This window comes from Fibrella arboris, assembly GCF_041321095.1.
Taxonomy (GTDB): Bacteria; Bacteroidota; Bacteroidia; order Cytophagales; family Spirosomataceae; genus Fibrella; species Fibrella arboris.
This window is the reverse complement of record NZ_JBGGWE010000002.1, coordinates 576,716-634,386: the sequence shown is the minus strand read 5'-3', so window position 1 is coordinate 634,386 and position 57,671 is coordinate 576,716. Positions and strand designations below refer to the sequence as shown.

General features: G+C 53.8%; 45 protein-coding genes and 1 tRNA gene (1 of these 46 cut by a window edge). 15 read left to right on the top strand and 31 right to left on the bottom strand.

The genetic code is table 11. The features are described from left to right. The 5 genes from ACAW75_RS05125 to ACAW75_RS05105 form a co-directional block, all read right to left on the bottom strand. Positions 1-543: the 5' portion of a hypothetical protein gene (locus ACAW75_RS05125; protein ID WP_370727602.1), read on the bottom strand. The gene continues 192 nt to the left of window position 1, outside the view; the window shows 543 of its 735 coding nt (coding positions 1-543); it begins with the start codon at positions 541-543; the stop codon falls past the left edge of the window. Between the two features lie 96 nt (positions 544-639). After that, positions 640-1,884, bottom strand: a complete 1,245-nt coding sequence (locus ACAW75_RS05120; protein ID WP_370727601.1) for an acetyltransferase domain-containing protein — start codon at positions 1,882-1,884, stop codon at positions 640-642. A 43-nt stretch (positions 1,885-1,927) separates the two neighbouring features. After that, complete coding sequence (locus ACAW75_RS05115; protein ID WP_370727600.1) at positions 1,928-2,431, bottom strand: RidA family protein; 504 nt, start codon at positions 2,429-2,431, stop codon at positions 1,928-1,930. A gap of 77 nt (positions 2,432-2,508) precedes the next feature. Beyond that, positions 2,509-9,735 (bottom strand): choice-of-anchor Q domain-containing protein, encoded by a 7,227-nt coding sequence (locus ACAW75_RS05110; RefSeq protein ID WP_370727599.1) that lies wholly within the window; start codon positions 9,733-9,735, stop codon positions 2,509-2,511. Between the two features lie 201 nt (positions 9,736-9,936). Then, positions 9,937-10,728 carry a LytR/AlgR family response regulator transcription factor gene (locus ACAW75_RS05105; RefSeq protein ID WP_370727598.1) on the bottom strand — a complete coding sequence of 264 codons (792 nt, stop codon included), beginning with the start codon at positions 10,726-10,728 and terminating at the stop codon, positions 9,937-9,939. A gap of 1,322 nt (positions 10,729-12,050) precedes the next feature. Here ACAW75_RS05105 and ACAW75_RS05100 point away from each other — a divergent pair. Beyond that, positions 12,051-12,476 carry an EthD family reductase gene (locus ACAW75_RS05100; RefSeq protein ID WP_370727597.1) on the top strand — a complete coding sequence of 142 codons (426 nt, stop codon included), beginning with the start codon at positions 12,051-12,053 and terminating at the stop codon, positions 12,474-12,476. A gap of 154 nt (positions 12,477-12,630) precedes the next feature. Here the strand turns inward: ACAW75_RS05100 and ACAW75_RS05095 are convergent, their stop codons facing one another. Both ACAW75_RS05095 and ACAW75_RS05090 read right to left on the bottom strand, forming a co-directional pair. Further along, positions 12,631-13,935, bottom strand: a complete 1,305-nt coding sequence (locus ACAW75_RS05095) for a serine hydrolase domain-containing protein (RefSeq protein ID WP_370727596.1) — start codon at positions 13,933-13,935, stop codon at positions 12,631-12,633. 85 nt (positions 13,936-14,020) lie between these two features. After that, complete coding sequence (locus tag ACAW75_RS05090) at positions 14,021-15,310, bottom strand: spinster family MFS transporter (protein WP_370727595.1); 1,290 nt, start codon at positions 15,308-15,310, stop codon at positions 14,021-14,023. A 369-nt stretch (positions 15,311-15,679) separates the two neighbouring features. On the opposite strand from ACAW75_RS05090, the gene ACAW75_RS05085 reads away from it, so the two are divergent. Further along, positions 15,680-16,588 carry a hypothetical protein gene (locus tag ACAW75_RS05085; RefSeq protein WP_370727594.1) on the top strand — a complete coding sequence of 303 codons (909 nt, stop codon included), beginning with the start codon at positions 15,680-15,682 and terminating at the stop codon, positions 16,586-16,588. 79 nt (positions 16,589-16,667) lie between these two features. Here ACAW75_RS05085 and ACAW75_RS05080 read toward each other — a convergent pair whose 3' ends face one another. The 5 genes from ACAW75_RS05080 to ACAW75_RS05060 form a co-directional block, all read right to left on the bottom strand. After that, on the bottom strand, positions 16,668-17,783 hold the full coding sequence (locus ACAW75_RS05080) for an AI-2E family transporter (RefSeq protein WP_370727593.1): 1,116 nt from the start codon (positions 17,781-17,783) through the stop codon (positions 16,668-16,670). Between the two features lie 122 nt (positions 17,784-17,905). Continuing rightward, a complete protein-coding gene (locus ACAW75_RS05075) occupies positions 17,906-18,877 on the bottom strand; it encodes an aldose 1-epimerase (protein ID WP_370727592.1) in 972 nt (323 codons plus the stop codon). Positions 18,878-19,099: 222 nt separating this feature from the next. Further along, the gene (gene glgB / locus ACAW75_RS05070; RefSeq protein WP_370727591.1) at positions 19,100-21,088 is read right to left on the bottom strand and encodes a 1,4-alpha-glucan branching protein GlgB; all 1,989 of its coding nucleotides are present in this window, start codon (positions 21,086-21,088) and stop codon (positions 19,100-19,102) included. 137 nt (positions 21,089-21,225) lie between these two features. After that, on the bottom strand, positions 21,226-21,399 hold the full coding sequence (locus tag ACAW75_RS05065) for a hypothetical protein (protein WP_370727590.1): 174 nt from the start codon (positions 21,397-21,399) through the stop codon (positions 21,226-21,228). Between the two features lie 149 nt (positions 21,400-21,548). Then, positions 21,549-22,007, bottom strand: a complete 459-nt coding sequence (locus ACAW75_RS05060) for an OsmC family protein (protein WP_370727589.1) — start codon at positions 22,005-22,007, stop codon at positions 21,549-21,551. 64 nt (positions 22,008-22,071) lie between these two features. Between ACAW75_RS05060 and ACAW75_RS05055 the strand changes: the two genes are divergently transcribed. Both ACAW75_RS05055 and ACAW75_RS05050 read left to right on the top strand, forming a co-directional pair. Next, on the top strand, positions 22,072-22,416 hold the full coding sequence (locus ACAW75_RS05055; RefSeq protein WP_370727588.1) for a hypothetical protein: 345 nt from the start codon (positions 22,072-22,074) through the stop codon (positions 22,414-22,416). Between the two features lie 148 nt (positions 22,417-22,564). Next, positions 22,565-22,957: a LytR/AlgR family response regulator transcription factor gene (locus ACAW75_RS05050; RefSeq protein WP_370727587.1), complete on the top strand. Its 393-nt coding sequence runs from the start codon at positions 22,565-22,567 to the stop codon at positions 22,955-22,957. 106 nt (positions 22,958-23,063) lie between these two features. Here ACAW75_RS05050 and ACAW75_RS05045 read toward each other — a convergent pair whose 3' ends face one another. The 11 genes from ACAW75_RS05045 to ACAW75_RS04995 form a co-directional block, all read right to left on the bottom strand. Next, positions 23,064-23,630, bottom strand: a complete 567-nt coding sequence (locus tag ACAW75_RS05045) for a precorrin-2 dehydrogenase/sirohydrochlorin ferrochelatase family protein (RefSeq protein WP_370727586.1) — start codon at positions 23,628-23,630, stop codon at positions 23,064-23,066. Positions 23,631-23,724: 94 nt separating this feature from the next. Continuing rightward, positions 23,725-24,633 (bottom strand): hypothetical protein, encoded by a 909-nt coding sequence (locus ACAW75_RS05040; RefSeq protein ID WP_370727585.1) that lies wholly within the window; start codon positions 24,631-24,633, stop codon positions 23,725-23,727. Positions 24,634-24,794: 161 nt separating this feature from the next. Beyond that, on the bottom strand, positions 24,795-25,949 hold the full coding sequence (locus tag ACAW75_RS05035) for a PorT family protein (RefSeq protein WP_370727584.1): 1,155 nt from the start codon (positions 25,947-25,949) through the stop codon (positions 24,795-24,797). An 87-nt stretch (positions 25,950-26,036) separates the two neighbouring features. Next, positions 26,037-27,686 (bottom strand): glucose-6-phosphate isomerase, encoded by a 1,650-nt coding sequence (gene pgi / locus ACAW75_RS05030; RefSeq protein WP_370727583.1) that lies wholly within the window; start codon positions 27,684-27,686, stop codon positions 26,037-26,039. 38 nt (positions 27,687-27,724) lie between these two features. Continuing rightward, positions 27,725-28,576, bottom strand: coding sequence for an SMP-30/gluconolactonase/LRE family protein (locus ACAW75_RS05025; protein ID WP_370727582.1), 852 nt, complete (start codon positions 28,574-28,576; stop codon positions 27,725-27,727). A gap of 12 nt (positions 28,577-28,588) precedes the next feature. After that, positions 28,589-29,251 (bottom strand): glycoside hydrolase family 25 protein, encoded by a 663-nt coding sequence (locus ACAW75_RS05020; RefSeq protein WP_370727581.1) that lies wholly within the window; start codon positions 29,249-29,251, stop codon positions 28,589-28,591. A 304-nt stretch (positions 29,252-29,555) separates the two neighbouring features. Continuing rightward, positions 29,556-29,795 carry a hypothetical protein gene (locus tag ACAW75_RS05015; RefSeq protein WP_370727580.1) on the bottom strand — a complete coding sequence of 80 codons (240 nt, stop codon included), beginning with the start codon at positions 29,793-29,795 and terminating at the stop codon, positions 29,556-29,558. A 97-nt stretch (positions 29,796-29,892) separates the two neighbouring features. Then, a complete protein-coding gene (locus tag ACAW75_RS05010; protein ID WP_370727579.1) occupies positions 29,893-30,528 on the bottom strand; it encodes a peroxiredoxin in 636 nt (211 codons plus the stop codon). Between the two features lie 194 nt (positions 30,529-30,722). Beyond that, on the bottom strand, positions 30,723-31,277 hold the full coding sequence (locus ACAW75_RS05005) for a DUF4890 domain-containing protein (protein WP_370727578.1): 555 nt from the start codon (positions 31,275-31,277) through the stop codon (positions 30,723-30,725). 196 nt (positions 31,278-31,473) lie between these two features. After that, on the bottom strand, positions 31,474-32,148 hold the full coding sequence (locus ACAW75_RS05000) for a response regulator transcription factor (protein ID WP_502918599.1): 675 nt from the start codon (positions 32,146-32,148) through the stop codon (positions 31,474-31,476). Then, positions 32,126-33,685 carry a sensor histidine kinase gene (locus ACAW75_RS04995; RefSeq protein ID WP_370727577.1) on the bottom strand — a complete coding sequence of 520 codons (1,560 nt, stop codon included), beginning with the start codon at positions 33,683-33,685 and terminating at the stop codon, positions 32,126-32,128. The genes ACAW75_RS05000 and ACAW75_RS04995 overlap by 23 nt, the downstream gene beginning before the upstream one ends. Before the next feature lie 86 nt (positions 33,686-33,771). Here ACAW75_RS04995 and ACAW75_RS04990 point away from each other — a divergent pair, with 86 nt between their 5' ends. Further along, the gene (locus ACAW75_RS04990; RefSeq protein WP_370727576.1) at positions 33,772-34,263 is read left to right on the top strand and encodes a DUF3299 domain-containing protein; all 492 of its coding nucleotides are present in this window, start codon (positions 33,772-33,774) and stop codon (positions 34,261-34,263) included. A gap of 76 nt (positions 34,264-34,339) precedes the next feature. Next, a tRNA-Ala gene (locus ACAW75_RS04985) sits at positions 34,340-34,413 on the top strand. 103 nt (positions 34,414-34,516) lie between these two features. Here ACAW75_RS04985 and ACAW75_RS04980 read toward each other — a convergent pair. From ACAW75_RS04980 to hisG, 5 genes are all read right to left on the bottom strand, one after another. Further along, complete coding sequence (locus ACAW75_RS04980; protein WP_370727575.1) at positions 34,517-35,122, bottom strand: C40 family peptidase; 606 nt, start codon at positions 35,120-35,122, stop codon at positions 34,517-34,519. A 65-nt stretch (positions 35,123-35,187) separates the two neighbouring features. Further along, positions 35,188-37,335: a Tex family protein gene (locus ACAW75_RS04975; protein ID WP_370727574.1), complete on the bottom strand. Its 2,148-nt coding sequence runs from the start codon at positions 37,333-37,335 to the stop codon at positions 35,188-35,190. 89 nt (positions 37,336-37,424) lie between these two features. Further along, positions 37,425-37,760 carry a type II toxin-antitoxin system VapC family toxin gene (locus tag ACAW75_RS04970; RefSeq protein WP_370727573.1) on the bottom strand — a complete coding sequence of 112 codons (336 nt, stop codon included), beginning with the start codon at positions 37,758-37,760 and terminating at the stop codon, positions 37,425-37,427. Positions 37,761-38,051: 291 nt separating this feature from the next. Next, positions 38,052-39,329: a histidinol dehydrogenase gene (gene hisD, locus ACAW75_RS04965; protein WP_370727572.1), complete on the bottom strand. Its 1,278-nt coding sequence runs from the start codon at positions 39,327-39,329 to the stop codon at positions 38,052-38,054. Positions 39,330-39,368: 39 nt separating this feature from the next. Beyond that, on the bottom strand, positions 39,369-40,229 hold the full coding sequence (hisG, locus tag ACAW75_RS04960; protein WP_370727571.1) for an ATP phosphoribosyltransferase: 861 nt from the start codon (positions 40,227-40,229) through the stop codon (positions 39,369-39,371). Between the two features lie 219 nt (positions 40,230-40,448). Here hisG and ACAW75_RS04955 point away from each other — a divergent pair, with 219 nt between their 5' ends. From ACAW75_RS04955 to ACAW75_RS04945, 3 genes are all read left to right on the top strand, one after another. Beyond that, positions 40,449-44,735 (top strand): T9SS type A sorting domain-containing protein, encoded by a 4,287-nt coding sequence (locus tag ACAW75_RS04955; protein ID WP_370727570.1) that lies wholly within the window; start codon positions 40,449-40,451, stop codon positions 44,733-44,735. 13 nt (positions 44,736-44,748) lie between these two features. Then, positions 44,749-46,149 carry a tetratricopeptide repeat protein gene (locus tag ACAW75_RS04950; RefSeq protein WP_370727569.1) on the top strand — a complete coding sequence of 467 codons (1,401 nt, stop codon included), beginning with the start codon at positions 44,749-44,751 and terminating at the stop codon, positions 46,147-46,149. 104 nt (positions 46,150-46,253) lie between these two features. Continuing rightward, positions 46,254-47,678 carry a leucine-rich repeat domain-containing protein gene (locus ACAW75_RS04945; protein ID WP_370727568.1) on the top strand — a complete coding sequence of 475 codons (1,425 nt, stop codon included), beginning with the start codon at positions 46,254-46,256 and terminating at the stop codon, positions 47,676-47,678. A 62-nt stretch (positions 47,679-47,740) separates the two neighbouring features. Here ACAW75_RS04945 and ACAW75_RS04940 read toward each other — a convergent pair whose 3' ends face one another. Together ACAW75_RS04940 and ACAW75_RS04935 are read right to left on the bottom strand one after the other, a co-directional pair. Next, positions 47,741-48,595 (bottom strand): LOG family protein, encoded by an 855-nt coding sequence (locus ACAW75_RS04940; RefSeq protein ID WP_370727567.1) that lies wholly within the window; start codon positions 48,593-48,595, stop codon positions 47,741-47,743. 273 nt (positions 48,596-48,868) lie between these two features. Then, on the bottom strand, positions 48,869-50,281 hold the full coding sequence (locus ACAW75_RS04935) for a hypothetical protein (protein WP_370727566.1): 1,413 nt from the start codon (positions 50,279-50,281) through the stop codon (positions 48,869-48,871). A gap of 63 nt (positions 50,282-50,344) precedes the next feature. Here ACAW75_RS04935 and rbfA point away from each other — a divergent pair, with 63 nt between their 5' ends. After that, entirely contained in the window at positions 50,345-50,719 is a 375-nt protein-coding gene (rbfA, locus tag ACAW75_RS04930; protein ID WP_370727565.1) for a 30S ribosome-binding factor RbfA, read from the top strand. 87 nt (positions 50,720-50,806) lie between these two features. Here rbfA and ACAW75_RS04925 read toward each other — a convergent pair whose 3' ends face one another. Next, positions 50,807-51,232, bottom strand: coding sequence for an OsmC family protein (locus ACAW75_RS04925; protein WP_370727564.1), 426 nt, complete (start codon positions 51,230-51,232; stop codon positions 50,807-50,809). Positions 51,233-51,396: 164 nt separating this feature from the next. Between ACAW75_RS04925 and ACAW75_RS04920 the strand changes: the two genes are divergently transcribed. From ACAW75_RS04920 to metK, 5 genes are all read left to right on the top strand, one after another. Then, positions 51,397-52,854: a sugar MFS transporter gene (locus ACAW75_RS04920; RefSeq protein ID WP_370727563.1), complete on the top strand. Its 1,458-nt coding sequence runs from the start codon at positions 51,397-51,399 to the stop codon at positions 52,852-52,854. 219 nt (positions 52,855-53,073) lie between these two features. After that, complete coding sequence (locus tag ACAW75_RS04915) at positions 53,074-53,871, top strand: hypothetical protein (protein ID WP_370727562.1); 798 nt, start codon at positions 53,074-53,076, stop codon at positions 53,869-53,871. A gap of 149 nt (positions 53,872-54,020) precedes the next feature. Further along, positions 54,021-54,899 carry a lipoyl synthase gene (lipA, locus tag ACAW75_RS04910; RefSeq protein ID WP_370727561.1) on the top strand — a complete coding sequence of 293 codons (879 nt, stop codon included), beginning with the start codon at positions 54,021-54,023 and terminating at the stop codon, positions 54,897-54,899. A 70-nt stretch (positions 54,900-54,969) separates the two neighbouring features. After that, entirely contained in the window at positions 54,970-56,124 is a 1,155-nt protein-coding gene (locus tag ACAW75_RS04905; RefSeq protein WP_370727560.1) for a lycopene cyclase family protein, read from the top strand. A gap of 162 nt (positions 56,125-56,286) precedes the next feature. Further along, positions 56,287-57,564: a methionine adenosyltransferase gene (metK, locus tag ACAW75_RS04900; protein ID WP_370727559.1), complete on the top strand. Its 1,278-nt coding sequence runs from the start codon at positions 56,287-56,289 to the stop codon at positions 57,562-57,564. The last annotated feature ends 107 nt before the right edge of the window (positions 57,565-57,671 follow it).

Genomic DNA, 57,671 nt, shown 5'->3' with positions numbered 1-57,671 from the left:
AAGGAAGCCAACGGGAACACTATCGGTAATTTCAATGAGAAATCGGGAAAGAGCAGGTTCTATAAATACAATTCCCGTTGCTATCATTGCTCTTGCGTGGATGTTGATGTCTCGCCGATTCACAATAGCAATGATATACATGATTCCCAAAATCAACAGGTCTTTAAACGGTAGCAATAAATGTGGTGAAGGTCCGCTCAATGAAATTTCGCCGTTTATAATTTCTATCCGCTTTTGAAGTTGAACATGTGTCAGTAGAATAACAGAAATAAACAATAACGGCATTAATACGTAACTCAGTTTGCCAATGAATTTATGAATACCAAGTTCCTTTTTTCTGATTAAAATTGGTTGAATAATTAATGCTAAAATCCATAAAGCCATTATCACAGCGTGCAAATGAAAATAGAAGTTGTAGTCGTTTGTTCCGGGAAAGAGTTTTGAAAAATAGCTGCTCCAAAATCCTAATAAAACCAATATGGGCAGTCCGATAAAATAGTAACCTGAGTTGTCGAAGCGTATTTTTTGTGTGATTGCTGCCATATTAGTTTATTTGGTTACACGTTGTTTGTCTTGCGGATTGCTGGGATATTGCCGCTAACTCGCCGAATTCCTGTTGTTCCATCCCGAATGGGTCGATCACAGATAGCTCAGCCACCACTGCTCTTTGTGCGTTGTCTTGTAGGCATCAAACCAGCGACACAGGGGGTACAACGACGCCACAACGGCTATCCAGATGAGGTAAACCACCCCAAGGTTGTAGCCTCCATCGCCGGGTAGCACAAACCGCATCGGTATGGCTGGCAGGGCTTTATCGGCCTCTGTCATGGTGTGGCCAGCGGCAAAAAAGACAAGCATGCGCAGGGTATGCAGGACATACCAATGGATCGTGTAATAAAAAAAGGCCGTCCGTCCGTAGGTGCGCAGCACGCCCGTCACGCGATTATGTACGTTTTCCAGCAGCGCCAGTCCCAGCAATCCCGGCCCTACCGTAATGCACATATACAGCAGCGATGGGGGGTATTTATGCACCTTCAGGAACGAGAACACCGTGGTGAGGTCGTCTTTCTGGACGCTCCAGGGGAAGGGGTCGCCGTAGCCATTCAGCAAACGCAGCCCCACGAATAGCCCAATGGCCCCGGCACCGAGATACACCAGCCACTGTTGACGCTTCGTGGCCGAAACCGCTGGGGCAAACAACCGGCCCAGGCAGTAGCCCAGCATCATTAACCCTAGCCAGGGAAGAAAGGGGTACAGTACCACAATGACCCGGCCAGGCGCGTAGTCAAACACACGGTGACTGCCGCCATGAACCAGCGCCCACCAAAAACCTGACGTAAATCCAGGTGCCTGTTCCACCGCATCCAGCAGATTATGGCCTAAAACGATGGCTAAACCAAGGCCCAGTATGGTCCGGAACGGCAGCCACATCAGCCCGGCCATGAACACCATGCTGATGCCCAGCGACCAGAAAACGGCTAGTGTGATGGGATTAAACAGGGTAAACGTATCTGCCGGTGCAATCAGGAGTGCCTCGGCTACAACGAGCCACAGACCCCGTTTCAGCAGAAACAGACTCAACTCGCTGCGCGATTTTCGTAAACCCTGCAGGTAGATGGACGTACCGGATAGCAGGGCAAACGTAGGGGCGCAGAAGTGGGTAATCCAGCGGGTAGCGTACAGGACCGGCGTGGTGGTATCGAGATTGAGCGGGTCGTTGGTCCAGGCCTGAGCGTGAAAGAAATCACGCGTATGATCCAGCGCCATAATGATCATAATCAGGCCCCGCAGTACGTCGATGGACTCGATGCGGCCTTTGAGTAATGAAGGCGCTGGACTAAGGGGGCCTGTAGTTTCATGTGGATAGGGGAGCGGAAAGGTCATTTCGGTATAGTGGCTAACACTCGTTTATGTGTTCTGGAGGGTTTTACCTAACCTTGTAGGCCTCTAACTCGATCTCAATCAACTGGCCGGGCAGTGCTAATTCCTTTACGCCAAACCATGACCCGGTCGGAAACTGCTTTTTGTAGATCGTATTTCGGTAAGCCGACTGTTCCACAAATTCGGGCATGTTCGTGGTCAGAATATTCTCGACCACAACGTCATTCCAGGTGTAGCCGTAGTGCTTCAGTATTTTGTCCAGATCGGCGTAGCAATTTTTCATTTGCTGTCCCAAATCACCTTTGGCAGTCAGGTTTCCTTTGTCGTCCATACTGACCGCACCCGATATTTTCAGTTCATTGCCAATGCGAACGGCATGGGAATAGCCATACGCTTTCTCGACGTCGGGGCGTAGCATAAAATACTCCGGCGCCTCGGATTGAGCCGCTGGTTTCTCATCTGCTTTTTGGGGAGCGGTATTGCAACCGACGATAAACAGGATCAGGGCGGCAGAAAGGGTGAAAAGGGAGACGAATGGGTTGGTTTTCATGGTCATAGCTGTTTTATTTCACTCTCACTAAGCGACGGTAGCGTTCGACGGCTGATCCCCGGCAGTATAGGCTGGGGTTAGAAACCGATTCTGAGTCTCGAGCCGGGTTGGTACGTTAGTCGGCCGCTGGCGCCGTAACGTACCTGTTGGCTTTGAGCCGTGTAGCTGGCCGGTAGCTGCACCGTGTGGTTCAGCAGCACAGCGTTGGTCAGGCTGGGTACCGCACCGCACGACCAAACGGTGGGGTCGGCCCAGCTACCGGCTTTTACCGTGGTGAACGTACCCGTGCAGGGCACATCATCGTTCTGAATCACAATCGTGACCGATGAAGCCGCGCCGACGGTGTAGTTGCCACCATCGAGCAGGGTCAGGATGATGGTTTCGTCGGGTTCGTAGAAGCTATCGTTCACGGGTCTCACCAGTAGGGTGGCCGTGGTACTGCCCGCCGGAATCAGGATGCTGCCGCTCACGCCGTTGACGGTGGCTGAAAGGGGTTGCGAGGCGGGATTCAGGTAGGCGGTCGTGAAGTCGGCTGGGTACGTGGTCGTGCCAGCGACGTTGAAATTGACCAGAACCGCTTCCGTGGTAGATATGGGTCGGCTGAAGACGACCTGCACCGCCCCGGTCGAACTCTCGGAGATAGGGCTGCCACTCACGGCTATCGACAGGGTATTGGTCGTACTGGCCGGGGCGGTGTTGCCCACCCGAAAAGCCCACGAGTCGGGTGTGATGCGGGCATTGCCATACACGTCGGCCACGCCCGTGAGCGTCAGGCTGATGACCTCGTCGGTAAAGGGCGTGAGGCTGCTGATGGGCGTAAGCACGATCTGGTTCTGGAAACAACCCAGCGAGAGGGGCACCGTTTGGCCGTTCGAGAGGCGTTTGGCCACCACGTTGCTGGCCGAAAGCTGGGCGCAGGCGATGTTTTCGTTGTAACGGATGCCGATGGTGCTGCCTGCCGCATAGGTGCTGTTGGTGGGTTGTGTGTTGCCCAACGGCACGGGTACGCTGCGGTCGAATACGCCACTGTTGCGGGCCGAATAGACTACCCCCGTTGCCCCGCCGCTGAGCGGACAGGTCAGTTTCAGGCGCAGGTCGTAGGTGCCATCCGTCAGGCCTGTCGTGTTCCAGGTGGTTTGAGTGCCGTTCACGCTGTTGTTGAGTTGCGCCTGCGTTCGCGTAAAGGCATCTGTCCAGGAGGAGCCACCCGTGGGCCGATACTGAAACGTGACATTGGTGAGGTTAGCCCACGTATAGCCGCCAATCAGCACCGGCAGCGTGTTGTTGTCGGCGATGGTGCTGACCCAATTGGCATCGGGCAGGGTAAGCGTGACGGGCGAACACGGGTTCTGGAAATAGACCGACAGCGCGACGGTTTTCAGCAGTGTGCCGCCATTGGGCGAGCAGGCGTCGGAAATCTGAAACCGTAAGCCCTCATAGGCATACACGCGGGAGGCGGCACTTTTGCCGACCCGCACCGTCAGGAGTACTTCGCTGAGCCGGTTCACGGTGTAGAGGATCGGTCCGACGTAGGGACTGCCATTGACCGAAATCAAGGCCCCATCGAAGTTACTATTGGGGTCCAGCGAGAGCCACACCTGCCGTGATGCATCCGTATTAACCTGACTGATGTTGCCAATGCGGAGCGTAAACTCCGCTTCGGTACCGGGCGCTACATTCTGCGCCACCGTGATGGGGGCCGTAAGCTGGAAGTTATCCCGCGCTAACGTACCCGGCTCGGTGGGGCAGCTCGAATCGCCACCCAGCAACTCGAAAACGGGCGTACCGTAGATGGGGTCGGTCTTCACGTCGACCGATAGTTTATCGCCGGTGTTGTCGCGGAGAAAATAGCCCGTGGTCGTCTCGCGAGTAACGCTGTTGGTTTCACTGCCGCCGATCTCTGTCTTGAGGTTGACCGTCACGCCACCGCTAAAGCCGTTGCCCGCCACCTCGAAGCCCAACGCAACAGCCACCTCGTTATCGATGTCTACCGTGTATTCGATGGTATTCGCCTTGCGCGTTGATTTGGTAATCTGCGAATTTATATCGCCCAGAAATCCACCAAAGCTCACATTGCGGACAAACTCCGCTTCGCGTTTGTTTTTGGCATTATTGTCCAACACCTGCTGCCATACCTTTATCTGGTTCCGGTAGTTGCGTCGTTGCGTTGAATCGGTGCTGATACTGAGCAGGTAACGCAGGTTCGGAATGCTCGTATTCTCGATAAAATCGGCGGTATAATAAAAGTCGGTCCCCGCCTGCCCGGAGTTGGCGACAATTAACTGCTGCGACTCGACAACCGAGCAACTCGCAGGGTTGAAGGTAAGTACCGTCGCCACTGAATACCACATATTCATGGCCGTACCGTAGAACACGTCGCCGCCCGCGCCCACCGCTGCCGCCGTATTGTTGGTCGAGATGCCGCTGCTGCTGGTGTTGGTGATGACGGTTTCGCGGGCGTTGACATTGCGGGCCATAGCCGTGATGCCTCCGCCAAGGGTGGCAAAGACCGAGTTTTCGGTGATCACAAAAAGGCCCGTCAGGAGCTTCACCCCCACTTTGGCCTGATACCAGGTCTTCACCGTGGTGCCCAGGCTGTACGAAAAGCGCATCGTTTGCTCCTGCTGCGTACTGCCCGTCCAGAAGCTGTAGCTACCGTCGCCCGGCGGGTCATGCAACACGAGCAGCGGTATCTGCGGCGAAACGGTCTGAAAACTGGCTGTCCCCGACTTCACGCCCGTTACCACCACGTTGCGGTTCAGGGGCGCAGCCGTGCGTCCGAAGGCGTCGGTAAACTGCGCGTTCAGGTAGCGGTAATACGGCGCAATCACGTTGGGCACACCCGGCACGATCGTCAGGCTGCGGAGGCCAGTACTACCCACCACTGCCGTGGCGGTCTCGCCGGTATCGACCTGTATGTTCGTCGATACCAGCACGGTGCCACTGCTGACGGGGCAACCCGTAGCAACCGGCCCTTGCCAGGCCGTCACGGTGAGGTTCTGCGGAGTAGCCTGCTCCATGAGCGAATAGCCTGCCGCTGTGCCGCAGGTGCCGGGCGTTATCAAACCCGCAATCGAGAGGGTCGGTGGTCGCTGATAGGTCAGGTTCAGCGTTGAAACGGCCGTGGTCGATGTGATGTCGCGGATGAGCGAGTCAGCAGGGTATTGGTTGGTAAAAAAGGCTACCACATCGGGGCTACTGACACCTGCTGTGGCGTTGGGGGTGAGGCTGATGACCTGCACTTTATATTTCCGGCGCGGTAGCTCAATAGTATAAAATCCTGTTGCACTGGTTGTTACGCGCTTGCGGAAACAACTAGGGCGGTCAGTGCCGTTGCCATCTTTCAGCAGGTCAGTAAATTCCAGCACCACCGCCCCGATGGCTTCGTTGCAGCCCGCCGCCACCCGCCCCACGATGGTCTGCGAGCTGGGGCTGTCGAAGTTGACGTTATACACGTTGGTGACTACGTTGACAGACTGCCCCGCCGGGGTGAAGGTCAGGGCTGTTTTCTCGGCAGTAAGCGAATAACTGCCAGGGTTGTTGACCGCCACCGCAAACCGCCCATAGTTGCCGGGCGCGGGCTGTTCGAGGTAGGCCGTGTTGGTCAGGTTCACCTGCGCACCGTTGCGGAAGGTTTTCACCGACACCCCATCGACGGGGCAGGTCACGCTGCCCGTCACGGGCGTTTGGCCCGAAAAGCCGGTGATGCAGTCGGAACAGACCTGCCGCGTTTGGCCGTTGATCCCAAAGGTGGTCAGGTCGGTGAAGTTGATCGTCTTGGGGCTATTGAACTGGTTGAGCGTAAACCCCTCGCTGGCTGGGCTGAAGGTATGCACGAGCGTGGCGTTGTTGGGGTCAGCATAGGTGGGTGTAACGGTAAACGTAGCCGTCGTAAGGCTCGTGGGCAACGTACCTGCGGGCACCCCGTAGTAAATCGGCGAGAGGTTATAACTGCCATCGGTGGCACCGTCAGAGCCGGTTACGAACGTATAGGTCCAGCTTGTGGGGCTACCCGCCAGCCCGGTGGTAGTGCGTACCGCCGTGATCGTGACGCCCACCACCCCGGTGATACCATCGCTGCTGCGAACATAGCCTACAAACTGCCCCGTGGAGTTTATTACCTTCACACTGGCCTGGGTCGAGACGGCCGAGCGGCTACAGGCATCGGTAATGATTCGCCGAAACAGGTACGTTTTGTTGGGATTTCCCTCCGTCGTCAGCGGCCTGGGCAGCGTGATACTCTGGGCATTGGAGGCGGCGATGTCGGTCCAGAAAATACCGTTATCGCCGCTCTGCTGCCATGTCAGCGTGATGGGCGTGGCGGAAGCCGATGCTGCCGTCAGGCTGGTGAGGATATTGGCCGACTCCTGCGGGTATGGTACAATGGGCGGACCACCAACGCTCCCCGCCACGAGGCTCACCAGCGATTCGTAGGCACCCATGTCCACTGTGCCGCCCGTAACGCGGGGGCTGCCCGCCAGATCGGTGGTGATACCAGTCAGCCCCGTCGTTGAGTTCAGGCCCGCGTTCACGGCGGGCGAGCAGGACCCAAGTTCAGTAGAGCTGGTGTTGCCGAAAGGCGTTACCGTGGTGGTAATGTTGCCCGGTCCGCTCGTGTCGATACCCGTGCCGGTTACCGAAGTTGGCTCAAACAGGCTGTACGTGAGCGTCATGGTGGCTTTCACATCGCCGTTACTAAACCCTTCGCCATTTCCGAACGCCACGCAGTTAACGAGCCTGGCCAACACCAGTCCACTCGCATCAACGGCGTTGTAGACGGCCCCTCCACCCAATGGCGCCGCGTTACCCTGAAACGAGCAGTTGGTGATGATGGGTCGGCTAAACGATGTGGTAGAACCAGTAGCGGCATTGACAATGGCTCCCCCCCGGCCCTGGGCCACATTGTTCAGAAACGAGCAGTTGGTAATGAAGGGGCTGCTGGTGCCCGAAAGAATCCCGGCATTATAGATACCACTGCCGCCATCCGTTGTGGAGGAGGTCGTATTGCTCTGAAACAGGCAGTTAACGATGGTGGGGCTGGCCACGCCGCTGACCGCCGCGTTGTTGAGAATACCACCGCCAATAAACGAACTGTTGCTTCGGAACAGGCAATTGCTAATGACCGGGTTGCTGGTGCCGCCGTTGGCCCCATCGTTCATGATGCCGCCCCCACCGTTATTGCCACCATTTGGACCCTGCGTCAAGCCGCCAACGGCCCGCTGGTTGTTCTCGAACCGGCAGTTGCTGATGCTTGGGCTGCTATTACCACTGTTGGCGCCACCATTGTAGATGCCACTGCCGCCGAAGGCGAAGTTGTTCATAAACCAGCAGTTGCGAATAGTAGGGCTACACACATTGCCGCTGCCCAATCCGTTATTATAGATGGCCCCGCCGTTTTGTTTGCCTGCCTGAGCGCCCGTGTTGTTGGCCAGCGCAAACGCCAGTACAAAGCCATCGAGAATGGCCGTGCCGGTCAGGCCGGGGCCGTTGCGGAAGAGGTTGTAGGCACTGACGTTGGTGTTGTTGGCAATGTCGGCGCTGAGCGTGGTACTGGGCGGTACGCTCAGGCTGCTGGCCGGGCGTTGGCTCAGAGCGACTTCATTGCCTATGAATCCGCCGTAGATTGCCACGCCGGGCTGCATGGTGAAGGTGGCGTCGCGGTCGGTGGTGGGTGTGCCATTTACGGTTGGCTTATACGTACCTGCGGCGACCCACACCTGCCTGCCGCAGCTTGTCTGAGCCGCATTTATGGCCGTTTGCAGCGCATTACCAGCGTAAGCGTTGGCCCAACTGCTGCCGTTTTGCGCCCCTGCGCCAGTGGGCGTGACAAACAGCGGCGGGTTCACCACGAGCGAAAAAGCAATGGTAGTCACGGTGTTACAGCCCGTAATGACCAGCGAAAAACTACCGGCATCGGTGGTTTGGGCGCTGGGTAGTGTAAGCGTGGCGGTGGTGGCTCCACTCACGGCACTGGCCACCCCCACGCCCCCCAACGGCGCCCGGAACCACTGGAACGTGGGCGACGAACCACTCACCAGAACCGGCACACTCACGGCGCTGCCCGCACACACCAGCGAGACCGACGCAGGCTGCTGGGTGATGCTTATCTGCCTGCTGGGATTAGCTACCGCCGTAAATTCATAGGCCCCGATATCGACCGTACCGCCACTCGTGGGAAATAGGCGCGGGTTGCCGCCCGCGTCGGTCGTGATGCCGCTCAGGCCCGGCGCGCTGTTCAGCCCCGCATTGATGGCCATCGAGCAGTCGGTGATCTGGGGGCTGGTGGTATTGACAAACGGCGAACTATTCGTGACAACGTTGTTGGTCTGACTGAAATTACCCGCTGCCCCACCCGATACCGCTCCCGGCTGAATAAGGCAGTTCGTTGTGACAAACGTAGGTTGGGCGCCATTGAACGACATGAGAATGGTGCCCAACAGAATGCAGTTTGTAGCCTGTGGGGCAGCCGTACCCTGTTGGGTGATAACCATAACAGCTCCTCCGCCACCTACCGCCGTATTTCCCTGAAACGAGCAGTTGATGAGCGTGGGGCTTGCCGTACCCGAGTTGCCGCCGTTGATGTAGATGCCGCCGCCAACATTGGCCGTATTGGTCAAAAACGAGCAGTTGATCAGCGTGGGGCTTGCCGTGCTGCCATCGGCCAGGATCGCCATACCGCCGCCAAAATTGACTGAATTGTTCTGAAACAAGCAGTTCCGCACGGTGGGACTACTATTCCGGTTGTACATGCCCCCACCAAACGCCGTTGCCCCGCTGGCATCACTGATGGTAAACCCGTCGAGGATGGCCGTTGAATTAAGGTTATTGGCGCTGTTATTGATGACGTTGTTGCAGTTATCGCTGCTGTTGCCCACCGTCCCGATGTCGCCGCTGAGAATGGTGGTCGGCGTAGCGGCCAGCACACGCTGGTTCAGGGTCGTTTCTGTTCCCGCAAAGCCACCGTAAATCGCCACACCTGTCTTCATCGAGAAGCTGCTGGAGGCGCTGGGGCTACCACCGCCCGGCTTGTACGTACCTGAACGTACCCAGACCTGATCGCCCGCCACCGACGCGTCGATGGCCCCCTGCAGGTTGCTGGTGGCGGCGGCCCAGCTTGTGGCTGTGGCAGGGGTGGCGTTGGTGCCGGTAGCCGATACGTACCGGACGGTCTGGGCTTTCCCCGCGACCAGCAGCAGGCAGAGCAGCAACGTACCAGGAATGGAGATTCCCAACCCCGTTCTGAAGCCTATCCGAACGGGGACGAGGCTGTAATTGACTTCATCGTCAACATGAACGATAGTCAAACCGGAAATCTGTTCGACGAGGCGGCACCAATTGAGGCGTAGGCTACCGATAGGCATGGCAGGGTCGGGATAAAAAAAGGCTACTCCAGCGGAGCAGCCCTGTAAACCAACCCTAAAGACCATTGGCAGGCAAGCCCGCCCGGACGAACGTCCCGTTTTGTTATCCCAACCCCGTGCCGATTTGTACGAGTAACTGAGCGGTCACACCATGCGGATACGGCGGAGCAGTTCGTCGCGGAAGACGTGGCCCAGCGGAACGGTTTTACCCCCTACCATGAGGCGGTTTTCAGCCACCTCGTCTACCCGCAGCAGGTTGGCCATATACGACCGGTGCACCCGAAGAAACTGCTGCGCGGGGAGGGTCGCTTCCAGTAGTTTTAATGGTGTCGTCAGGGTGTACTGCTGCCCGGCGGTGAATAGATGACAGTAGTTTCGATCGGCTTCAAGGTAGAGGATATCGGCCAGGGCAATGCGCACCATGCGATCTTTGTAACGCACAAAAATCCGGTCGTTCAAGACATAAGGGGCTTCGTTCTGTTCCAGTGACGAGGAGACGTCGGCCGTGGGCGGCTGGGTACGTTCAGGCAGTAAACTCAGCGTGAGTTCAATGGCCCGTTGCAGGTCGAGGTTGTTGATGGGTTTGCCGATGAAGGCATAGGGATGAGTGGCCTTGGCCCGGTTGAAGGTCGCCTCGTCGGTGTTGGCCGTTACAAAGATGACCGGAATGGCACCAAGCTCATGTAACGCCTGCGCCGTTTCGATGCCATCGGTCGTGCCCCGCAACTGCACGTCAAGCAATACAATATCGGGGCGGTTGGCTTCGACATGGTGCAGAGCCTCTTCGCCCCGCGCCACTACCCCTGTTACCTCGTAGCCGAGGCTGGTCAACAGCAGGGCGATTTTGGCCCCGATAATCATATCGTCCTCCACGACGAGCAGTCGTACGGGCGACTCATCGGGGCTGGATGGCTGAACGGGCATGGCTTGGTACATCGGGAGCGAAATAGTTCGTCAATATAGCTTCATTTACGCAACTATACTCGCATCTGCTTCTGTGTCAGCGTAAATAGCATTGGCGCTTCAAACAGAGACAGTCTGCTCATCTCACACGAGCACCGCTATCCCTGTTGTGGCTAAGAGCCTGGAATTGAACCAATATTTCAGTACACCGAACGCCACCAGGCAGCCTCGCCAGGACTTACTTGACGCGGCTTTTTCAAAATGAGAGTATGTCGGTACACCTGCTTAAGGAAGCCTCATTGTAGGGTAACAGAAAACCGTCTGGATGCTACCCCCGTTGGGAATGTCACGGCACTTTTGTTACTGGCTGTTTTGATTTATTGGCAGCCAACCGTCGAATGCTCGTGGCTGGAGCCTCGTTGCTGTCTCGTCCTGAAGTAGGTTGACACTACTTTTCGTAAACGTATGGTCGACAACAACCAACCTCCCAGCCGTGAGCAGATCATGCTGGAGTACCTCAATGGGGGGGTACCTACCGCCAACTACAGGCCAGATACGGCTTTAACCGGGCTACTATCAACGACTGGGTGCACCAACATAAGGGCATTTTTCGGGACTGAAGGGCTGAGTATGAAAAACAGAAAAGTGCAAAAAGCGGCAGTATTTCAGCCAATGCAAAGCCAACCTACTCCCCAGTGGCTGATCCACTTCCAGAACCACCCAATCCTGTGGCTGACCAACTGCAACAGGCTCAGTTGAAGATAGCTCTTTTGGCGGGGGCATTCGTATTGTTCTGCAGGAGCATGGGCTGATCTTGCCCAAAAGGCTACTGCCAGGCGGTAAACACGTCGGAATACAGCAGGCTGTGCGTATTTCCCTGTTTTTTTTGCTATTTGGAGTGGCTAAAAGCTTACCTGGAATACGCCGAAAGTCAACGTTTGGGCTTACATTCCAGCGCCCTGACGACAGGGTAAACGTTTCGATAAGGTATCTCTGTTTTACCCTACATTAGCTCTATGAAAATACAAGAGATGAGCAACCAGGCTTTGCTCAAACGAAAAAAAACAACCCAGGTCGTAACGGCTACGCTCGCTGGACTACTGTCGATACTGCTATTGGCAGCCCTATTTTTGTGCGTCAACAAGCAAGCCTCCATTGGACTTCCTTTGCTCATCATTCCTCTTGCACTGGCTCCTGTTCTGTATAGTAACAGCAAAGATGTGAGAGTTATCAGGAGAGAACTACAGACTCGGAACCAACTGCTTTAACTTCGCTTCGCGAAGGTGGCTTCAGACCGACAGAGTACACGTCCGCGACAAATCAACCAGGGTAGAAACACTTAAAAAAGTACCAGTATGAACATTAAACTCGTAGTTACGCTACTAGCGCTGGGCATATGTTTTTCAACAGTTGCCCAGCAAAGAAACGCTCGCAAACCCGAAATCGGCGCGGATGCTGTCGAAAAAGGGTTGATTAAGGTATCTGTTATGTACCCCTATGCAGAAGGCAAAACGTTTGATATGGAGTATTACGAAAAAAGCCATATGCCGTTTGTCGCAGGTCTGTTAGGGGCTAATCTGGTACGTTACACTATAGAAAAAGGAATGGCAAACGGGATACCCAACTCGCCATTGCCATTCATGGCGATTGGGAGTTTTTATGTGAAGAGCCTAAATGATTATCAGGCTGCTATCGCCCCAAATAGAGAGGCTATACGGGCAGACTTTCCAAAATACACCAACATCAGTCCAACTATACTGATCAGTGAGGTAATAAAGTGATTTCCAGAAAGCAGTTTGGGATTGCTCCCCGGTGGCTCCGGTGTTGCTTCTTCCGTGTGAGCAGGCGGTAAATGCAGGAACGTACCTACTAACCCGGACTCACTCCCCATCGGTTTTCGTGGGGAGTGAGTTCCTACGGGCTAGGTGTCGTCGATCAATCATTAATGGCCTGGTACACTAAAGGCCTGAAGGCTTTATCCGTATTGGAAACGTAAGGCCCCCACATTTGTCGATAAATCAATACCACCATATCTTCCTTTGGATCAACCCAGTAGGATGTCGAGAAAACGCCTCCCCACGAGTACGTACCTGCCTGGCTAGGTGTATATCGGCTGCCTTTTTCGGAGATGATGTAAAAGCCAAACCCGAACGTATTTGCATTGGCATGGTCGCCCGAGGCTGGCGTCAGGTCGCCAATTTGGTTCATGGTCATTAGGCGCACTGTAGTACGGGCCAGCAGCCGCACCCCGTTATATTCCCCGCCATTCAACAACATCTGCAGGAAGATAGCGTAATCATGAATGGTCGATGACAAACCGCCACCCCCCGAAAAATAGTCGGTTTTCTGCAGGGGAAAATTCATATCCAGCGCTCCCCCAAAAACCGAAGCCTGTTGCTGGATTCGGCCGGTAGAATCGCCGAGGAAAAAGTTAACCAGCCGGGATGCTTTCTGGGGCGGCACGTTAAAATACGTATCCTTCATGCCAAGAGGCTGGCAGATCCGCTTGGCAAAAAAATCGTCCAGGGTCATCCCCGACCACCGTTCGATCAGATAGCCCAGTACATCCATATTCAAACCATATTTCCACTGTTCGCCGGGTTGAAAGAAAAGCGGCAAACTGCCAAGCCGATCCATGGCGTCGGACAGTTTTTGGCCTTTCACGCCAACCCCGCCCGTCACGTAGCTTTTAGCATAGATGGCATTCTCTGCCGGAGTGCCAATCGCTGGGTAGCCCAAGCCGGAAGTGTGGGTCAGCAGGTCGCGGATCGTGACGGGTCGTTTAGCTGGAACGGTCGTGTAGGTGGTGTCTTTGGGGTTGAAGCTCACCAGTACTTTTTGATTGGCGAAGGCAGGCAGAAATTTAGACACCGGATCGTCCAGCGAAAATTTTCCTTCTTCCCAGAGCATCATCACAGCCACGCTGGTGAGTGCCTTGGTTTGAGAGGCTATCCGGAAGATTCCGTTTTTGTCGAGCGGCACTTTCCTGTTCGGGTCGTTGTAGCCATGTGCTTTGTAGAACACGATTTTACCGTGGCGAGCGATCAGCACCACCGATCCATTCACCCAATTCTGTTTTACCCAGTCATGCATACCCGAATCCAGCCGGGCCAGCCGGACGGCCGAGAACCCACCGGCCGCCGGGGCCGCTTCGGTCAGGATTTTTGCCTGTGCCTGTGCCGTGTTTTCGTAAACCGTACTGGCAACCAGACTAAGCAGCGCAACAACGTAACGATTCATAGTGGTAGGAATAGTCATAAGATTTCAGGGGTCAATAAGGGCTGGGCAGTAGGGAAATGGCAAGGGTCTGCTTCGTTCACGGAGATTAACCCGCGACTTGTAGATCAGCCGTCAGTTTTCTGGCAGCGATCAGGAAGAGAGTAGTTGATCCAATGCTCATGATGATAATGATCGACATGGCCCACCGCAGGGACTGAGCACCCAGCGACGGCGCAAGCCCATCGCTAAGCATACCGACAACCAATGGACCGAAGCCAAGGCCGATGAAGTTGAGCACGAAAAATAAGATGGCGGAGGTGAGCGAACGCATCGACGCAGGCACCAGGCTGTGGGCTACCGCCACAGATGGCCCCAGATACATACTGTGAAGTGAGGCGCTTACGCCTAAAAAAATGATCGAGTAAACGGTATTCTGGAGAAAAAGGGCCCCTGCCACGCAGGGAATAGACAGTATAATGGCATAGGCCGACATGTTCAGGTACCACCGTTTGTCGGTTTTCCCGAAATGATCGGTCAGAAAGCCACCGGCAAATGAACCTATCGCGCCACCAATACCGAAGATTGGGCCAAGTAAAGCGCCGATTTCGGTGTTTTTCATCCCGTGTATTCTCGACAGAAAAGAGGGCGCCCAGTTGAGCAGGCCATAAATGCAAAAGACATGCAGCCCGGTTGCCATTGCCAGATACACGAAGGTTTTGGTCGAATACAACCGCTTCACCACCTCGCTTAATGAGGGCGATGCACCTGCCGACGTCGTGTCTGTATCGGTTGCGCCCCGCCGGGGCTCTTTTACCGACAGATAGAACACCCATGAAAAAATGACGCCCGGAAGCCCCACTACAAAAAAAGCAGATCGCCAGCCAAGCTGCTGACTCAGGTACCCACCCATCAAAAAGCCCGTCAAGACCCCGAAATAAATACCGGTAGAATAGATCGACAGCGCGGTTGATCGTTTGTCGGGCGGGAAGTAATCGGATATCATGGCGTGGGCCGGCGGGCTGCCTCCCGCTTCGCCAACACCAACGCCAATACGAGCCAGGAGTAACTGAAGAAAATTGTGCACCAACCCAGAGCAGGCGGTCATGATGCTCCACAGACCCAACGACGCGGCCACAATGTTTCTGCGGTTTGTTCTGTCGGCCAGCCGCGCAATAGGAATGCCCAGAGTGACGTAAAAGAGGGCAAACGTAAACCCGGAGAGCGCGCCAAGCTGGGTGTCGGATAAGTGTAACTCTTTTTTTATCGATTCCTGGAGGATAACCAGAAGCTGCCGGTCAACAAAGTTGAAGACGTATACCAACGTCAGCATGACCAGGACATAAGATCGGTACAGGCCACTTACTGCCTCCTTGTTAACGATTTCCCTGGTGTGCATAAAAGTATAGCTGAAGCAGCTCGGCGGCTACAGAAAAGTTGAGGTTGTTTTGAGCTATAAACAAAGCTGACTGTCAGGCTCTTTTACTAACCGGTTAGCCTCGGGATTGAGATCGGCCGTGGGCGCTTCGTTAGCCCGGATACGCTACCTCCTGCCAGTCACCCGGGGTCTGGAATACCTGCCTGGAAGAGGACCAGCAATGCTTTGGCAGGCTTGTGGTCAGGAGGGTGAACCCATGTTGGCTTATCGGGCCATTCTTCAGCGATGCTAACGTACCTGAAACGGAGAGTAGACCCTGGTAAACGTACGCTATCTTAGTGTACAGGATGGCTAGCCAAACCCTGGCGAACCGAAGCCGCCGGTAAGCGTATGATGATTGCCGCAATCCGATCTGATATTGAAGGTATTGACCATAACGTAGCTCTTTACGACGACAGGAACGTTGTGGGCCGACAGACAGCCATCGACTTCCTTGACTTTCATGTCCTTGATCGCATCGACACCCTGTTGCAACAGAACGGTCCGTCTACAGCCCTGCTCGCGTTAAAGCAATATGCTGCCCGGGTAAAGGACCAACTGGAAGCTGTGGATACGGTTTTTTTTCAGCGATTAAGGGCGTCTATCCGGGCGGGTCGTTGTTTGGGTACATCGCTGCGGGCCTTGATCAGTAGCCACACCAGCCCTAACTCAGATAGCGCGAACGTACCCCCGGCCATTGGTTATGATGAACTCGATGTGTTTACCAACGGCTTGTTTGCCACCTACCCGATGCCGGCAGAAACCAGAGAACGAGCGCCCGAAATGGTCTATTACCAGAAAACGCCCGCCCGGATCATCTTCGAGGTGGCCAGAAAAGCCCAATTCACTGGTGATGATGTTTTTTATGATATCGGGGCAGGCTTAGGGCAAGTCGCCATGTGGGTTAACCTGCTGACCGGAGTGATCACCAAAGGAGTTGAGCTGGAGCCCGCCTATTGCACGTATGCCAGCAACTGCGCGGTTGACCTCAATCTAGCGCAGGTGACGTTCGTTGAGGCAGATGCCCGCAGTGCCGACTACACCGATGGCACTGTTTTCTACATGTACACGCCCTTTGAAGGGCATCTTCTGCAAGCGGTACTAGACAGGATACGGGAGGCCTCACGCGGCAGGCAGATCACCCTGTTTACGTATGGCCCCTGTACGCATCATGTTGCGCGACAGACCTGGCTGAAACACATTGACCATACTCCGCCTGATGCTGACCGACTGGCCGAATTTAGAAGCGTGTTCGGTTGATGGACTGTCCAGTGGCTGACTGGCAGTAATCTGCTCATCCAGGTACGTTCCTGATCAGGAACGTACCTGGATGAGCAGATTATTCTTCCTCCGCTTTGTGCGCTTTGGGTTGTCGCTGGCGTAATCGGAAGAGTTTGCTGCCTTCCTGCTCGGGCGTCTGATCGCCCAGCAACACGCCCCAGGCGCGCAGGCTGTCTACCCGGTCGAAGATAACCTTCAGGATAGCAATGGCGGGAATAGACAGAAACATGCCCGATACACCCGCCAATGCCCCGCCTACCAACACGCCAACGATAGAAACGAGTGCATTGATGCGGACCTTCGACGCCACGATGAAGGGCACCAGCAAATTATTGTCGATAAACTGGACCAGCAGGAAAATACCCACGACGCCCAGCAGCACAGAGGCTTCCGACTGGTAACTCATCGTGATCAGTACCGTAAGAAAGGTGGCGACAATACCGCCAATATAAGGCACCAGGTTCAGCAGCGCAGCCATGATACCCAGCAAGATGGCATACTGCACGCCCAACAGCATCAGGCCAACGGAATTGAGGGCCGCGACGCAGGCCGTTTCGATCAAAAGCCCCACTACGTAACTCTGAACGACCGTTTTTACCTCCGTCAGTACCTCGCGTACCCGCTCGGTATGCTTTTGCGGAAACAGAACGACAATGAAATGCAGCAGCATGGTGCGGTAATACAAGAGCAGAAAGACGTAGATGGGTAACAGAATCAGGGTACCCAGCGGACCGGTGATCACTCCGATTGCTTCGGTGCCCTGTAAGCCCTCCATGGTTTGTGCCTGCGCTTTTTTCAGGTATTGATCCTGTTGCCGGTAGCTGACATGGTACTCAGAACGTACCCACCGCCTCACTTGCTCGTATAGTTCGGTGAGATGCTGCCTGAGCTTGGGCAAATCATCGGCAAAATCGGCCAGTTGGATCGATAGGAGCACACCTAGCCCCGACAGGACGATGATGGCCAGGGTCAGGGCGAGCGTAATGGCAATAACCTTATGGAGGCCCCGTCTGATCAGCCAGCTTTCGATAGGTTGCAGAAAGACAGCCAGCAGGCCGGCCATAGCTAAGGGCACCAGAATTTCCTGTCCGAAATAAATAGCCAGTGTAATGATGGCCAGCGACAGTAGCGAGTGCGAAAACTGATGATAATGGGGGCGGGATAAATCAGACATCGAGTTAAGCGTTGTAGCGGCACAAGGTACTGCAATGTCTGATAAGTGCGTAACAGCACGCCACTAAAGGCACCTCATCAATACACCGGCTTATCGGTCGACAGGCTGCGGTGGTAGACTAATTACCGTAACTGCACCTTAATCTGTCCAGCCAGTAATTCGCCGGGATTGAGAATGGCTAGTCCATCGCCGTTATTAAAAGCGTTCACATTGGCAGTCTGCGGTTCAATCGCGATACTATCCCGCCGCGACGGGGTGTACACAACGATATACGCAAAGGCATCGCTCTGGGTGATTTCCAGCGACACGGACTCGGCAGGCCACTCAAGAATGGTTTTAGCCTGGCTCTGCCCGTCGACCTCACTAAAATCGGCTAGCCAGGGTGTATCGAGCTCTACGTCTTTTAAACTGAACGTACCCAGCCGGTCGGCAGGCGTGGGCTGAGTGCCGTTGGCAATCATGTGCTCGTTGAGCGTAACCACGTTTTTCGTGGGCAGCGTAAGTGTCAACTCGTCGGTAGGAGCCGCGTTGAGGGTGAAATACGGATGCCAGCCAAACGCCGCCGGACAGCGGGTAGTGCCCGTGTTGCGCGCTTCGAAGGCAAGTGTTACCCCCTCGGCTGTCAACACATAGGTGACCGTGAGGGCAAACGGAAACGGATAGCCGGGTACGTCACCAGCGTATTCATACAGCATAGCCAGCAGCGCGTGATGCGGGGTTGTTTCCTGCCGAACAACCCGAAACGGTTTAGTATGGACGAAGCCGTGCAATGCATTATCACGCATCATTTCGTTCATAGGCAAGGCGTAGGCCTGGCCTTCGAACCGGTAAATTCCCTGAAAAACGCGACTTGGAAACGGATACAGCAGGGCGCTGGCGTAGGTTTCGTCGGCCAGCAGCGCCTGGGCCGATCCGGGACTGTTAATCAGTGTATACCTGACATCGCCTTTTCGTAAGACCAACTGACGAAGGATACCGCCAAATTCAGGTAGAATGGTGGCCCATTCACCAGTATCGGTGTTGGCAAGAATATAATCAGTGAGTGGTTTAGTGCCTTCAACAGGGCCGATTGGGCGCGTATCAATAGTGAACATACTGGAAACAGGGGCAAAAGCTGCCTACAAAAGCCGCAAAGCTGGCTGGTTGTTTATAAAACTTACCGCAGCCTCATCGGTAACAAAGGGAGCAGCTGTGCATGTAGTGATTCAGTGCAAAAGAAACTGGGAAAGACCATACCGCGATCATCAAGGCTATAACACAATGTGGCAACCAGCCTGCTGGTCGCCACATTGTATAAATCGTAGTGTATTCGTTGCCTATTCAATCCACTTTAGCACTACGCCAGCTAACGGTGGCAGCGTGACGGGCATCGAATAGGGCTGGCCATGCATGGGGGCATCCTCGGTCTGGATCGGTGCCGCATTCAGTAACCCGCTTCCGTAAAAATCTGGCTTGTCGGAGTTGAAGATTTCGCCATAATACCCTTTCGCCGGCACACCCATTCGGTATCCCTGCCGAGGGACTGGTGTCATATTCAGCGCAACGATCAGCGTTTCTTCGGGCTTCTCACCCCGGCGCATATACGTCACCACGCTGTTTTCGTGGTCGGTGGTGTCGATCCATTGGAATCCGTCGGCACTGAAACTACGCTCATACAGAGCAGGCTCGGTGCGGTAGAGCTGATTCAGGGCTTTCACACAGGCGGCCATACCCTGGTGGGGCGCATGGTCGAGGAGGTGCCAGTCGAGACTCTGCTCAAAATTCCATTCAGACGTTTGGCCGAATTCACCGCCCATAAACAGCAGTTTGGTGCCGAAATGGGTAAACATATACGTATAGAGCAGGCGCAGGTTGGCAAAGCGCTGCCATTCATCGCCCGGCATTTTGCTCACCAGCGAGTGCTTACCGTAGACGACCTCATCGTGCGAGAGTGGCAGCACATAGTTTTCAGAGAATCCATAGATTGTGCTGAATGTCAGTTCATTCTGATGGTATTTCCGGTTGACCGGCTCCCGCTCGAAATAGCGAAGCGTATCGTTCATCCAGCCCATCATCCACTTCATGCCAAAGCCCAGCCCCCCTGTATAAATTGGGCGGGACACGCCCGGAAAAGCGGTTGACTCTTCGGCAACCATCTGAATATCAGGAAACTCCCGATAAACGGCTTCGTTGATCTCTTTGAAAAGGGAAATAGCGTCCAGGTTCTCGCGACCACCGAATACGTTAGGCTCCCACTCGCCGGCATTTCGTGAGTAATCGAGGTACAACATGGAGGCAACGGCGTCGACTCGCAGGCCATCGACATGGCAGCGATCGAGCCAGAACATGGCATTACTGAGCAGAAAGGAACGTACCTCGGGCCGGCCGTAGTTGAAGATATACGATTTCCAGTCGGGGTGGTAGCCTTTGCGCGGATCGGGGTGTTCGTACAGGTGCGACCCGTCGAATTCATAAAGGCCGTGGGCATCGCCAGGGAAGTGGGCCGGTACCCAGTCGAGGATAACGCCGATGCCCACCTGGTGAAGCCGTTCAACCAGCCGCATAAAGTCCTGCGGGTGCCCAAACCGGCTGCTGGGCGCATAATAGCCCGTTACCTGATACCCCCATGATGGCGCATAAGGGTACTGCATCACGGGCATGAATTCCACGTGGGTGAACCCCATCTCCTGTACGTAGGGCACCAGCGTGTCGCCTATTTCGTCGTAGGTAAGCTCACGGGCAGGGTCCGATGGGTCGCGTTTCCACGAAGCCATGTGTACTTCATAGGTCGACACAGGCTTGTTCAGCCCGTTCTTTTCGGCCCGGCTGGCCATCCAGTCATGGTCGTTCCATTCGTAATAGGTGTCCCAGACGCGGGAGGCCGTAAGGGGTGGTACTTCCCAAAGGTGGGCATACGGATCGCCTTTCTCGAGCTCTCTGCCGCCCTCGTGCACAATGAAGTACTTGTATGTTTCGCCGTTGCCAATGTTTGGCACAAACGTTTCCCAGATACCCGACGAATCCCAGCGAACATTCATGGGGGCACTACCACGGTCCCAGCCATTGAAATTACCGATTACGGAAACATACTTGGCAGAAGGTGCCCAAACGGCGAAATACGTTCCCTGAATACCCTGGTGGGTGACGACGTGCGAACCGAATTTCTCGTAAAGCCGGGCGTGCTTCCCTTCCCGAAACAGGTGAATGTCAAGGTCTGTAAACCGTGAATAAGCCCCGGTAGGCGTTTCAATAGGCTGTTCGGAGGGGGACGATTCCGGTAGGGTAGGGGTACTTTCCGCTGCTGCGGTAGTTTTGCGCTTCGCCATAGGTTGATTAATGTGCTTAGAAAAGGAACTCGTTAAGGGCGGGAAAGTTAGCAAAAACCAACGCAAAAGGCCCACTACATACATTGCCGGATCGGGCAAAGTACATAGTGGGCCTTGCAGACGCTACGTTAGTCGGGCTACGCCTGCGCTTTCTTCATGCAGCATGCAGGACCGCCAGTGCCCTTCTCACACTTTTTCTCGCAATTTTCAGCTTTTGCCTTCTTGGCTTTTTTCTCCTTGACGGCATCGCCAGCAAACGCAGCCGACGACAGTGTAGCAACCAGGGCAAGGCCCATCAACAGGTTTTTCATGGTAGTAACTTGGTTTGTTTGGCGAACAAGCTACAAATTCTGGACCAGAAAAGTGAGCTAACTTCAGGTGGTTATGGTAGTCGACCCTACACCGCCGGTAAACGCAGTAAGAGCTCTGTTACCTCTTCGCCGTATAGCGTGCGTGGATGCTAGTTTAGCACCAGCGACCAGGAAATATCGGCGGTTGGTCGTAGCTGGGCGGTTGCTGAGCAATACTTGTCCATCGACAGCTCAATGGCGCGGCGAACTTTTGCTTCGTCGAGCGAACCTGTCAGGCGGTATTCGATGTGAATCTGTTTGAAAGGGGCTGGTGTGGCCCCGTCTTCGCGCTGACCACGTACCTGGATTCGGAAATCGTCGATCACCTGTTTTTGCTTGTTCAGAATCACGATTACGTCGATGGCACTACAACCAGCCAGGCCCATCAACAGCATCTCCATTGGCCGCGCCCCGGCATTGTGTCCGCCAATTTCGGCCGAGCCGTCAATGTCGAGGGTAACGTTGGATACGCCAGTCGCGGCGAAATGAAACGAGTCGTCGACCCGGACAAGATCAACGGTCATGGTGTTATAGGTGGGGGCTACCACGGTAGCATCGGGAGTGTTCATGGCTAACTGGTTTTGACACAATCAGAAAAGAATGTATCTTCAATGTATTAAACAGACAAAGCGCATGTCCGAAAAAGTTTCCAATGACTTATTCGACTTAAAGAACGACCCCCGCCTCAGTGTCTATCTGTACCGGGCGGGTTTTGGTTGCTGGCTGCTCTATGTCACGGCCGGAGCGCCTATGCTGGCTGTTCTGCGTTTCTACCGGACCGATCTTGGTATTCTTTCGTTCGTTATGATGATTGCCGGGCTCACCGCTTCGATGGTGTATGACTACCACCACAACACGGTGCTCTTCACGCAGAAGAAAAAATGGCTGGCCATTGGGTATTGCGTGCTGGCCGCCCTCATCTACTTCGTTGTGCTGGGCCACAAATCGCCTGCTCTTCCCAATTGGCTTGCCTTTTGACTGGCTGCTTTTGGCATACAAACAAGGCACGTCTGCATACCAATCACCCTCAATAACCTACAACACCGGTAGTTAGAGTAGTTTTCAGTTAAAGTTCGCTATAGATTTGACACATCTATTTAACCAACTCACATTACTGAAAACTAATATGACTACGTCTACAGCTTCGGCACAGGCTGCCAATCGAACCGGTTTCGACGAGTGGCCTACGCTGCGCCTCTATCAGCGCGAATGTGGCCAACAGTCTTTTCCCGTTGTCAACCTTGTTTACCTTCAGTCTGAGACTAATTATACCTGGCTCAACTGGAAAGATGGGAAACGGATGCTCATGCCACGTACCCTGAAATTCTACGAGCCGAAGCTACCCAATCAATTCTTCTTCCGGCTTCACCGCAATTGCCTGGTCAATGCCCGCTATATCTTAGATGTCGAGCGCGACCAGACCGGCGCCTATGTCGTGCTCACTACGGGTGAGCGCCTCTCCATTTCACGCCGCCGCTGGACCACCATCAAGCGCATGGTCGATAGCTATACGAATTAAACAATCGGTGAGCGAAGGGCATGAAGTGGTTGTTCCGCTACCAGTAGGGAGTGCATCATTGGCTTGCGGCGAATGGTCTCTATTGATAGTGCCGCAGACGAACAGATCATTTCAAGACCTTTGTTATCTCATTGAGCCGATCCATTTTGGCCTGAAAATCACCGGTTAGCTGCTTTCGGATAGCGGTGAGGTTATCGAGGGTTTCCTGCAACGTGTCGGGGAGCATCTCTTCCAGTACCTCCCGAAACCGCTTGGCGAAGGTGGGCGACTTACCGTTTGTTGAAATGGCGATCTTTAGGTCGCCTTTTTTTACGACCGAACTCAAATAAAAATCACAGAGTGGGGGCGTGTCGGCTACGTTGACCAGAATTTTGCGGGCCTTGCAATCGAGCTGAACCTGTTGATTCACGGCTTTGTCGTTGGTGCCAACGATCACCAGATCTTTGTTGGCCAGTAGTTCGGGCTGATACGTACCTGACACTAGTGTAACGGCCGGGTGTTGCGCGGCAAGCTCGTGAATCTCAGCGCGAATGGCTGGAGCCACCAGCGTAACGGGGGCGTCGGGCGAATTGGCCAGCACAGCCGTCAGCTTCTCCAGACCAACGTACCCACCGCCCACAATGAGCGTCTGTAGCTGATCGAGCTTAACAAAAATGGGGAAGAGCGTATTCATACAAAACGGGGGTTCAACAGATCTCTGTGCCTGTTGAACCCCCGTTTTGGGTTTTCAGTTTACTGCCGTTGTCTATTGTAATCCTGGCTGAGGCTTAAAACTTGAAGCCCAGGTTCACCCCCAGAATGCGACGCTGCGAATTGGAGGTGTTGTCGCGCAGCACATTCTGGAAGCCGTGGTGATACACAAAGTCGAGGAAAAGCGGACCGGCGTCGAAACCGATGTTGGCCAGACCGTTCAGCGTGGCGTCGTTGAAATCACTGCGTTGCAGGTTCAGCACGCTGTTGTTACCGGCCAGTGGCGTCGCAAACTCGGCGCCAACCTGCAGGCGAATGCCCGATACACCCCGTTCAGACTGGGCCAGCTTGATGCCTACATAGGCAGGTACGTGCAGGTACTGCTGGTCGACATTCGACGTAATATCTTTCACGGTGCTGCCATCGCCCGCCCGGTAAAATTCAGAACTGGACGTTAAATACTCAGCGCCGATCTGGCCGTACAGCCTTCCGCCTCCCCGCACGAAGAAACCGAGCTGATAACCCAGCCGGCCAGCCAGCCCGGTAGCGTTACCGTTGGCATCGATAGCTTCACCCTGAAAACGAGTCGAATTGGCACCGCCATAAATGCCGAAGGTGAAGTTCTTGTAGTTTTCGCGGTGCGTCTGTCTGGTCTGCTTTTCCTGCGACTTCTGCCCGTCATCAAATCCTTCATCGTAAGCCTTGCTCAGATCGTCAAGGCTATACTGCCGACCAGCATTTCTGTCGCGATACTCAGTGCCAGACCGGCTGTCGGTTCGGCGTAGGTCCCGATCGCGCAGCTGCCGGTCGCGATCATCGAATCGATCATCCCGCCGGTCGTCGCGCCGATCATACTGGTCGTCTACCCGCCGCCGATCGTCTACCCGGTTATCGTCATAGCGCTGTGCCAGCGCGGTGGAGGCTCCCAGCATACTGGCTCCTATGGAGAAGGCTACCAGGGCAATGGCCCGTACTTGCTTTTTCATAACGTTGTTGAGTTAATATACTACAGTTTGACAACCGGTGCTTTTGACAGATTGTTTGCAGATTTATCTACTGAGTCTATAGAAATAAAAAGGGTCACCCCATTTGGGGCGACCCTCATAGCCGTCCTGTTTATAGACGGCGCACTCCTCTAGACTGCGTTCTAGAATTTGAAGCCAACGCTGGCGCTAAGAATACGGCGTGATGATCCCTGGAACGTATTGATCTGTACCGCATCGCTCAGGCCATGGTGATAAGTCAGGTCGATCAGGAACGGACCAATATCGAAACCTAACTGCCCCAGGGCGTTGAAAGAACCGCTTTTAATTTCAGAGTTGCTCAGGTTGAACTGCCCGCTCGATGAACTGATCCGGTTAGCATATTCAGCACCTACCTGTAAGCGAATGGCCGAAATTCCCCGATCAGACTCGGTTAGTTTGAAGCCAATGTAAACTGGAATCTGGACATACTGGATGTTGATCTGATCCCGAATAGCAGCGGCCGACTGCCCGTCTCCAGGACGGAAATAGTTCGAGCTGGAAGCAAAATATTCAGCACCAATCTGCCCGTACAGGCGGCCTCCGCCCCGTACAAAGAAACCGGCCTGATAGCCTATCCGCCCCGATGGATTCTCTGTATCGATGCTTTCGCCGCGGAAACGTGTCGAGTTCAAGCCAGCGTAAATGCCGTAGGCAAAGTTTTTATAATCCTTTGTGCGGTAAGGGCGCGTGGTGGCTGTTCCGGTAGAATAGGTGCTGTTGGTCGTGACCGTCGAGCCCGTGTTGGCTGATGAGTTGTAATCAGTAGCCGTTGGTGTAGTAGCCGACGTACCTGTACCTACACTGTTTGTGTTGTAACTGCCCGTAGCCGATGGTGTTGTGGTCGACCCGTTATATGGGCTATTGGTATTGTAGCTACCACTGTTCTGTGGGGTTGTCGTTGATGACCCGTAGCCAGAATTGCTGTTGTAATTACCCGATGCGGAAGAACCACTATACGTACCTGTGGTCATCCCCGAGTTACCCATGCTGTTGTAACTGCCGTTGGTCGATGAGTTGCTGTATGAACCCGTTGACATGCCCGATGTACCCATGCCCGTTGACGAGCCTGTCCGGTTGTTGGGATTCGTTGTGGTCGACATGGGCCGGTCAGTGCTACTGTTTGTTCCCATAGTGGCGTTCCGGCTGTTCTCGTTGTTTGTATTCGACGTATTGTAGTTCGACGTGCTCGTCGTTGTCGACGACGTTCTGGTCGTCTGACTCTGGCCAACTGCCATGCCTGCCGACAGTAAGCCGACAGCAAAAAGTACCTTGTTCATCTTCATAACGTTTTTTGTTGGACACTAAAAAAGGCGTGATGTAAGTCACGCCTCTTTAACCTATAGAATTATTAGATTGTTTAGTAGCTACCGCATTTGCTTGTAGGCATTTATCAGTCCGTTGGTCGAACTGTCGTGCGAGGTAACGGCAGTATCTGTCTCCAGCTCGGGCAGGATTTTACTGGCCAGCTGTTTGCCCAGCTCAACACCCCACTGGTCGAAGCTGAAGATATTCCAGATAACACCCTGCGTAAAAATCTTATGCTCATACATAGCAATCAGACTTCCCAGGGCTCTGGGAGTTAGTTGTTTAAGCAGGAATGAGTTGGTAGGCCGGTTGCCCGAAAACGCTTTAAATGGGGCAATCTGCGCGATTTCGTCGGCCGATCTTCCCGCTTTTTGCAACTCATCCGCTGCTTCTTCCTCTGTTTTGCCGTTCATCAGCGCCTCTGTCTGCGCAAAGAAATTAGAGAGCAACAGCGTGTGATGATTCCCCAGGGGGCGGTGGCTGATGGCAGGGGCGATGAAGTCGCAGGGAATTAGTTTAGTGCCCTGGTGAATGAGCTGGTAGAAAGCGTGTTGCCCATTCGTACCGGGCTCGCCCCAGATGATGGGCCCGGTCTGGTAGTCAGTAGGATTGCCATTTCGGTCCACTGATTTGCCATTACTTTCCATGTCACCCTGCTGAAAATAGGCCGCGAACCGGTGCATATATTGATCGTACGGTAAAATGGCCTGCGACTGAGCCCCGTAAAAATTATTGTACCAGATGCCCAGCAGGGCAAGTGTTACCGGAATGTTCTGCGCCAGCGGCGTGTCGCGGAAGTGATTATCCATGACGTGACCACCAGCCAGTAACTCTGCAAAATGGTCGAAGCCAATGTAGCACGCGATCGAGAGGCCAATGGCCGACCAAAGCGAATAACGACCGCCCACCCAGTCCCAGAATCCAAACATGTTGGCCGCATCAATGCCAAAAGCCGTCACTGCTTTCTCGTTTGTAGAAATAGCGACAAAATGCCGGGCAATTCCTTCTGTTGTGCCGCCATGCTCCAGAAACCAATCCCGCGCCGAGTTGGCATTGGCCATTGTCTCCTGTGTCGTAAAGGTCTTCGAGGCAATCATGAACAGGGTAGTTTCGGGACGTACCTGTTGCAGGGTCTCATAGATATGGACGCCGTCTACGTTAGAAACGAAATGAACCCGGATGTTTGGTCGTGCGTAGGGTTTCAGCGCTTCGGTTACCATGACCGGCCCTAAATCTGATCCACCGATGCCGATGTTCACGATGTCGGTAATGGCCTCACCCGTATGGCCTTTCCACGCACCCGTGCCGAGCTGTTCCGAAAAATCACGCATGTGGTCGAGTACCGCATTTACGCCGGGCATCACATCATCGCCATCAACCCGAATCGGTGTGTTTGACCGGTTACGCAGCGCTATGTGTAGTACAGGCCGGTCTTCGGTTCCGTTGATCTTATCGCCCGAGAACATCTTGCCAATAGCGTCGCGAAGGCCGGCCTGTTCTGCCAGCTTGCGGAGCAGGTCCATTGTTTCGGTGGTCACACGGTTCTTCGAGAAGTCAACGAGCATATCCTCGAAACGAAGCGAGAACTGGTTGAATCGGTCCGGGTTTTCGGCAAACAGATCGCGCAGGTGAGTCGATTCCGTTGCGTCGAAATGGGCTTTCAGTTGGGTGTAGGCAGGGAGGGCCCGAAAAGGATGATTGGTCAACATGGTTGTAGTCAATTAAAAAGCAGTGCGAATATCGACGTTTATTCTACGCTATCAATCACCAGTACGTGTCCTGTTAGCGGATACTGGTGGCGTTGGGCCTCCGAAACACCGGTAGCTGCCGATGTCACATAAAGTTGATTACCAACCGCCGCCACCTTTGTCACATTCAGGGCGGGTAGCTCGATGGTGCGGATTAGCTGGCCCGCTGGCGTGAACTGGCGAATGTGATTTCCCCCATACGTACCTACCCACAACGTACCTGCAGCACCCATAGACACACCGTCGGGAGACCCTTCGTAGGGCCATTCGATTAGCCTTTTTTCGGTTGGTGACTGTGCCTGAAGATCGACCGCATACACGCCTTTGGCCCGGCCAGCGTGCCCTTCCGATTCGGCCACGTAAACAACCGGACGGTCAGACGCAACCGCCGGCCCATTGCCAATAATGAAATTGGCCAACAGATCCATGACGCTGCCCGACAGATCGTAACAGAGGAGCCGACCTACGGGCTGGGCTGCATCCATGTCCATCGTGGTAACAAACAGTGACTGTCCATCGACGGAGAGGCTGCCATCGTTCACTCTGATTTGCGGCGAGGTCGTGTTAACCGCCGTACCCAGGCGTTGGAGATCAGGTGGCTGTAGCTCGCGCAGGTAGGCTGCATGGGGCCCCGACTGCAAACCAAGCCAGTAGCGCTCACCATCGGGGTGGGGCAGCACAAATCCGACAAGTTCCGGCGTTTGCCAGGTATGTAAATCGGTTCCGTCGGCGTGGGATCGGTACACCCGCCGTTCCAGAATGTCGACCCACCAGACATGGTTGTGCCGTTGATCGACGAAAATTCCTTCGCCCAGTTGCAGGTTACCTGCAAAAAAAGAGCTGATATGCATGCGCTTTAGTGATTAGTCAATACAAAGTTCCTCCAGCCGTTCGGGCTCCATGACGAAGGTGTTCAGGTCTACAAAACCGCGAATCCCCTTGACCCATCCGCTTTTGTTGTGCTGCCAGATATACAGTTTATCCGAATCATAACGGGCCAGGTTGGTTTTCGAGTAATCGGCGATCCAGAGGGGGTACACCTCGAAATTGTCTTTGATAAACCGCTTATAGAGGCTGGGGTTTGTATAAATAATGGGGCGGACATTGTATTCTGCCTCCAGCGCGTCGAGAAAGAGGTGCAGGTCGGCGATAACCTTCTCGTCGGCAACCCCATTGGTCACTTCAAAATCAAGCACAGGATGGAGGTCTCCCGGCTGAAGTGAAACGCGCTTGATAAAGTTGGCTGCCTGTTTGATCGGGTCACGCGTAGGGTGATAGAAATGATAGGCGCCCCGCCGTAATCCGACCCGTTTGGCCTCTTTCCAGTTTTTGGTAAAGGTCGGGTCGCCGAGGGTAGCTCCTTCGGTGGCCTTAATAAAGACAAACTGCATCCGAATGCCCCCGTCGTTCATGGCCGCCACCCTGTCCCAATTAATCCGGTTGTTGTGCCGGGACACATCGAAGCCATGCACCGTGAACCGGGTTGGGAATTTGATGCCGTAGCCGTCGATAAACCGCCATGCCATGACGTCGGCGGGACGCGTCAACCGCCAGATCAGCAAACCCACTGCCAGTGCGCCCGCGAGTAACCAGATTAATCGTTTTTACTGGTGATAAACAACCCGGAGCAGAACCAGTGACTTCATAGGCAGTGAGAGACTGGGCCTGCAAACATACAAAAATGGCAGCGGCAACGTCTGAAGACGTTGCCGCTGCCATTTTTGGAAAAGGTTTCGAGTTTCAGGTTTAGAGTTTCAAGTGCGCTGCTTATAGAAGACTGGTCAATAAGCAGCGCACTTGAAACTCTAAACCTGAAACTTGAAACCTTTTTTAATTTGACCCTTCCAGTTTCACGAGCTTGTTATACAGGCCCAGGATCAGGATAGGGGCTGCCCACTGACCAACCAGCAAGGCTTCGTGCCGTTTACCAGTGGCATAACAGGCGGCAGCAGTGGCCAGTGCGCCCATGCCGCCCCACAGAAAAAGATCGGAAGGGAGCTTGGCGGTTTGTTGTTCAATAGCTTCGGCCACTGGGCCTTCATCGTGCTGGGGATTCAGATTCTTTGGCATATCGTTGAGTTGTTTTGTATGTAGTACGTACTCTCAAACCGTAATAAACGCCAAAGGTTTTTAGAATACCGGGTTACGGCCACAGTTTCCCCAACGGTTATTTATTAGGTTGGGGCGTCTTCCGCAGATAGGGTTTCACAAACGTGACGCCTTTCGGGAATTTCTCTTCGAGCTGGTCGTTGGGTACAGCAGGCGTCACAATAACGTCTTCACCTTCCTGCCAGTCGGCGGGGGTGGCCACTGAGTAGTTGGCCGTTAATTGCAGCGAGTCGATCACACGCAGGATCTCGAAGAAATTCCGACCCGTTGACGCTGGGTACGTTAGTGTCAGTTTGATCTTCTTGTCGGGCCCGATAATAAACACCGACCGGACCGTTGCTTTTTCGCTGGCGTTGGGGTGAATCATATCGTAGAGCGTGGCCACCTCGCGGTTCTCATCGGCAATGAGCGGAAAATTCACCGTGGTGTTATTCACCTCGTTGATATCCTTCACCCATTCGTTGTGCTGCTCGAGCGGATCAACGCTGACCGCAACCACTTTAACGCCGCGCTTGGCAAACTCATCGCTCAATTGGGCAGTGCGCCCTAATTCGGTGGTGCAAACGGGCGTGAAATCGGCAGGGTGGGAGAAAATCATTCCCCACGAGTTACCCAACCACTCGTGGAAGTGAATTGGACCTTCAGTTGTATTGGCCGTAAAATCAGGGGCGATATCGCCTAGTCGAAGTGACATGGTTGAAAAAGGATTAGTGTTGTTATTCGATTGACTTAATAGAGTAATATATAAACTGAAAAACCGGCTGAATGGCCGGCTTCGCAAGATGACTGGTTAACAACACGAGTTGCTGAAAGGGTTCCAGATCGGTCAGCAGCAGGTGGCTGCACGCGTAAGGATCTGGGTACGTTCCTGAGCCCCTGCAACAGGTTTTATTGTTTGGCAGTCGTGGTGGAGTCTTTGATCATGCCCTTGGGGGCGGGTGGCCTGACACCGCCGATTTCGCGCTGCATATCAGGTTTTTTTGTCTGGTAGGTCACCCATTGTTCAGGCGTTAGTATGGCCTTGAACTTATCTTCCTTTTCCTCATTGTACATCATCATGGCATCGTGAATCTGCTTGTTGGCATCCGGATTCGACTTGCCCTTACCACCGTCTGAACCGACAATTTCTTTAATGGCCTCCTGCTGCAATTTGGCGTAATCGTTGTTGAGCGATTTTATGGCCTTTGCCTGGTCCTTGTCCAGATTCAGGTTTTCCTTCATCCATTTTGTTTCGCGGGCGGCCATCTCGCCTGCCACGTTAGGTATGGACGGTTTAAAATTGGCCCCGCCCATATTGCTGTTCATCCCACGGCCCATGCCGCTTCCGTAACCACCGCCATATCCACCTCCATACCCGCCTCCGTATTGGCCAAAACAGGAGGTAACTACCAGAAGAAAACAGGCGGCTGTCGTAGCCGATGTCAGGAACCAGGAAATGCGCATGGCGAACGTTAAACTAGATGAAGCCATAAAGTTCGGGAATGTTCGCTTGAAACGCCAACGTACCCGAGCCTTATGGCTTCTGTTTTAATCAAGAATTTAACCCGATCGGTGCATTGTCTGCGTACAGATCAACCTAGCCGATCATGACCTGCAACGGCCTGTCTATCAGCCGGGGATAGGTCGAGGTAGGCGTCGGTCAGACAAGCTTTTCCTCGACGGCCATGCGAACCAGCTCAGCGGCGTTGCGTACCTGTAACCGGCGCATCATGTTGGCCCGGTGGTTATCGACCGTGCGTACGCTGAGTTGCAGCTTTTCGGCGATCAGTCGGCTGCTTAGGCCTTCGATCAGGTGGCTTAGAATTTCCTTTTCTTTTTTCGACAGCTTCGACCGGCGTGCTTTGCCAGCACCGGCGGTACTGCCCGGATCTTTACGCATCTGCTGCATATAGCCATTCAGAATGATCGTGGCTACTGGCGAACTAAAGTATTTTTCGCCCGCTGCCACTGTTTTGATGGCCTTGATCATTTCATCGCTCGACGAATCTTTCAGAATATAGCCAATCGCACCGGCTTCAACAGCGCGCAGGATATAGTCTTCATTATTGTGCATCGACAGCATGAGCACCCGAATGTTTTTGTTTAGCCGTGTGATATGCTGTGCCGCCTGAATGCCTGACATGCCCGGTAGGGAAATATCGAGCAACACCACATCGGGCAACGTGTTAGCTGCCTGATGCGCTTTCAGTTTATCAAGCGCTTCTTCGCCATCATTGGCCTCATCAATGATGGTTAGTCCATCATTTTGTTCAAGTAATAAACGGACGCCGTCACGCACAATGGCATGGTCGTCAACTAGCATTAGTTTGATCATAATCGTGAGATATCAAATGAGAGTGGTAGGGAATACTGACTTTCAGTTTAGTGCCTTTACCTGGAGTTGAGGTTAATTTGAAGATACCATTCAGCAGTTTTATACGCTCATGGATATTGTGTACCCCTTGACCATGTGGTTCTTTTAATAACCGTTGCGTCTTGAAGCCCGCTCCGTTATCCGTGACGGTTAGGTGAAGGTATTGATCTTTTTCAAACAGTTGAATGTCAATCCGGGTGGCTTTACCGTGTCGAATGGCGTTGGTGACGGCTTCCTGAGACACGCGGTATAGAGTAATCTCAATTGTTTTATCGAGCCGATGGGTCGTATCGGCAAGCCATTCATCGGCCTCCAGGGTGACCCTCAGCTGATGCGCCGATTCATTGTCCGGGCGGTTGTGACTATCGACCAGCATGCGTAATCCCGGAATTAGCCCAAAGTCACTTAGTACGCTGGGCATCAGGTTGTTTGAGATTGACCTGGTTTCCTGGATCGTCTGCGTTATTAACGTTTTGAGCGGCGATAAGTTTGCGGTGGTGACTCCCTCATTCGTCAACCGGGTCTCCAGTCCTTCAACCTGTAGCTTAATGGCCGTCAACATCTGCCCCAGGCCATCGTGCAGTTCACGCGAGAGGCGTTTGCGCTCTTCTTCCTGCCCGGCCATCAAATAAGCGGTCCGTGATTTCTGCTCGTTGATCTGCTGCTGGAACTGAAGTTTTGTGGCGTCGAAAAGCTGTTGGCGCGCTTTTTTCAACGATTTATTGGTACTGGTTAATTTCCGGTTTACATCGGTGGTACGTTTTTCGGCGGCCACCAGCCGGTCTATCGTTTGCCGTAACCGACGGGCTGCAGGCCGGTACACAAAGTAAGCGATAGCGGCAAGCATACAGAGCGTCAGCAAGTGCAGCCATAACTCAACCCGTTGAAGCCTGTTTAGATTCTGGCGGAGTTCAGCGGTGTGTTGCCGAACAACCAGATCAACTTTTTCCAGGAAAGGCGTTTCGTTGGCGAGCAGTAGGTTCAAGCTGGCCTGTGCGGCAGGCCGCTTCATTTGTTCGGGTCCGCTAAGCGCGCTCAGTTGGCGAATGCTGACCTGCAAGGCTTCGAAATGGGGCTTCACATTAGCGTAGCGTAGCTCCACCTCAGAACTGTTCTCAATAATTCGGGTTGAGCGCTGCCCGGTTGAATCCCGCAATACGCCACGCCGCCCGTCGAGATGCAACTGCTCGACAACCCGAAAAAGGGTGCCCAATTCGCGTTGGATGGCCCGAAAGGTGAGCGAGTCGTGGGTGTCGGCTAGTTGAATGGCTTTTTTGGCAATTTGCTGGCTCTGGTGCCGTTGAATAGCCGTATAACGAATAACCGATAACTCGTCCTGGAACTTATCAATTTGCCACTGTGTAATCACTTCAGCTATCGTTAACAGCAGGGCTAGGCCAAGCAGCGTAGCTGTGTACAGGCGGGTGAGCCGGATAGGCTCCGCTTGTGTAGGGCTGGCAGGCGATAAGTCGGGATGGTCGTTGAGTAAAACGGGCACTGGCTTCTAGCTGGACGCGTTGTTAGCAGTAAAACTAATAAACTTTACACATTTACTTTACAGTTCCTCAAAAAACCTACTTAAGTATGCCACGCTTCATCGTTGTCGTTGTCTTTCTGTGTATTGGGTTGGTGAGTTTTCGTCCGGTTGTCACGTCATCCGTGGCGCCAGTGTCAACAAGGCCAACGGTAGCTGACCCTGTGAAATTGTCCTGGGAAGCGCTTAGAGACGTAACGTTCAAGAAAAAATGGTATGCCGAAGAGTCGGTTTACATGCTTTACCCGACGTTTGGTCCTGCCATTCAGAAGATGAGCGGTAAGCCCGTTGAGCTGACGGGGTACGTGCTTCCGGTCGACCTGGAGTCAAATGTGTATGTACTATCGGCGTTTCCGTATTCGGCCTGTTTCTTCTGCGGTGGTGCTGGCCCCGAATCAGTGGTATCGCTGAAGTTCAAAAAGCCAGGCCGTAAGTTCAAGACCGACGAACGCCGTACATTCCGCGGAACGCTAAAACTAAACGCTGATAATATCTACGAGTTGAATTATATCATCGCTGATGCTGAGATGATTGAGTCGTAGCCAGCAATGAAACTGATATTTTTCGCCGGGCTTGCTTGACAGGATAGTTGAAAAACCCTAGTTTTGCAGGCGCAATGGGGGATTAGCTCAGCTGGCTAGAGCGCTTGCATGGCATGCAAGAGGTCATCGGTTCGACTCCGATATTCTCCACCTCCATTGAAAAGCCCTGAAAACACCATGTTTTCAGGGCTTTTGCTTGTCAGGTACTGCTGCCTGTCAGATGAAGGCAACAAGCCCCATGCTAGCGTGATTGTCAGAATGGTCGCAATGCTTTCACAAACCGGCCTTTGAAGTAATTGGCGTAGAGGTTGTCTTCACGAACGCCGCGTGATGAGGAGGCGTGAATGAAGCGGATGTCGTTTTCGCCGCGCACTTCCGTAACAATGGCGGCGTGGGAGACGTACCCGGCCTTGCCGTGGTCGGGCACGAAGAAGATGAGGTCGCCGGGTTTTATCTCTGACACGTCAACTTCATAGCCTACCTCAGACTGTTGCCACGAAATACGGGGCATTTTAAGACCAACAGCCGAAAAAGCCGAGCAGATCAGCCCTGAACAGTCTATGCCGTCGTAGGTGTTACCGCCCGATCGATAAGGGGTTCCGGTATAGGTACGTGCCTGGCTGATTACCTCCCGTGCATACCGGCTGATATACGTTTTGGAATCGACAGATTTTAACGGGGGCGCTGATTTGGTCGTTTTCGAAGCTGTTGGCTTCGCAGCGCCTGAGCGGGTCGGTTTGGCAGCCGGTCGGCTGGATGAGAAGAGCGGGCCAGTCGAGTTGCAGGAAGCGGCGAAAATAAGCAGGCTGCCAACCAGCCAACGAGGTACGGCAGAAAAAAGAGGAAACATCTGCTGCATAGCAATTGGGTAGGTTTTAGGTACGTTCAGGCCCCGTTGTAGACCTGAACGATCACTGCAAGCTATCAGATTTTCATGGATAACGCAATTCGTTTGCGCGTGGTATCTACCTCCAGCACCTTCACCGTGACCTGCTGATGCACTTTGACTACCTGATTCGGGTCGGTGATGAACCGGTTTGCCATCTGCGATACATGAACCAGTCCGTCCTGCTTCACGCCAATATCGACGAAGGCACCAAAAGCAGTAATGTTGGTAACGACGCCGGGCAGCACCATGCCCTCATGCAGATCGGTGATGGTTTTTACGCGGTCGTCGTAACTAAAAACCGTCAGGGCTTCGCGCGGGTCGCGGCCGGGTTTTTCCAGTTCGGCCAGAATATCGGTGAGCGTGGGCAGGCCGACGGTGGCTGACACATATTTTTCAGCTTTGATCTGCTTGCGGAGGTCTGGCTTCTTCAACAAATCAGCCACGGTACAGCCCATATCAGCTGCCATGCGGCCCACCAGTTCATAGCGTTCGGGGTGAACAGCCGAGTTGTCGAGCGGATTTTTACCCGAATCGGTACCGGCATCAGTAATTCGGAGGAAGCCAGCCGCCTGTTCAAAGGCTTTGGGCCCTAAACGAGGTACTTTCTTAAGCTGCTCCCGCGTTTTAAAAGCGCCTTCCTTCGCCCGGTAGGCCACGATGTTCTGCGCTAGCTGCGGCCCTAAGCCGGATACGTATTGAAGCAGGTACGCACTGGCCGTATTGAGCGAAACACCCACCGAGTTTACACAGCTTTCGACAACATCGTCCAGGCTCTTTTTCAAGCCATTCTGATCAACGTCGTGCTGATACTGCCCAACACCAATCGATTTCGGGTCAATTTTTACCAACTCGGCCAGTGGGTCCATCAGTCGCCGCCCGATGCTGACGGCTCCACGAACCGTCACGTCTTTGTCGGGGAATTCCTGCCGGGCTACCTCCGAGGCCGAGTAGATGGAAGCCCCCTGCTCACTGACCATTACAATTGGTTTGCCCAGATCGAGGTGCTGAACGAACGATTCCGTTTCTCGTCCGGCCGTACCGTTGCCAATCGCGATGGCGTCGATGGTGTGCTTATCGATCAGCGTCCGAACGGTTTGGGCCGCGCGTTGTTTTTCGCTGTCAGAAGCAAATAGGTTCAGGACGGTATCGGCCAGCAGATTACCCTGCGCATCCAGACAAACGGTTTTGCAACCCGTACGGTAGCCGGGGTCAATGGCCATCACGCGCTGCTGACCGAGCGGTGGGCTGAGGAGTAGTTGGCGCAGATTTCCCGCAAAGATCCGTATGGCTTCCTGATCGGCTTTCTCTTTTGAGAGGTTATCAAATTCGGTTTCCAATGCCGGACGTAGCAGGCGTTTGTAGCTGTCTTTGATGGCCAGTGCCATCTGTTCCTGACTGGCCCGCGTGGCACCAGCGTAGGTACGTCCTGCAAACTGCCGGTCGAGGCGGTCAAGGGCCGCTTCTTCATCGGGGGCAATGCCAACGTTCAGTATACCCTCTGCCTCGCCCCGGCGCAAGGCCAGCAGCCGATGGGAGGGAACCTTGCGGAGCGGCTCGGCAAAGTCGAAATAGTCTTTGTATTTAGCCCCGTCAGCATCTTTCCCTTTCTTGACCGTCGACCGGATAATCGCTTCCCGCTCAAACAGGGTTCTGATGCGCTGGCGGGCGTCAGCATCGTCGCTGATGCGCTCGGCAATGATGTCACGGGCTCCTTGCAGGGCATCAGCCAGGCTGGGTACGTTGTCGGACAGGTAACGACTGGCTGTTTGTTCGGGATTGGGGTCGCGAAGGCTAAAGATACGGTCGGCCAGTGGTTCCAGGCCGCGTTCGATGGCCAGCATAGCGCGGGTTTTGCGCTTTTGCTTGTAGGGTAAATACAGGTCCTCCACCTCCGTGAGCGAGTCGGCAGCGTCCAGCTTTTTGCGGAGCTCAGGCGTAAGTTTGCCCTGTTCGGTAATAGTCGCGATAATGGCCTCGCGGCGCTTATCAAGGTCGGCAAGCTTTTGGGCCAGGTCGCGAATGGTAGCGATCTGCACTTCATCCAGGCCTCCGGTCATTTCTTTTCGATAGCGGGCGATGAAGGGCACGGTGGCACCACCAGTCAGGAGTTCGAGGGTATTGGCGACGGATCTTGCCGTCAGATTCAGTCGACTGGCAATGAGGGATTCGTAAGGATGGGGCATTGTCAGGGGCGCTGCCAGCAATGGCTTCAGCAGGTACGTTGCCCCAAAAATAACGAGGAAACCGCCCTCTATGACGCAATGCGGCCTGATTAAGTAGCGGATTCTGCCAGAATACCGGCTAATGAAATGACCGTCAGGCCATCAATTGTCGAGAAATCGTCGACATGATGCGTCACAACAGGCAGGCCATGACTACGTGCGGTCGCGGCAATAATACCATCAGCGGGCGACCGTTTGCACTGCTGATGCACGGTAACTGCCAACTGAATAATTTCGGTAGTTATGGGATAAGACGGAGTATTTGAAAAGAAATCGTCAAAATCTTCCTTATCCCGACCTGTTAATTTATGATAACCAAGCACCTCGACCTGAGAAATAGCTGAAACACTAAAGTTGATAGTAGGCCGATTAAGCCATTCAAGCACTCGATCCCAACTTCTAACCTCCCGTTGCCAATCGGCGGCGTCACCAGATGACGATGCACCGCCTCGGGCAGCCAGCCGTCTTAGTGCAGATATAGATCCTTACTTCCGTGCCTCTATGTCATTGACAGGCTGAGTTCTTTCAGCTTTAGAGACTACCTGCCCATGTACAGTTGGCAGAAACTCAATGAGCCGTGCCTCGTCTTCGGCCGTCTCAACTGCAATCGTAACGACTACCACACTTGCTTGCTAAACGTGAATACCTATTACCAAGGTAACAACTTTCAGCCAAAATCAATCCACCAGCGAAGCCAGCCGGATGCTGACGGCGCGTTTGTGGGCATCGAGCGATTCGGCTTCGGCCATAGCTTCTACCACGGGCCCGATGTTTCGGATGCCTTCGGGCGAAATGTGCTGTATGGTGATCTTCTTTACGAAACTATCCAGCGACACGCCACTGTAGGCCCGGGCAAACCCGTTGGTTGGCAGGGTATGGTTGGTACCCGACGCATAGTCACCAGCTGATTCGGGCGTGTAGTTGCCCAGGAAGATAGACCCAGCGTTGGTGATCTGCTCAGCCACCGTTTCGGCGTTTTCCACGCTTAAAATCAGGTGTTCGGCGGCGTACTGATTTAGTAACTCAAGGGCATCCGCGGGCGTTTCGACCAGAATGGCTTTGCTATTGTCAATGGCTTTGGCCGCCAGATCGCGGCGCGGAAGCCGGTCCATCTGTGTGCTCAGTACCAGATTGACTGACGAGAGGAGTTTCTTGCTTGTCGAGACCAGCAGCACCTGACTGTCGGCACCGTGTTCGGCCTGCGAGAGCAGATCGGCGGCAACGAAGGCGGGCACAGCCGAATCGTCGGCATACACGGCCACTTCACTGGGGCCAGCGGGCATGTCAATGGCGGTACCTTCTTTAGCCACCAGCATTTTGGCGGCGGTCACGTATTGATTGCCGGGCCCGAAAATTTTGTACACCTGTGGAATAGTCTCCGTACCATAGGCCAGTGCTGCAATGGCCTGCGCACCACCGATGCGGAATACCTTGGTGACGCCCACCAGTTTGGCTGCAAAGTAGATGGCCGGATGGTTGCTGGGCGAACAGAGAATTACTTCGCGACAGCCCGCCAGTTGCGCGGGAACACCCAGCATCAGTACGGTGCTGAACAGGGGGGCCGTGCCGCCGGGAATGTAGATGCCTACCTTATCGATACCGACGCTTTTGCGCCAGCAGGTAACGCCGGGCATGGTTTCAATTTTCTGGACCGGCTGTTTCTGCGCTTCGTGAAAGGTGCGGATGTTGTTGTAGGCCTGCCGGATCGCCTCCTTCAGCTCATCGCTCAACAGGCTCTCGGCGGCGTCCAGCTCCTGAGACAAAACGGCTAGTCCCGATACAGATAAATCGACTTGATCGAAGCGTTGAGCCAACTCGATCAACGCGGCATCACCCTGGGTACGTACCTGCGTCAGGATCGGTGCTACTACGGCTTCTATTTGTGCTGACGACTGTGTAGGCCGGGCCAACAACCGGGGCCATTCGGTACGTTCGGGAAATGGAATGATTTGCATGGTACAGTAGGAGTAGAGCCGCAAGATGTTGCGTTTCCACTAGTTGATCATTTTCTCAATCGGAACCACCAGAATGCCTTCGGCGCCAGCGGCACGAATGGCTTCGATGTTTTCCCAGAAGGCATTTTCGTTGATCACCGAATGCACTGAACTCCACCCCTCGGTAGCCAGGGGGGTCACCGTGGGGGCTTTCATGCCGGGCAGCAGCGCGGCAATGGCCGGAATGGCTGCGTTGGGAGCATTGAGCACAATGTATTTGTTATTTTTAGCCGCCTGCACAGCATTGATTCGGAACAGCAGCTGGTCGAGCAGGGTTTGTTTTTCGGCCGACAGACCGGGATAGGCAATCATGATTGCCTCCGAGCGGAAGATCGTCTCTACCTCTTTCAGACCATTGCTGAGCAGCGTACTCCCCGACGAAACGATGTCGCAAACGGCCTGCGCCAGTCCGATGCTCGGCGCAATTTCGACCGACCCGCTGATCTCGTGAATGTCGGCTTTGATGCCTTGCTCGGTCAGGTACGTTCCCAGCAGATTGGGGTAGGAGGTAGCGATACTTTTGCCAGCCAGGTCGCCCAGGCCATTGTAGGTATCGCCGCGTGGGATGGCAATCGAGAGGCGGCATTTCGAGAAGCCGAGCCGATGCACCGTGGTTACGTCGCGCCCTGTTTCAACGGAAACGTTTTCGCCCACGATGCCGAGATCAGCTACGCCATCTTCAACGTACCCAGGAATATCATCGTCGCGCAGGAAAAGGAATTCGGCAGGGAAGTTCGACGAAACGGATTTGAGTTTGCCTGTGCCGTAATCGAAACGGATGCCGCAGGCTTTAAACAATTGATATGAATCTTCGCTGAGTCTACCCGATTTCTGAAGGGCAATGCGAATGGGAGCGGTCATTGGGTACGTGTAGGTCGATTTTGAGGGGGCAAAGATACGGAGTAATGGGTGATTGGTTGTTTGGTTGATTGGGTAATTGGGTGACTCGGTGAAGGGCTGTGACCAATTACCTTTTTACCTGTATACCTATTAACCCATTTACTTCACTTTTCTTCTTGCGTCATGTGCCCAGTTTTTGCATCTTGTCGACTTCATATTGTACTGCCAAATCATTACACCATGCGAAATGTTTACTTACTCAGCGTTTTATTTCTGTTTGTTTCTTGCCTGGTCAACGCACAATCGATCACCCTTCAGGAGCAGTATGGCCTGAGTGGCGGTTGCGCGGGATCGGTGCTGAGCGTTTCCTTCACGACCTCAGGTACGTTTGCGGCCGACAATAGCTTCCGGGTACAACTGTCGAGCAACTTTGGAAGCACCTACGTCGATCTGCCAGGGTCGTTCACCAGCAGCCCGGCTTCTATCACGCTGCCTTACCCCGGCACGCCAGAAAGTAACTATGTCTATCGTGTGGTGGCCACTAAGCCTGTGGTTGTCAGCCCGGCCAGTTACTCGTTCAGGATTGCTACCACACCAACGGCCCGGCTATTGAGCAGCTCTACGGGCACTGTTTCGGTGAACCCCTATTCAACGGTCAATCTCTCGATTGTGCTGACGGGAGAGGGCAGCTACACTATGACCCTTCAAGACAGTACACGCTTTGTACAGCCAAGTAACTACTACGGTGCAGTCGATTATCCGGTTAATCCGGCTAAAACCACCACGTATAGCGTAGCGAGCGTGAAAAATGCCTGCGGAACGGGCACGGCGAGTGGCAGTGCTACGGTGCAGGTCAATTCGGTCGGTTTCCAGCTAGTGGCACGGGGGAACGAAAGACTGTGTCTGGGTGCTCAGTTACCCGTTTATTTTTCGACCAGCGCGCCGCTTCCACCCAATACAGTATTCGAGGCTGAACTCATCAGCACCAATGAAGGCAACCGGTCTATTGCCTTGCCTGTTACGGGCAACACCAGTCCCTTACAGGTTACCCTGCCGAAACAATACATCGGCACGTTTTCCAACGGCTACCGGCTCCGCATTTTTTCAAAAAATGCCGGCATTTCGGCGTATTACCGGGATGGCAGCACGTTCAACCTGGAATCAGCGCCCCGGTTGTCTCTTTCGGTTGATCCGGCCGCGATAGATTTTGGTGGGCAGGCCTCGCTGATACTCAGTTATACGGGAACTGGGTCGGGTAATGTAGTGCTCAGCGATGGCAGGCAAATGGGGTTCGATGGCTTTTATAGCCCCTTCGGAGCGAATGCCACGCCAGTGTCTCCGTCAACAACAACGTCGTACAGCATTGTTTCATATGCGGGTACCTGTTATGAAGGCGTCAGTTACGGAACACGCCAGGCGACAGTACAGGTACGTCCCGGCCTGCGGATCGATTCACTGTCGACCCGCGACATCTGTACTGGTCAATCCGTGACGATGTATTACACGGCTACACCGGGCTACACCCTCCCCAGTCGGCTCAGGGTACGGTACGGGTTTGGGTACGTTACCGATGCGTTGTCGGATAAGCCGGGCCAGCTGACCTTCACGCCTGTAACGTCACTGCCGTTTCAGAACCAGGCCATTCAACTGGTAAACGCCACGGTCGATACCGTGTTGACCCAGACGAACCTGCCACTAACGATCAAGACAAAGCCGATTTTTAGCTTCGCAAGAGACCAGCAGACCGTGAGTACGGCCGGCGATGTGTCGCTCGAAGCAACCTATTTTGGGGGAGGAGCCACGCAACTACTGCTCAATACAGGCGTACGAATCGGGCTCACGGGCGGCTATTCGCAGACGTCCAGCGGCCAAACGTTTCTACCGGTTTATGTAACAGGTACAACCACGTTCTCGGTAGTATCGATCAGTAACGAGTGCGGCGTTGGGCCGATCACCACCACCCGGCCCGCCATTACGGTGACGGTGCAAAGTCCGTCGGGTCAACCGTCGGGCCTGGTGATTCGCCCCGTAGACAGCACCCCCTATAACAACTTCTGCCCCGGAAGCCGCCAGCAACTGAACCTCTATACGACCGGTACGTTCAATGCCGATAACCAGTTTCAACTCGACGTATCGGGGCCGAACGGGAATTTCACCGGGGCGACCGTGCAGTCGTTTTCAACGGCCGAATCGATCTCATTTGTCTTGCCCACGTTGTCGGGTACGTATCGGGTTCGGGTGTCATCGACCAGCCCGGTGAGCCGGAGTAATGAGCAGACCTTCTTTGTCAGCTATTCGCCATCAGTCAGTGTATCGCTGTCAGAACGGCTTCCCGACGGTTCTGCCGGATCGCTGACCATTGCGGCTGGCCAGCGTATCACGGCCTCTTACAACTTTACTGGCGGACGAGCGCCATACGACTACGAACTGGCCAATGGGGTTAAAGGCCGGACCGACTATAGTTTCCAGACCGCCTACCAACCGACCACGACTGGCAACTTCGGCCTCGTTCGGGTAACGGATGCATGTGGCACTACGGCAACGGGCACGTCACTGGCTCCTAAGATAGAGGTGGTTCCCTCGCTGATCAGAACGGAGGCAGTTTATCCGTTACGGGCTTGTATACAGTCGCCTTTGTTGGTGCCCTATGTACAGTTTGGCAGTGTGCCTGCCAGCGCCTCGCTTATCGTTCAGTTTTCGGAGGACTTGCAGACCTGGCAAACCGCGCCTACTGCCGGCGCAACCAGCCCGTTATCGGTGACTGTACCAGCCTCGTTCGTGAATAAACAGGTGTTTTATCGGGTGGCTTACCTGTTTAACGGAACCCTGGTAGCGGGTACCCCTTACACGAGTAAGCTCCCGATTCAGACTACCCCGAGTGTGTTGCTCACTACCCCCAGTGGCGCAACGGCTATACAGGTTGTCAGGGGTACTTTTTCTACCGTTGAAGTCAGTCTAATCGGTATGTCGCTCGACGCTACGGTTATCCTGTTCAGTGGGTCTGCCGTGGTCACGGCCAGAGGGTCGACTAGTGGAAGCAGCTACTACCTGAGTCAGCCGGGGACGTACAGCGTAGTGAGTGCGGTCAATTCGTGTGGTTACGGGCAGGCGACCGGTACGGTGAGGGTCACCGAAAGGCCCTACCTGACCTTGCTGCGAACCAACCGGGCCAGTGCCTGCGTGGGGCAAACAGTGTCATTCACCTATGCCGCCGCTGGTGATTATTCCGAAGGGAACAAGCTCCAGATTTACCTGATCGATAATTATGCTACCTCATCGGCGAAATCGCTGCTGGCCGAAACCACGGCCCTGAGTGGGGTGTATACCTTTACGCTAAGCAATTCGCTGAAACCTAGTTCGTACAGCATCCAGCTAGAAGCCTCAGCGCCCGCAACCGTCCTGAATGGATTTACGTTCCCGGTAAATGCACCGGTGAGTGTCACGCTGTTGCAAAGCGGGACTGGGGTCGTTTACGAAAACGACACCCAATATCTGCGGCTCTCATCAACGTCGATCGGTCCGTACTCGCTCACGCTGACTTCGCCCGCCGGGCAGACGGTGCTCAATCCCAGCAACAGCATCTATGACTTTCCCGTGACAATCACCCGATCGGGTAGTTACTCCCTTGTCAGTGTAGCCAATCAATGTGGCGCGGGGCAGGCAACGGGCCTATATTCGGTATCGGTGATTCCGGCGGCGAGCGTAACCATTCGACCCACATTGTACGGCGGTCCATATTGCACGGGAAAAACGTATCAGGTTTATCTGAGCACTACTGGTGTATTCAGCACAACCAATACGTTTACGGCCTACCTGACCGATTCAACAGGAGCCACCATGCGAACCCTGCCAACGATAAGCAGCGCGTCGCAACTGACCGTAACCATACCGGCTGGCACACCCGATAGTGACCGCTACATCCTTCGGGTAGGCTCAAGTAGTCCGCAGCACCTGGGGGCTTCGGTGGCTCAGAACGTTGCTGTGCGTCAGACGCCAACAGGTACGCTGACCGGCAATTCGTCCATTTTCAAAGGCGATTCAACGCGCATCAGCGTAGCCTTTACCGGAACGCCGCCCTGGCGGTTTGTGGTGACTGATTTTTTCGGGCCACGTGCGTTTACCGCCTCAACTACACCTTATACGCTTACCGTGAAGCCTGATACGACCGCAGGTTTCCGGCTAACGGAGGTCAGCAACAGCCAGTGCGGGGTAGGTACCGCCACCGGCACGGCCCTGATCACGGTGACCAAACTGCTGGCCACCGAACCAGAGTTGCCCTTGCAGCTACGTACCTACCCCAACCCAACCGCAGGCTGGCTTCAACTCGACGGCGACGTACCTGGCTGGGGCGATGTGCTGGTTGGCATTTACAATGCCGCCGGTACGTTGGTTCATCAGTCGGCGGGGGCAGTACGGCAGGGAAAAATGAGCCATCGCATCGACCTGAGCAACGTACCGGCGGGTGTCTACATCCTGACCGCTGAGCAGGCGGGGCGGCGCAGTCAATTTAAACTAATCAAACACTAGTTCTTGAAAACCAATGTCGCTTAACTTACCGCAACTGTTCAGCCTGTTACTTATCTCAGCCGCCTGCTACGGCCAAACGCCCGACAAGCCAATTATCAATGAGCCATCCTTGACATTCCTGAGTAATCAGATCTGCGAATGCCTCCGTAAAAAACAGCTCGAAAAGCAGGCACCCGCCGAGGCGCTTAAGTCCTGTTTTGAAGACGAGTTCACCGAGCATGGTGCGCAGGTTCTGGCAGACAACAACCTGGAGGGGTATACCGAAGTAGGGCAGAAAATCGGCCTGTTGCTCTCAAAAGAATTGAGCAAAAATTGCGCGTCCTACAGGGCCGTGTTATCAGACTCGCCTCAACAGAAACTGATCCAGGAAGCAGAGGCCCTGCAACGGGTCGGCAAGCACGAAGAAGCAATGGCCCTGTTTACCAAACTGATGAACGCAAAGCTGATGCTGATCGACTGGACTATCTACAACCAGCGTGGTCTCAGCAAACTGGAAACAGGCGATTATTACGGGGCATTGGCCGATTTTGAGTACGCCCTTCAACGCGATTCCACCGGAGTGATCGCCTACAATAATCGGGGGCTGGCCAAGTATCGGCTGGGCGATAAACAAGGTGCTTTTGATGACTTCACGCGCGCCATAGCCCTTGATTCGGCCCTGGCCCTTGCGTACGAGAACAGGGGCGTAATACTCTACGACGATGACCAGTACGACCGGGCTAAAACGGATTTACTGAAAGCCGTGACGTTAAATCCGTCGTCGCAGATGAGCTACTATTACCTGGGTTTGTGTGGCAAGGCATCGGAAGATTATTCAGACACCACGGCAAACTACTTCACAAAAGCCATCGAACTGGCTTCAGATAAACATGAATACCAGAATGCCCGTGGGCTTTTTTACGATGACAAGAAAGATTACAAACGTGCCCGAGCCGATTACCAGGCCACGATAAAGCTGAAAGCCGACTACAACCCGGCGTATTATAATCTGGCTCAACTCGACTTGTCTGAAAACAAACTGACCGATGCCCTGCGCAACCTGAATACCGCGATTCGCCTGGATTCGACCTATGCCATTTACTACAACAAAAAAGCGCAGGTACTGCTTCAGCTAACTCGGTACAAAGAAGCACAGTCAGCCAGTGATCAGGCTATCAGCCTGAATCCTGAACGAGCCAATCTGTATGATACTCGTGGCTCAATTTTCGACGCTTTGGGAGACGCCAAAAATGCCATAACCGCCTACTCGAAATCGCTGGAACTGGCCGCGCAGGACGGGCAGATCTATTATCGACGGGGAATGGCTAAACTCAAGCTGAAAGACGCAGCAGGCGCCTGCGAGGATTTTCAGATGGGGAAGCTGTTTAAACATGAGGAGGCAACGAAGGCCGCTACGCAGCATTGCCACCGCTAGCCATGTATCGCCTGGACTAAAAAATGAGGGCGGTGTTTACCCACTGGTTTATGGAATAGAGGCGAGTGGTGCATCCACTCACGTAAACGTATCTGAATTCATGTATGAAAACACTGCCGTTTGTGCTCGCTCTGTCGTTGCTCCTGACTATCGCCGCCCAGGCGCAGGTGACGGTACTACTTCGCGCCGATACCGCGAAATACGGGATCAGTCCAGCCAAACTGGAGGCGCGGTACCCACCCGTCAATAAGTTGTACGACGGAATGACAGCCGAACAGCGTACAGCGTTGTTCAGGACGCGTAGCGATTTTGACCGTAGTCGGCGCGAGTCGATCGAAAAACAGGGGCCGGTACCCGGCTATGGCTTTTCTTATCAGCTAACCGAATATGTCCGGGCCAACGGAACAGTGGAGTGGGTGCTGCTACAACCATCAGGCATCGTTCCCGACAAACTGCTTCAGGAGTTGGTCACCCGGCTTGCTGTGTTCTATCAGGCAACCCCCTTGCCTGCTACTATTTCAACACCTTACCAGACAACGTACCGGACTAGCTACGGTCGGCCGCTCTACAGCGAAAAACGGCTCGTGCGCACCGGCGACAGCACCATCAGCACCCTCGAAGCCGCTCGCACAACGACCCGGCCCGATACAGTGAAGTATTTGCATGTCAACCAGTTGGCCCTCAGTAAGATACCTGATGTAGTGTACCGCTTCCCGAATCTGGAAGAACTGGATCTGTCTAAAAATCAGCTGACCCAATTACCCGCCCGACTCATCACCGATATTCCGAGCCTCAAACGGTTGAATGTACTCTTCAATCAGATTGGCAACGATAGCGTGTTTATTCCGAAGAATACGCACCTGCGGGCGCTCACCCTTCAGGGGAATAAACTGACGCGTATTCCGGCATCGGTACGAAATTGTAAGGCATTGGAGAGTTTGTGGATGGGCAACAACACCCTCACGGAGGTGTCGCTTAAACCCCTGCGCGGCCTGCGGAAGCTCAACGACCTGAACTTCTACAACGCCGGTCTGACTAGCCTGCCCAGACAGATTCGGAAACTGAAACACGTTGTGGTGCTGGACCTGTACTACAACCAGCTGACTGAACTTCCCCGGCAGATGGGGCGCATGAAACGACTCGAACAACTGGCCGTAGCGAATAACAACCTGGCTTCGCTGCCCCCTCAGCTGGCCCGGCTTCGAAACCTGAACACGCTTTTTGTTCACCACAACAAACTGAGCCAGTTGCCCGGTTCGTTCGTTAAACTCCGGTCACTGGGCATACTCGACATTGGCTACAACCAGTTCAGCAACGTGCCCGACGTGTTGGCGGGGCTGGGTACGTTAGAGTCGGTCGATATCAGCCATAACAACATTCAAACGCTGCCAACTTCACTGATTGGGCTAAGGAACCTGAAAAAATTCTATATCCGCAGCAACCCGCTCACGCAGAACGACGCCAAATCGGGGCCTTACGCGCAACTCATCGAAGCGCTGGAAACCAACAAGACAGAGGTGTTTTATTAATCAGTAGTAGCGAGTAATGGCTCTGCTCAGGTACGTTTCCGGGCAGAGCCATTGTTCGTTGTCTAGAAGTTTGGCTTCATCAGGTACTTATCGTAAAAGTCGTCGATCACCTTTACGGCTTCAGTGGGCGTGTCAACCACGCTGATCAGTTTCATGTCTTCCGGGTTGATATTGTGCTCCTGGTTCAGCATCGTCTCCACGATCCAGTCGATCAACCCTTTCCAGTACGTTTTGCCCACCAGAACAATCGGGAAACGGGCAATCTTCTTGGTTTGGATCAGCGTCAGGGCCTCGAACAATTCATCGAGCGTGCCCATGCCGCCGGGCATGACCACAAACCCCTGGGCGTATTTGACGAACATCACTTTGCGAACGAAGAAAAAGTCGAAATTGATGTTCTTGTCCTGGTCAATGTAAATGTTGCTATGCTGCTCGAAAGGGAGTTTAATGTTCAGCCCCACCGATTTGCCGCCCTGTTCAAATGCCCCTTTATTGCCTGCTTCCATAATGCCCGGACCACCGCCGGTAATCACGCCATAGCCGTGACGCACTAGTTTAGCCGCAATTTCTTCGGTCATTTTGTAGTACGGATTCTCGGGTTTAGTGCGGGCCGATCCGAAAATAGACACGCAGGGACCGATCTGGGCCAACTTGTCGAACCCTTCCACGAATTCGGCCAGTACCTTAAAAATTACCCACGAATCGGCTGTTTTGATTTCATTCCAGTTCCGATCCTGAAACGCTTCTTTAATACGCAGCTCTTCGGGTGTCAATAACGATTCATCTCGTTTCGGTAACTCTCTTTTTAACTCGGTTGTACTCTGTATATCAGACCGGTGTGTACTTTCTTTTGAGCCGGGGCCTGTATTTACTTCCTGCGGTGTGGTAGCCGTAGATGGGGAATTCGTTGTTTCCATGTGGTTTGTCGTAAACAGCCAATGCAGTAGATCCGCACGGCTGTAGAAAAAGTGTTCTAAAAGCGTAAACCTGCCCTACATGCAGACAAGCCAGGCCTGCATAAACAGGCCCGGAGAACAATAACGTATTTTAGGGGGGGCGCTGTTCAATCGATCCAATGAATTTTCTGTCAGTAGGTTGGAAAAAGCGCTAACCAACGACTACCAGACTCAGAAAAGCAGGTGGTGCTACCTCTTCTGTAGCCTTCTGATGCTGGCTGTATGATCGCTTTTTTACCGAACCCGCTTGTAGACGCCTGCGGTTTCTGTGGGCTTGTAGAGGGCAGCCAGCGCCGGAACACGTTGAAACAATTTAGGAATGACCTGCTGCCGATCGACCACATAGTCGGGTGGGTCCTGCCGGAAATTATCGTAAATGTCGATGACTGCTTCGTAACTGTCGAGGTTACGAAGGTCATATTTGGCGAGGTCCCAATTCAGGTAGGGCGTGGCGGGCTGGTTGTACCGGTAACCACTCAGGTCTTCGTCGATGATCAGCACCTTTCGGTTACGGATATAATCGGGTAAGGTCGAGGGTTTCACCTGTAAGTTACTGAGTCGCCCCACTTCAAGGCCGGGTACTACCCGCATGGCGCCCTGGTACAGGATCCCGGCAATGGCCATTGCTACGCCCAGAAACGTGAGTTCCCGGAGCCAGACTCGACGAACACTGGCAAAGTAGAGAACAGCAAAGAAAGCCATGGGAGGCACAAATAGCAGAAAGAGCATCGGAGCCAGAAACGGCATAAGCGGAATGGTCAAAACGGCCGTAATAGCCCACATGAGCATGATCTGCTGGCAGCGTTGCTGAAAATTAACGTAGCGGTTAACACTGTTAAATAGACTTAAGAAGCCAAGCACACCAACCGTTAAAGGAACGATCAACGAGAAAAACAGCGTCCTGAAATCACTCAGGTCATACTGACGTACCCGGAACACCGATGTGAGCAGGTTGCGGTTGAAGTCATCGAGTGAATTCATGAAATAATAATAAAAGACGACCAGCAGAATGGGGAAGGCAAAGCCGAAGATCGTGAGCGAATGCTGCCGGAAGGTAGCTCCGGTGAAGAAGAGGAGTGAGAGCGATGCCCAGATAATGAACAGGCCCGAGGGCAGGTAAAACAACGCCGCCACGCCGATGTAAATGCCTACTTCAAATACCTCATCGGTTGCGCCCTGTCTGCCCAATTGCCGAATCAGCGTACCGAAGGCTAACAGGAGAAACGTGAGCGACATCAGCACGGGCGAGAGCGTGACGCAATCGAAGCTAAGATTCAGGAAAAGGGTATAGAACAATCCCGGCCAGAACGAACGCTCAGGAAACACTTCGCGGGCGTTCATCATATAGTTGAAATAGATCAACTGAAAAATAGAGAGGGCCGTGGCCACCGTCCAGTAAGCAGTTTGCGAGCGCCCGACGGTCAGGTCGATGAGCCAGTAAACGCCCGCTGAAAAAGGGCTTACACTGTCCCAGATACCACTGTACAGGGTGTAACCTTGCCGCATCTGTTCGCCCACCAGCATCCAGTTTAATTCAGGAATCAGGAGGGGCAGGGGCGAAACCAGCAACGGTAGCCGGATCAGGAGTAGAACGACCAGCAGGCTGAAATACTGGTAGGGCGCGAATGAGCGGAAAAAACTGAGCAACTTACGAGAGCGAATATGGGTTAGTACACTAAGCCAACCGGCGAAATTACGGATATTTGCCCTATGGAATCGAAACGACAGCAAAAGGTAGCCCGGCAATTGCAGAAAGACCTCGGCGAGATTTTTCAACGTGAGCTGCCCCACGCGTTCAATGGTGCGTTTATCACCGTCACCAACGTGCGGGTGTCGCCCGACCTGGGTATCGCCCGGGTATACCTCAGTTTTTTGGCCGCCAAGAACAAGGCCCTCCTGATGGACACCATCGAGGAGAAGAATAAGACGATCCGGCAGCTACTGGGCGAGCGTGTGCGGCATCAGTTGCGGATTGTTCCGCATCTCCAGTTTTTCCTCGACGATACCGCCGAGTACGCCGAAAAAATGGATAAGCTCTTTGCCGGACTTGAGATTCCCCCGGCTCCGGCCGAAGACGAAGAGTAACAGAAGTAATGGCAAAGCGCCAGGTTCGGGAGTGAGTAAGCGGTTGCTGTCTGCTCTTCCCGAACCTGGCGCTTCGCCGTTACCGGTTTACGCCCAGGTAATCGAAACGGCCTGTTCGAGGTCGGGATGAAGGCTGATGGCCACGGGGCAGGTGTGGGCAATGCGCGCCAATTTTGCTTTTTGTGCTTCGTCGAGTACTACGCCATCCGCCGTTGTAGCCCGCACCACCATCTCTATCTCAATTTTAACGATCCGCCGTGGTGCATCAGTCGACATCACTTTTGTTACACTGGCCTGGCTACCTGCCAGTTCAATGCCGTCGCGGCGGGCAAAGATGGCCATCGTAGTCAGGATACACGTACCTAGTGCATTGGCAACCAGATCGGTAGGCGAGAAGGCCTCGCCGCGCCCCTGGTTATCGGTAGGCGCGTCGGTATGAATGCGGGTGCCCGACTGCTGGTGAATGTCTTCGGTGCGGAGATCGCCGAGATACGAAATCTCAATGGTAGCCATAGTGCTGGGGTTAACGTGAACGAATTGCCAAAAATAGGCAAAGACCCTTATCCTGTCGGTCAGCGGGCTACGAGTGTACGAAATTGTGGTTAGTTTTGTTGACAGGCGCTCTTCTTACGGGGTGTCAGTTCCTACTTCTCTCTGTCTCTTAACAAACCTTGCGCATGGTAAACGATCCCGTTACCGCTTCGGGCCAACCCCTCACGCAGCAAACCGACAATCGCTCGGCGCTGTATACGCTGATTACCGTCTGGTTCTTCTGGAGCTTCGTGGCGGCCTCAAACGGCATCCTGATTCCACTCTTTAAAGACAAGTTCCAGTTAACGCAAACGCAGGCACAGCTCGTCGATTTTGCTTTCTACGCTGCCTATTTCGTAGGGTCTATTCTGTACCTGCTGGTATCGGCGTCTATCAAGACCGATATTCTGAACCGAATCGGCTACAAGAACGGTATCATCTATGGCCTGCTGATTTCGGCCCTGGGTACGTTGCTGTTCTACCCGGCTGCCGAAACGAAGTCGTATGCGCTGTTGCTGTCGGGCCTGTTCATTGTGGGGCTGGGCTTCTCCCTGCAACAAACGGCCACGCAACCCTTCATGATTGCGCTGGGGCCACCCGAAACAGGTGCACAGCGCATCAACCTGGGTGGGGCGGTTAACAACTTGGGCGGCACAATCGGACCGGTCATTATTTCGTATGCCATTTTCGGGTCTATTTCGGCCGATGCCGCCGCCAACGCAACCATCGAGTCGGTGAAAGTGCCTTACCTGATTTTGGGTGCCCTGTTCCTGGCTTTAGCCGGCTTCTTTAAACTATCGAAGTTGCCACATATCACCAATGATGAGGAAGTTGAAGTAGGTACTGGTGTGCTGAAATACCCCCAGCTGGTTCTGGGCATGACGGCCATTTTCGTTTATGTTGGCGTTGAGGTGACCATTGGCAGTAACCTGGGCGAATACCTGAAACAGACTGAACAATTGGATGCCTCGCAGGTGTCGAAATATGTGTCGTTATTCTGGGGAAGTATGATGATTGGTCGCTGGACAGCCTCTATTGGCAATTTCAATCCATCGCCAGCCATGAAACGGGTGCTGACCTTCGTGGTGCCGTTTGTTGCCTTTGCCATTGTTCTGGGCGTCAATGCGCTCTACAGCGGCGATGTCAGCGACCTGTATCCCTACATGATCTGTGTGTTGGTGATGATTGCCACGTACCTGGCCAGCCGGGAAAAGCCGGTAACCGTATTGCTGTATTTCACCGCGGTTGGGGCTGTTCTGAGCATCATTGGTGTAGTGGCGACCGGCAAGATTGCCCTGTTCTCACTGATTAGCGGCGGCCTGTTCTGCTCAATTCTCTGGCCAAGCATTTTCTCGCTCGGCACCGCCGGCTTGGGTAAGTACACCAACCAGGGAGCGGCCTTTCTCATCATGATGATCCTGGGTGGGGCCATTATTCCGCTGGTGCAGGGTAAGATTGCCGATATGGTTGGTATTCAGTTGTCGTACCTCACGGCGGTTGTCTGTTTTGCGTACCTGTTCTTCTTCGGGCTGCGCGTGCAGGCGGTGCTACGGAAGCAGGGCATCGACTTCGATCAGGCGGTTGTGAGCAAAGGCGGACATTAATTATTGGTGCAATACCAGGCACCAAAAAATCGGGGTCAGGATGGGGAAACAGCGTATGACGCTGTTTCCCCATCCTGACCCCGATTTTTTGGTGTGAACCTGCTGATTAGCTAACCGATACCAATAAATTAGGCCGTTGAAACAAAAGTGGTGAAACAACCGGCTAAACCTATCGTTTTTACCTAAAAGTAGTATCTTTCGTGTTCTGACATGACGCTGATGAAATCTCTATATACACCGGTTCTTTGTGCATTGCTCGGTTTGGCCATCCTGGCAGCGCCTGCCCAGGCACAATCGCCCGACGGGTCAGATGAAGACAACTTCCACACGGTAACCACGTTTGGTATAACCACCAATACGAATGCTGGCCTATTGGGCGGCTTTGTCTTCCGCCAGTCGAAACGGCTCGATGGCGAATTGTTTGGGAAAACACAATACCGCTACATCAGTGTTGAGCTAGTCAATGTGAAACATCCACGCGAATATGCTGCCGGCAGCAATAATTTTGGTGGCTCCTTTCTGCTCGGCAAAGAGAACTACCTCTTCGTGCTACGGCCGCAGTACGGCCGGGAGATCTCCCTGTTTCGGCGCAACACCGATGAAGGTATTTCGGTAAACGCCATTTTCGCGGCTGGCCCCTCACTGGGCATTATCAAACCCTATTATGTGGAGGTGTCGTCGGGGAATACAACCCGTCAGATTCCGTATTCGCAGGCGGTGGCCGCCCCCACATCGGGCGGGCGGTCTGAGTTTATCGTCGGATCGGGTGGCTTCTTTCAGGGGCTGGGCGAATCGAAATTAACAGTGGGCCTGCATGCCAAAGCCGCCCTGAGTTTCGAGTTGAGCGCCTTCCGCAACAATACAACCGGCCTCGAAATAGGATTCTTATCCGAAATATATCCGAGTAAAATCGTGATCGTGCCCAACACCAATACGGCCCTCGGCGATCGTACGCTCGGCAACCGTAGTTTCTTCACATCCGGGTACGTTACCTTGTTCTTCGGAACGAAGAAATAACAAAACCGTAAAGGGCTTAGGCCGTGGGGCTTAGGTTGTGGAGCAAGGGCGACAAAAAAACCTAAGCTCCACGGCCTAAGCCCTTTGCTATTTTGCCGAACTTTACGCCGCTGAATCGCATTTTTTAGAAAATAAGCGGCTTTACCATCATGATCGAATTACCTGTTATCGCCTCTACCGAACAGCGGAAGAAAAGGCCGGACTGGCTACGTGTTAAACTGCCAATCGGCCCTGCCTACGCGAACGTTCGGAAACTGGTCGATACGCATAAACTGCACACGATCTGCGAAAGTGGCAATTGCCCCAATATGGGCGAGTGCTGGGGAGCCGGCACCGCCACTTTCATGATCCTGGGCAACATCTGTACCCGTAGCTGCTCCTTTTGCGCTGTGGCTACCGGTCGGCCAACCGAATATGATGCTGACGAGCCCCGCCGGGTGGCTGAGGCTATCACCTTAATGAAGGTGAAACACGCCGTCATAACCTCAGTGAACCGCGACGAACTGAAAGATCGGGGTGCCGAAATCTGGTACCAGACCGTTCGGGCAGTGAAAGAAGCGTCGCCAACGACGACCATCGAAACGCTTATTCCCGATACAAAGGGCAATTGGGATGCCCTGATCCGTATGATCGAAGGCGGGCAGGAAGTGGTATCACATAATATGGAAACGGTGGAGCGCCTCTATCGTCGGGTACGTCCGCAGGCGCGTTACGAACGTAGTCTGGAACAGATTCGTCGCACCAAAGACTATGGGCAACGCACCAAGACCGGTATCATGCTGGGCCTGGGCGAAACCAAAGAGGAAGTGCTGAAAGCGATGGACGACCTGGTGGAGCATGGCTGTGATGTGCTGACGCTTGGCCAGTATCTGCAACCCACCAAGATGCACCACGAAGTAATGGAGTGGATTCATCCCGACACATTTGCCATGTACAAAGAGCAGGGTGAACTGCGTGGGATCAAGTACGTTGAATCAGGACCGCTTGTCCGGTCGAGCTACCATGCTGAACGGCATGTAAACGTATAACCAACGCACCTATTTATTCGTTATACGTGTAAAGCCTTGTCGGGTCGGCAGGGCTTTTTTATGGTCGACGATGAAAAAATACGATTACGTCATTGCGGGTGGAGGAATGGCAGGCTTAAGTCTGGCTTATTACCTGACGCTGTCTAACCTGCGTAATCGGTCGGTGCTGATTATCGACAAAGACGGTAAGAATACGAATGATCGTACCTGGTGCTTCTGGGAGCGGGGCGACGGGCCATTCGAGCCGATCCTCTTTCGGAAATGGAATACCGTCGATTTCTACGGTACTACCCTCTCAGGCGCACTAAATATTGGCGACTATCAGTACAAGATGCTCCGTGGTATTGATTTTTATGATCACATCAAGGCGCACCTGGCCCAGTTCCCAAATATAGAGTTCAGACTGGGCACTATTAACCGATTGAAAGACACAACCGGTGGCGGGTTCCTGATCGTTGACGATGAGCCAATAATGGCCGATCTTATCTTCGACAGCACGTTTCCGCTGAGCCTCAGGAATCCAGCGAACCACAACCTGCTGCAACACTTTAAAGGCTGGGTCATCACCACCGAAAAAGCCTGTTTTGATGTGAACAGACCCCGGATGATGGATTTCCGGGTGGCGCAGGAGGGCGACTGCCGCTTTTTATATGTATTGCCCTTCAATGAGCATACGGCCCTGGTCGAGTACACGATCTTTAATGACCACCTGCTGGCTCCAGAGGCCTACGAACACTCATTACGTACCTATATCGATCAGTTCCTCGACACCGGTACGTATCAGATCAGTGAGACCGAGTTTGGGGTCATTCCTATGTCTGATGTTACCGTTACCGAATACCCAACGGATCACATCGTGCGCATAGGTACGTCGGGTGGTTACACCAAACCCTCAACGGGCTATACGTTTCAGCGTACCCAGCAGTATCTGCGCGAACTGGTGAATATGCTGGCCGCCACCGGGAGGCCCGAGCGGCGGAAGTCCTGGTTCACCAAACCGTTCAAAGGGCTACTAGACAGTGTGTTACTGAATGTATTGCAGTATAAGCGCCACCCCGCCGACGATATTTTCACGCGCTTGTATGAGCGTAATCCGCCGGCGCGTATTTTTCGGTTCCTCGACGAAGACACTAGTTTGTGGGAAGACCTTCGTATCATGAGCACCGTGCCGCTTGGCCCCTTCACCGTTGGTGCCTTCGATGTGTTGCGCAAACGAATTTTCTAATACGGAACTCCAGGTCTGGGGCAGCAGCTCCTTTAAGTTGAGTAGCCAGCGTGTAGAGCCGAGAAACTCGGTAAGCCGTACAATCAGCCTCCTCGGAGTTTCATTGAATTTGGGCAGAAAGCCTTAGTTTTGCGACTTAAACCAAGTCATAACGGAGTCGCAATGCCTTATCTTTTTACGTCCGAGTCAGTTTCTGAAGGACACCCCGACAAAGTCGCCGATCAGATCTCCGACGCCCTCATCGATAACTTCTTAGCGTTTGATCCTAGCAGTAAAGTGGCCTGTGAAACACTGGTGACCACGGGTCAGGTCGTTTTAGCCGGAGAGATTAAGACAGAAACGTACCTGGATGTGCAGAAGATCACTCGGGAGGTGATTCGTAAGATTGGCTATACGAAGAGTGAATATATGTTTGAAGCCAACTCCTGCGGTATTTTCTCGGCCCTTCACGACCAGTCGGCTGATATTAACCAGGGGGTTGACCGTAAGGTAGATAACGACGATTTCGAAACGAAAGCCAACGCGCAGGGGGCTGGTGACCAGGGGATGATGTTCGGTTACGCCACCAACGAAACCGATAATTTCATGCCATTGCCACTCGATCTGGCGCATGCCATCCTGCGTGAGATGTCGCTGATACGCAACACGGAACCTGAGCTGATCGGTTACCTGCGCCCCGATGCCAAGTCGCAGGTGACCATCGAGTATTCAGATGATCACAGGCCAATTCGTATCGACACCATCGTTGTATCGACGCAACACGATGATTTCGATACAGATGACCTTATGCTGGCAAAAATTCGCGAGGACATCATCAACCTGGTGATTCCCCGTGTGAAGGCCAGGTTAAAACCCGAACTACAGGGCCTGTTCAACAGCGACATCACCTACTACATTAACCCGACCGGGAAATTCGTGATCGGTGGTCCACACGGTGACACGGGGCTGACTGGCCGGAAAATCATCGTTGATACCTACGGGGGCAAAGGAGCACACGGTGGCGGCGCTTTCTCTGGAAAAGACCCGTCGAAAGTTGACCGTTCTGCTGCCTATGCTACGCGCCATATTGCCAAAAACATGGTAGCGGCTGGTCTTTGCGACCAGGTGCTGGTGCAAGTGTCGTATGCTATTGGTGTAGCCAAGCCCTGTGGTCTGTATGTGAACACATACGGTACAGCTAAAACAGATTTGCACGACGGCGTCATCGCTGAAAAGATTGCTCAACTATTCGACATGCGTCCATACGCGATTGAGCAGCGCCTGAAGCTCCGTAACCCGATCTATTCAGAAACAGCGGCCTATGGCCATATGGGACGTAAGAACGAGACGGTGAAGAAGACATTCACGGGTAACGGTAGCCCATTGGAACTGGAAGTAGAATTGTTTACCTGGGAAAAGCTTGATTTTGTAGACCAGGTAAAAGAAACGTTTGGGCTGTAACTGGCCGTCTCGACAGTCGTTAAAACAGCCGGGCCCTGAGCTGGGAAAGTCAATGCTTATCGCGACTTTTCCGGCTCAGGGCCCGGCTGTTTTAACGACTGTCGAGA

Excerpts from the sequence above, each read along its gene's own strand:
- ACAW75_RS05090 (WP_370727595.1), bottom strand. The coding sequence starts at position 15,310 with ATGCACACCAGGGAAATCGTTAACAAGGAGGCAGTAAGTGGCCTGTAC.
- ACAW75_RS05025 (WP_370727582.1), bottom strand. The coding sequence starts at position 28,576 with ATGCATATCAGCTCTTTTTTTGCAGGTAACCTGCAACTGGGCGAAGGA.
- ACAW75_RS05055 (WP_370727588.1), top strand. The coding sequence starts at position 22,072 with ATGTCCGAAAAAGTTTCCAATGACTTATTCGACTTAAAGAACGACCCC.
- ACAW75_RS04955 (WP_370727570.1), top strand. The coding sequence starts at position 40,449 with ATGCGAAATGTTTACTTACTCAGCGTTTTATTTCTGTTTGTTTCTTGC.
- ACAW75_RS04975 (WP_370727574.1), bottom strand. The coding sequence starts at position 37,335 with ATGCCCCATCCTTACGAATCCCTCATTGCCAGTCGACTGAATCTGACG.
- ACAW75_RS05040 (WP_370727585.1), bottom strand. The coding sequence starts at position 24,633 with ATGAAAAAGCAAGTACGGGCCATTGCCCTGGTAGCCTTCTCCATAGGA.
- rbfA (WP_370727565.1), top strand. The coding sequence starts at position 50,345 with ATGGAATCGAAACGACAGCAAAAGGTAGCCCGGCAATTGCAGAAAGAC.
- ACAW75_RS04925 (WP_370727564.1), bottom strand. The coding sequence starts at position 51,232 with ATGGCTACCATTGAGATTTCGTATCTCGGCGATCTCCGCACCGAAGAC.
- ACAW75_RS05085 (WP_370727594.1), top strand. The coding sequence starts at position 15,680 with ATGATGATTGCCGCAATCCGATCTGATATTGAAGGTATTGACCATAAC.
- ACAW75_RS05050 (WP_370727587.1), top strand. The coding sequence starts at position 22,565 with ATGACTACGTCTACAGCTTCGGCACAGGCTGCCAATCGAACCGGTTTC.
- ACAW75_RS04950 (WP_370727569.1), top strand. The coding sequence starts at position 44,749 with ATGTCGCTTAACTTACCGCAACTGTTCAGCCTGTTACTTATCTCAGCC.
- ACAW75_RS05060 (WP_370727589.1), bottom strand. The coding sequence starts at position 22,007 with ATGAACACTCCCGATGCTACCGTGGTAGCCCCCACCTATAACACCATG.
- hisD (WP_370727572.1), bottom strand. The coding sequence starts at position 39,329 with ATGCAAATCATTCCATTTCCCGAACGTACCGAATGGCCCCGGTTGTTG.
- ACAW75_RS05010 (WP_370727579.1), bottom strand. The coding sequence starts at position 30,528 with ATGTCACTTCGACTAGGCGATATCGCCCCTGATTTTACGGCCAATACA.
- ACAW75_RS05115 (WP_370727600.1), bottom strand. The coding sequence starts at position 2,431 with ATGAAAACCAACCCATTCGTCTCCCTTTTCACCCTTTCTGCCGCCCTG.
- ACAW75_RS05065 (WP_370727590.1), bottom strand. The coding sequence starts at position 21,399 with ATGAAAAACCTGTTGATGGGCCTTGCCCTGGTTGCTACACTGTCGTCG.
- ACAW75_RS05005 (WP_370727578.1), bottom strand. The coding sequence starts at position 31,277 with ATGCGCATTTCCTGGTTCCTGACATCGGCTACGACAGCCGCCTGTTTT.
- ACAW75_RS05120 (WP_370727601.1), bottom strand. The coding sequence starts at position 1,884 with ATGACCTTTCCGCTCCCCTATCCACATGAAACTACAGGCCCCCTTAGT.
- ACAW75_RS05020 (WP_370727581.1), bottom strand. The coding sequence starts at position 29,251 with ATGGCATGGCGGTTTATCGACGGCTACGGCATCAAATTCCCAACCCGG.
- ACAW75_RS04940 (WP_370727567.1), bottom strand. The coding sequence starts at position 48,595 with ATGGAAACAACGAATTCCCCATCTACGGCTACCACACCGCAGGAAGTA.
- glgB (WP_370727591.1), bottom strand. The coding sequence starts at position 21,088 with ATGGCGAAGCGCAAAACTACCGCAGCAGCGGAAAGTACCCCTACCCTA.
- ACAW75_RS04945 (WP_370727568.1), top strand. The coding sequence starts at position 46,254 with ATGAAAACACTGCCGTTTGTGCTCGCTCTGTCGTTGCTCCTGACTATC.
- metK (WP_370727559.1), top strand. The coding sequence starts at position 56,287 with ATGCCTTATCTTTTTACGTCCGAGTCAGTTTCTGAAGGACACCCCGAC.
- ACAW75_RS05095 (WP_370727596.1), bottom strand. The coding sequence starts at position 13,935 with ATGAATCGTTACGTTGTTGCGCTGCTTAGTCTGGTTGCCAGTACGGTT.
- ACAW75_RS05100 (WP_370727597.1), top strand. The coding sequence starts at position 12,051 with ATGAACATTAAACTCGTAGTTACGCTACTAGCGCTGGGCATATGTTTT.
- ACAW75_RS04990 (WP_370727576.1), top strand. The coding sequence starts at position 33,772 with ATGCCACGCTTCATCGTTGTCGTTGTCTTTCTGTGTATTGGGTTGGTG.
- pgi (WP_370727583.1), bottom strand. The coding sequence starts at position 27,686 with ATGTTGACCAATCATCCTTTTCGGGCCCTCCCTGCCTACACCCAACTG.
- ACAW75_RS05045 (WP_370727586.1), bottom strand. The coding sequence starts at position 23,630 with ATGAATACGCTCTTCCCCATTTTTGTTAAGCTCGATCAGCTACAGACG.
- ACAW75_RS05000 (WP_502918599.1), bottom strand. The coding sequence starts at position 32,148 with ATGATCAAACTAATGCTAGTTGACGACCATGCCATTGTGCGTGACGGC.
- ACAW75_RS04905 (WP_370727560.1), top strand. The coding sequence starts at position 54,970 with ATGAAAAAATACGATTACGTCATTGCGGGTGGAGGAATGGCAGGCTTA.
- ACAW75_RS04980 (WP_370727575.1), bottom strand. The coding sequence starts at position 35,122 with ATGCAGCAGATGTTTCCTCTTTTTTCTGCCGTACCTCGTTGGCTGGTT.
- ACAW75_RS05015 (WP_370727580.1), bottom strand. The coding sequence starts at position 29,795 with ATGCCAAAGAATCTGAATCCCCAGCACGATGAAGGCCCAGTGGCCGAA.
- ACAW75_RS05075 (WP_370727592.1), bottom strand. The coding sequence starts at position 18,877 with ATGTTCACTATTGATACGCGCCCAATCGGCCCTGTTGAAGGCACTAAA.
- ACAW75_RS04920 (WP_370727563.1), top strand. The coding sequence starts at position 51,397 with ATGGTAAACGATCCCGTTACCGCTTCGGGCCAACCCCTCACGCAGCAA.
- ACAW75_RS05080 (WP_370727593.1), bottom strand. The coding sequence starts at position 17,783 with ATGTCTGATTTATCCCGCCCCCATTATCATCAGTTTTCGCACTCGCTA.
- ACAW75_RS04915 (WP_370727562.1), top strand. The coding sequence starts at position 53,074 with ATGAAATCTCTATATACACCGGTTCTTTGTGCATTGCTCGGTTTGGCC.
- hisG (WP_370727571.1), bottom strand. The coding sequence starts at position 40,229 with ATGACCGCTCCCATTCGCATTGCCCTTCAGAAATCGGGTAGACTCAGC.
- ACAW75_RS05035 (WP_370727584.1), bottom strand. The coding sequence starts at position 25,949 with ATGAACAAGGTACTTTTTGCTGTCGGCTTACTGTCGGCAGGCATGGCA.
- ACAW75_RS05105 (WP_370727598.1), bottom strand. The coding sequence starts at position 10,728 with ATGTACCAAGCCATGCCCGTTCAGCCATCCAGCCCCGATGAGTCGCCC.
- lipA (WP_370727561.1), top strand. The coding sequence starts at position 54,021 with ATGATCGAATTACCTGTTATCGCCTCTACCGAACAGCGGAAGAAAAGG.